This is a genomic window from Glutamicibacter sp. V16R2B1, assembly GCF_005774635.1.
Taxonomy (GTDB): Bacteria; Actinomycetota; Actinomycetes; order Actinomycetales; family Micrococcaceae; genus Glutamicibacter; species Glutamicibacter creatinolyticus.
Genome location: NZ_VATX01000010.1, coordinates 1 through 56433 on the forward strand (window position 1 = coordinate 1; position 56433 = coordinate 56433).

Consider the following 56433-nt stretch of genomic DNA (forward strand, 5'->3'; position numbering starts at 1 on the left):
AAGGCAGCTGAGCAAGTGTCAGATGACGAGCCAATCGGCCCGGAGCTTTATGGCACCGGCGCTAGTACCGAAGATGGACAGTTCATCAGAAGAGGCTGGATTCGAAACAGCTACTAGTCACTGGTCTTGAAGGTGTCTGGCCTTGGAACACGCCCGGGCCAGACACACTTTATTGCCTATAGCCCCAAAAGCCCGCCGGGCAGGAGGCAGATCAGGGGGAAATGACAATGGCCCTGATCCGTAAAACACGGATCAGGGCCTTTCAAAGCTCCTCCAGTTGGACTTGAACCAACAACCCTTCGATTAACAGTCGAATGCTCTGCCTATTGAGCTATGGAGGATCGCAACGTGTAATATCTTAGCACTGGCCAAGACCCGTTTCCAAATCCAGCAATGGAGCGTCACCGACATTGTTTCTCGGCCCGGTCGACCGTTATGAAAGCCCGAAAAACCAGGCAGTGGTCTTATTTCCGCTTCCGGTATTCAGTGATCGCTAACTGGGCCAGATCGATCAGTTGTTCGGCAGATTCGTCCCATGAGTAATCGGCGGCCCGTTCGAGGGATCGCTGCGAATATTCCCTCCACACTTCCCAGTCATCTAGACGCTGGATCTGCCGGGCAAATCCCGGGGCGTCATCCGGATCCACGTAGAGTGCCGCTTCCTGCGCGACTTCCCTAAAGATCGGCATGTTCGTCACCACAACCGGAGTCCCAACGCTCATCGCCTCCACCAGCGGCAAACCGTAGCCTTCCTCCCGGGACAGAGTGACCAGGGCCGTGCATTGGGCCAACAGTTCCTGATACGCCTCTTCACTGACCCCGTCATGGAAGATCACCGTTGCGCTCGCGGGAATCAACGCCTCCAGTTCGCTGCGCCGCGCAGCGCTGATTGGACTGAGCAGATGCAAGCTGTGCTCCGGCAAGCAGGCCATCGCCCTAATCAGGGTCTCCACGTTCTTGTATTCCATGAACGAGCCCATATACAGCAGGGACTTTTCCGGCTTCACATCCTGGGCTCGCGGAGCCGCCTGGCCGGTGGGCGCATTAGACACCAGCCCAATGTGCTTCCTGGTCAACCGATGGCGTTTCATCAGCCCGGCAGTGGTGTTGGAGACCGTGGCAACCGCATCCGCCCGATTGAGCAGCAGCCGCTGTGGCCAATACACCTGATGGAACAGAAACCAGCCCGCCCGGATGGGAGCCGGCAGAAACTTGGGCGCCCTCGGGTGCGCATAGTAAATCAGGTCATGCAGGGTGAGGATCACCGGGAACTTGCGACCCAGCGTTCCCATCGTCTGCATGGGTGAAAACACGACGTCCGGACGCAGTTTGTTAACCTGCAACGCCACCAGTGGTTCCAGGGGCGAGGTGGGAGAAGTGACCTTCAGGTAGGGAACGTCGGGCAACATCGATAATTGGCGCAGATCGCTGACGAGCATGGTGACATCCGCCCGCTTGCTCACGGCCTCAATCAAACCTGCCGTATACCGGCTGATGCCATCATGGTGATTGATACGGGTATAGCGGGCATCGATGACGAGTTTCACTCTTCGGGTCGCCTTACGTTCGCTGGTCTCAACCCTCTCCACATTAGTGGCTGATCCGGACCGTTACCTGTTGCGCCACCGCTCTTTCCTGGACACTGTCTGCGCAACGAGTAGGGGTTTTATCCAGTCCGGTGGATGACCTGCTGGTAATCTCCAAAGGACCGGCGGCTTGGCTGCAGAAGACTGTAACGAGGCGGAAGGAAGGAGGCAGGAAAATGACTGACCAATTGGCCCGTTCGCAGCGATTCCTGCTTTCCTCCAACTCCGCGGATGCGGCAGGGCGGGCTGCGGCCGACTTCATTATCGACCTGGTCTTGGTAACGACGCTGGGGGCCAGTGCCTTTCAGATCGGCGTGCTCAACGCGCTTGGATCGGTGGCGTTTGTTGTGGCGGCGATCCCGGTGGGACATCTGGTGGACCGGCACGGCGCCCTGCGCTGGTTGCGCGTGGGGTTGGCCGGAAAGCTTGCCCTGCTCCTGGTCTTGACCCTGCTGCTGGCCACCAACCAATTGACCGTACCCGCGGTCCTGCTGCTGGTCACGGTCTTGGGACTGGGCAACCTGGTGGTTGAAACCGCGCAGATCTCTGCGGTGCCCGGGCTCAATGATCCGACGAAGTCGACGAGCGGAATCACCAGGCTCGTCGCCCGGCTCACCGCCGCGGACCAGGCCCTGAGCATCATCATTCCCGCATTCTTTGGGCTGCTGATCAGCCAGCTGGGAGCCAGCACGCTGATGGCCCTGGCTGCCGGCCTGGGTTCCGCGGCGCTTCTGCTGGCCCAGCCCATCCGCAACCATAGTTCGGCCTCCGGCGCCTCGATTAAATCGCCCCGCCCGCAGCCCCAGGGCAATTGGCGCAGCGGACTGACGCTGCTGTTTGCTGATCGGCGACTGCTGGCGGTCACGGCCCTGGTGACCTTGTGCAATGCGGGCTTGGCGGTGGGTGCGGCTGTTGAGTCAATCCTGATCCTGCGCCATCTTCGGCTGGGACCGCAGTGGTTTGGCGTGATTACCGCGTTCGGGGCCGTGGGCGGCTTGCTGGGCGCGGCTTTTTCGGAGCGGATAGTGCAGCGCATGGCGCTGCCTCGCTTGACGGTGCTGACCGGATCCTTCCAGCTCCTGCTCGCAGGGCTGGTGTTCACCTCTTATTTCACGGTGCCTTACGTGTCCTTGGCCTTGCTGCTGGCCCAATCTCTGTTGTGGGGCGTGGTACTGGTCATCTTCAACATTGCCAGCATGTCGTGGGTGACGACGATCGTTGACCCGGCGTTCGTGGGCAGGGTCAGCAGCGCCCGGCGCCTGTTCACCTTCGGTGCGGTGCCGGTCGGCTCCCTGGCGGGTGGCGCAATTGGCTCAACCGTGGGAATCTGGGCGTCCTTGCTGTCCTGGTGTCTGTTGTGCGCCGTGGGCACTTTGAGTTTTCTCCTGCTGTGGAGAGGCTCCTTGCGCACTCCCCCCGCTGAGCTCTGACACCGAATCCAACAGGCCGCGGTGCCCTCGTTGAGACCCTGGCATCAATGGCTTCGCAGTCGCGGCAGAGCCGCGGGAGCTTCACATTACGGTCTTCATGCTGTCGGTGACGGGCATCATAAATCACTGCATTCTTCCTCGGTGTCAATATCAGAAAACTCCGAGGCGATTTCGAGTTGATCTGCATCGAGTTTGCAATACGTTACCTAGTTGTGATGTTAATGAGTTCCCATTAGGCAAGCCTGACCAAATATCATGTAATCAGCTTGAGGACTACGCCATGGGCACCTCCCTTCAGACTCTGCGGCCACAACGGCGGCAACCGACCACGCCCGAGGACACGCTGCTGTGCGGCGCCACCGCGACGCGATTCCGAGAGGAAACCGAAGACGCGCTTCATCGGGCCACACGCCAACTGCAACAGGCCAATTCCCCCACCACCGGTCCCTCCCCCACCGACTTGGCACCACGCATCGAGGCCGTTGACCTGGAAACACCGCTGGGTTCCAGCGCTGAGGTCTTTTCCGAACTGGAGGAGCTGTACCTGCGTGATGCCGTGTACTTCCACCACCCGAAGTACGCCGCGCATTTGAACTGCCCCGTGCTCATCCCGTCGGTGGCCGCGGAGGCGTTCGTCAGCAGCCTGAACACGTCCATGGACACCTTCGACCAGAGCGCCGGCGCAACCCTGATCGAACAACGCCTGGTGCAGTGGAGCGCCGGGCTCATCGGATTTGCTGTCTCACGGGCGGACGGCATCTTTACTTCCGGCGGCACCCAGTCCAACGTCCAGGCGATGCTGATTGCGCGGAATCGGGCAGTGGCCCGTCTGGACGGCCCGTTGCCGCACCGGCTTTCGCAATCGCGCATCTACACCTCCGCCGACGCCCATTTCAGCATCGCGAATGCCGCCATGCTGCTGGGCCTGGGACAGGACGCGGTGCGCAGCATCCCCACCGATGCCCGCCACCGCATGGACAGTGTGTCTCTTTTCGAGCAGCTTGAGCGGGACGTGGCCGCCGGACTTGTGCCGATGGCGATATCCGCCACCGCTGGCACCACTGACTTCGGGGCCATCGACCCCCTCTCGGATCTGTCGGCCCTCGCCCGCCGGTTCGGGGCCTGGCTGCACGTTGACGCGGCCTACGGCTGCGGTCTGCTGGTATCACCGCGCCACCGGCAACGGTTGGCGGGCATCGAGCAGGCCGACTCGGTCACTCTGGACTTTCACAAGTCCTTCTTTCAGCCCATCGGCTCCAGTGCGCTGGTCCTTCGCGAGGGGACGGACTTTGACTCCATCAGGCACTACGCCGACTACCTCAACCCCCAGGCCGCCGCAGCGCAAACCCCGAACCAGGTCGACAAGTCGCTGCAGACCACCCGGCGGTTTGACGCGCTCAAGCTCTGGGTGGGGTTGCGCACGATCGGCGCGTCAGCCATCGGCACCATGTTCGACCGGGTCATTGAGCTGGCCGGCGAAGCGCAGGAGCTGATCGGGCTGCGCGCCGAGCTGCGCCTTGAAGCACCGGTGCAGCTGAGCACGGTGGTATTTGGCTTCAACCACCCCACCGAGCCGCTGCCCCAACACCACGCGAACACGCTGAATGACGCGATCCGCCAGCGGCTGTACGAGCGGGGCCAGGCCATGGTCGCCGCCACCACCGTGCAAGGGCGTCGCCTGCTGAAGCTGACCCTGCTCAACCCCAACACCACGGTGCGGGACCTGGAGGAGATCCTCGACCTGATCTGCCAGGCCGGCTACGAGCTGCTCGCCGAGAACTTCGCGAAAGGACGCCCATGACCAAGCACACCGCCCAGAGCGCTTCCGGGACAGCCAGCACTCCGGCGGAGCACTTCGACGTCGTGGCCATCGGGGCCGGACCCTTTAACCTGGGGTTCGCGGCACTGGCCGAACCCCTGCAGGATCTGTCCCTGGCCGTACTGGAGGCCGATGACCATTTTGCCTGGCACCCGGGAATGATGCTGGAGGGGGCGCACCTGCAGGTGCCCTTCATGGCGGACCTGGTCACCATGGCGGATCCGACCAGCCGGTATACGTTCTTGAACTACCTGAAGCAGCACGGGCGGATCTACCCGTTCTATATCCGGGAGAACTTCTACGCGCTGCGCAACGAATACAGCAACTATTTGGCCTGGGCCGCCGAAGAGCTGCCCAGCGTGCGCTTTGGCCACCGCGTCATGCAGGCCAGCTACGCCAACGGCCGCTACCTCCTGCTGGTGCTCACCAATCGCGGCATGACCACGATCAGCGCCGACCGGCTGGTCATCGGCACCGGTTCCCAGCCCTACGTGCCGCCGATCGCGAACGAGGCCGCCCAGGCGACCGGGCGGCTGGTGCACAGCAGCCGCTACGTGTTCTCCCGCCCGGAGCTGCTCAGCGCCGACGGCGAGCGCCCAAAGGTCGTCACGGTACTGGGCAGTGGTCAAAGCGCGGCAGAAATCTTCCTGGATTTGCTGCAGCACCTGCCGCAGGAGGACCACCTGGTCTGGGCCACCCGCTCAAACCGCTTCTTCCCGCTGGAGTACACCAAGCTCACCCTGGAGATGACCTCCCCGGAGTACATCGACCACTTCCACGCCCTGCCAATGCGCCGTCGCGATGAACTCTCCGCCCGGCACAAGGGACTGTACAAGGGCATCAACGCCGACCTGATCGATGAGATCCACGAGCAGCTCTACCAGCGCAGCGTGCACGGCCGCCCGCCGGTGCATCTGCGCACCGGCTGCACTGCCACCGCCATCGAGGCCGGATCCGGCACCGCCGAAGACGCACTGCAGGTGACTTTGCGCCACGAGGATGACCACCGTCAGCTGCGCTTTGGCACCGACCACCTGGTGCTGGCCACCGGCTACCGCACCGGGGCCCCGGACTTCCTCTCCGGCATCGACTCGCGGCTGCGCCGGTTGCCGGACGGGCGGCTGGATGTGGACCGCAACTATGCGGTGGGTGTGCACCAGGACATTTTTGTGCAGAACGCCGAACTGCACACCCATGGGTTCACCGCCCCGGACCTGGGCATGGGCGCATACCGCAACTCGGTGCTGCTGAACCGGATCACCGGACGCGAAGCCTACCCGGTGGAGCAGCGCATCGCGTTCCAGCGGTTTGGGGCCGCCGGGCTCGAAGGCCTGCCCACCGAACACCGGGAAGCATCCAACACCGTGCTGAAGGACTAGGAGACAGACGATGAACGCCACCGATTTCAGCTTCCGCCCGTTGCGGCTGCCCGAGGATGCGGCCCTGCTGCACCGCTGGGTGAGCACCGAACAGGCCCGTTTCTGGGGTCTGACCGGGGCCAGCAGGCAACGGGTTCAGGAGGAATACCGCCAACTGCTGGCCACGAAGGACTACCGGGTGCTGCTTGGGGAGCGGGACGGGCAACCGCGCTTCCTGGTCGAGCTCTATGACCCGGCCACCTCCCCGCTGGCCGAGGCCTACCACGTGGTGCCCGGGGATGTGGGACTGCACCTGCTGGTCCCCGCCCCACCGGCCGCGGCAGAACCCGGTTTCACGCTGGCGGCGATGACCGCCGCACTGGCCCACGCATTCACCGGGCCGGGCACCGAACGGGTGGTGGTGGAACCCGACCTGGCCAACAAGCCGATCCAGGCACTGAACGCCCGGGTTGGGTTCCGCCCGGCGGGCCAGGTGCGGCTCACCGAAGCGGACGGGTCGCAGAAGCACGCACTGCTCTCGCTCTGCACCCGGGCCGACTTTGAACAGGCCACCGGGCTGGTCCCCTCCCCCGGGCATTTGCGGCCCGGGCACTGGCAGCAGGCCCACCACCACCTGCTGGCCAAGGCCATTGGCGAGTTCAGCCATGAACGGCTGCTGCACCCGCAACCGCTGCCGGAGGGCCGCTACCGGTTGAGGGGCACGGGCACCGCTACGAATTCCAAGCCCGCCGCTACCTGCTGGAGCATTGGCAGGTGCAGCCGGCTTCGCTGCGCCATTGGGTGTTCACCGATCAGGCGTGGCAGCCGGACACCGTGGACGTGCTGGACTTCGTCACGGTGTTCGCCCACGAGCTGACCCTCAGCCCCCAGCAGCTGCCCACCTATGTGGAGGAGCTGACCAGCACCCTGGCCAGCCACTGCTACAAGCAGCAACACGCGCAGCAGGACAGCGGGCAGCTGGCCGAGTTCGCCGGCACCCCCGCCCAGTCCTTCCAGCGCATCGAGGCCGCGATGACCGAGGGGCACCCGTGCTTCGTGGCCAACAACGGGCGCATCGGGGTGGGGCGCGGGGACTATCTGCGTTATGCCCCGGAAATCGGGGCCGACACCCCCTTGGGCTGGGTGGCGGCCCACCATAACCGGGCCACCTTCACCCACCTTGGTGCAACACAGCCCCAGGTCCAGGCACTGGATCACCTGCTGCGACAGCAGCTGGGCGCGGCGGAGCTGCGCAGGCTGCGCGGGCAGCTGGAACACCTGCTGGCCGGCACCGATCGGGACCCGGATCAGTACCTGCTGATCCCGGTGCACCTCTGGCAGTGGGAGCACCGCCTGGCGACCACGTTCGCCAACGACGTGGCCCGTGGTGAGCTGCTCTGGCTGGGCCACGGGGCGGACCGCTACCAGCCGCAGCAGTCGATCCGCACGTTCTTCAACCTCAGCCACCCGCGGCGCCACTATGTGAAAACGGCGATGTCGATCCTGAACATGGGGTTCATGCGCGGACTGAGCGCCGACTACATGCAGGTTACCCCGGCGATCAACGAATGGCTGCAGGAGCTGTTCGACACCGATGAGTTCCTGCGCGACGCCCCGGTGGGGCTGCTGCGCGAGGTCGCGGCGGTCGGCTACCGCAACCGGCAGTACGAGGCGGCCACCACCCCGGGCGCCGCGCAACGCAAGATGCTCGCCGCGTTGTGGCGTGAATCCCCGTTGGAGGCACTGGAACCGGGGCAGAACCTGGCCACCATGGCGAGCCTGCTGCATGTTGACGGGCAGGGCCACAGCTTCGTTGGGGCTTTGATCCGGCGCAGCGGGCTGCCGGCGCGCACCTGGATGGAACGCTACCTGGACGCCTACCTGATCCCGCTGGTGCGCCTACCTGATCCCGCTGGTGCACTGCCTGGCCGCCTACGACCTGGTGTTCATGCCGCACGGGGAGAACGTGATCCTGGTGCTGCGCGACGGGGCGGTGGACAAGGTGCTGCTCAAGGACCTGGGTGAGGAGATCGCGGTGCTCTCCGACCGGGTGCAGCTGCCCGAGCACATCCGGCGGGTGCGTACCGGCGGGGATCCGGTGCTCTCGGTGTTCACCGACGTCTTTGACTCCTTTTTCCGCTTCCTGGCTCCGCTGCTGGATGCCGAGGGGCTGCTGGCCCAGGAGGAGCTTTGGGCGCTGGTGGCCGAACGGCTGCTGCGTTACCGACGCCAGAACCCGGCCCAGGCGCAGCACTTCGACGCGCTGGGACTGTTCACCGAAGCGTTCCCGCTCTCCTGCCTGAACCGGCTGCAGCTGCGCAACAACCAGCAGATGCTGGATTTGAGCGACCAGTCCTCGGGGCTGCTCTATGCCGGGGAACTACAGAACCCGCTGTCCGGGTTGGGGGATCCGGCGGCGGTGCTCCCCGGGCGACCGCTGCGCGACAAGCACCTGACCGGGACAAGCTAGCGCGCAGGGGCGCGGGTGGCGGCCCGGCGCGGTGCTGTCGGCAGCCGGGTGTGAGCTAGCTTTCACTTCGCCCCCCACTTCCGCCTAGGGTGGAACCAGGTGCGCCAACCCCTCGACGAAAGTGAGCAATTATGAGCAACCTGGTTCCCGTCCGCCACCTGTTCGGTCCCGGCCCGTGCAACCCCTATCCGGAGGCCACCGCCGCCCTGGGTCTTCCGCTGCTGGGTCACCTGGACCCGCTGTTTATCGAGCGCATGGACCGGGTGTGCGACGGGCTGCGCACCCTGTGGGGAACCGAGAACCGGCGCACCCTGCCGTTGAGCGCCACCGGCTCGGCCGGCATGGAGGCCGCGTTCGTGAACACCATCCGCCCCGGGGATGTTGCGGTGATCGCGGTCAACGGCTTGTTCGGGGAACGCATGTGCGAGGTCGCTGCCCGGGTGGGCGCCGAGGTGGTGCGCGTGGATCACGAGTACGGCACCCCGGTGGACGCCCAGCGGGTTGCCGATGCGCACCCGAACCCGGCGGTGATTGCCGCGGTGCACGCGGAAACCAGCACCGGGGTGGTCTCGGACATCGCCGCGCTGGGCGCGATCAAGGGCGATGCCCTGCTGATCACCGACGCGGTCACCTCCATCGGCGGCATGCCGGTGCTGGCCGATGAATGGGGCATCGACATCGGCTACGCCGGATCGCAGAAGTGCATTGGCGTGGCCCCGGGCCTGGCCCCGTTCACCATTTCCGAGCGCGCCTTCGAGCGCCGGGTTGAACGCCCGCAGTCCTGGTACCTGGATCTGGGGCTGCTGGGCGGCTACACCACCGGGTCCACCGGCGGTGGGCGCACCTACCACCACACCGCCCCGGTGGCGATGGTCGCCTCCCTGGAGGCCGGCATCAACCGCATCCTGGAAGAGGGCCTGGATGCGGTCACCCGCCGCCACCAGGAGGCGGGTACTGCGCTGCAGGACGGGATCCAGGAGATGGGCCTGGAATTGTTTGCCGCCCAGGGCCACCGCCTGCCGCAGCTGACCAGCGTGAAGGTTCCCCAGACCGTGGATTCGGCGCGGGTGCGCAAGTACCTGCTGGAGCGCTTCAACATCGAGATCGGCGCCGGGGTGGGCAAGTACGCCGACTCGGTGTGGCGCATCGGCCTGATGGGCCCGAACGCGAACCCGGGCTCGGTGGCGCTGCTGCTGGCGGCCCTGCGCGAAGCCATCGACAAAGCCTAGCCACTTCTTCCTCCCGGCGGCGCCCGGTCCGGACCCCTTCCCGGGCCCGGACCGGGCGCTTGTTCTGTGCGCGGGGCCTTTTTGGGGGAGAACTTTCGGATCACCGGTCCTCGATGAGGTGGTCCAAGGGGTGCCCGGGCATGGAAAAGGTCCCGGATCCATGGGATCCGGGACCTTGTGAGCTCCTCCAGTTGGACTTGAACCAACAACCCTTCGATTAACAGTCGAATGCTCTGCCTATTGAGCTATGGAGGATTGCAACGAGATTTAACTTTACCCGAGCGGATTCGAAAAGCCAAAATCGGCCACTCAGTTCCCGCGCAGGATCCTTCGCCGCATCTCCAGCTCCATCAACTCGCGGTTGATCTGGCTGTATTCCTCACCTTGCGGGTCCAGCTCGGCCCGTTGCAGCCGGCCGATGAGCTCCGCCTTGCGGTGTGTGATTTGCAGCTCAATCAGCCCGTTGATGATGTCCGTGCAGTAGCGGGCCAGGCTGTCCTCATCGGAGGCCGGGATCGAGGTCACCGCGATCTCGGAGACCAGGGAGCGCAGCTGCTCGGGCACCTCGTCACGGATGACCTGCACCCAGGCGCTGGCAGAGGCCCCGGCGGAGCTGGCCGCGACGATCCCCGAATGCACCGCGGCGTGGGCCGGGGCCATGAAGCGGGCCTCGTAGAAGGCCTGCCACTGCTCGTTGCCCAGCCGCCCGGGCTGCTGGATCACCACCTCCAAGGCCTGGCGTTCCAGGCGCACCACCGGGTCGCGGTGATCGGGGCGTTCGAACGCCGGCTGGACGGGCTCGGTGGCCGTGGCCCCGTTCTGGGCCGGGACCGGTTCCAGGTCCGCGGCCCGCGGCAGCCGGGCCCGGCGGATCGCGGCCTGCACCGCCCGGTTCACATCCTCGTTGTCCATCCCCAGCCAGCCGGCCAGTTCCCGGGCGTAGGCCGGGCGGATGGCCGAGTCGCGGATCTGCCCGACGATCGGTGCGGTCTTGCGCAGCGCCTGCACCCGCCCCTCGACGGTGTTCAGGTTGAACTTCTTCAGCTCGGCGCGGATGGCGAACTCAAAGAGCGGGCGCTTGAGCTCGATCAGTTCCCGCACCGCCTCATCCCCGCGGTTCACCCGCAGGTCACAGGGGTCGGCCCCGGTGGGTTCGACGCATACATAGGTTTGGGCGATGAAGCGCTGGTCTTCCTCGAAGGCGCGCAGCGCCGCCTTCTGCCCGGCCTCATCGCCGTCGAACGTGAAGATCACTTCCCCGCCGGTGCCGTCATCCTGCAGCAGCCGGCGGGCAATCTTGATGTGGTCGGTGCCGAAGGCGGTACCGCAGGTGGCCACGGCGGTATCGATCCCGGCCAGATGGCAGGCCATCACGTCCGTGTAGCCCTCCACCACCACGATCTGCCGGTTCTTGGAGATCCGCTTTTTGGCCAGGTCGATGCCGTAGAGCACCTGGGATTTCTTGTACAGCTGGGTTTCGGGGGTGTTCAGGTACTTCGGGCCCTGGTCATCCTCGTAGAGCTTGCGCGCCCCAAAGCCAATGGTGGCCCCGGCCAGGTCCCGGATCGGCCAGGTCAGCCGGCCGCGGAACCGGTCGTAGAGGCCGCGGTTCCCCTCGGAGAACATGCCGGTGAGCTTCAGCTCCTCATCCCGGAACCCCTTCGAGCGCAGGTGCTTGAGCAGCCCGTCCCAGCCCTTGGGCGCGTAGCCGACGCTGAACTGGTTCGCCGCCTGCGCGTCAAAGCCGCGCCCGGTGAGGAAGTCACGGGCCGTGGCCGCCTCCTCGGTGCCCAGCTGGGTGCGGAAGAATTCCTCGGCCACCTTGTGTGCGTCCACCAGGCGCTGGCGCTTGCCGTATTCCTCGCGGCGCGGCCCGCTGCCGCCGTCCTCATAATGCAGTTCGTAGCCGATGCGCCCGGCCAGCAGCTCCACGGTCTCGGTGAACGAGGAGTGGTCCATTTTCTGGATGAACGCGATCACGTCCCCGGACTCGCCGCAACCGAAGCAGTGGAAGGTGCCCAGCTGCGGGCGGATGTGGAAGGAAGGGGTGCGCTCATCGTGGAAGGGGCACAGCCCCTTGAAGGAACCCACGCCCGCGGATTTGAGCGTGACGTAGGAATCGACGACCTCCTTCAGGTCGGTGCGGTTGCGCACCTCGTCGATGTCTTCGCGTTTAATCAGCCCTGCCATGACCCTCACTCTAGAGGCGGTGTACCCGCCTGCTTATTGGCGTCAACGCGTTGTGGATGACGCCGCATTCCCGAGCGCTAGAACAGGCGCTCGTTGAAGCTTTCGCCCTTGACCAGGGTGGCGTGCCATTCCTTGGCCGACGCGTCGGTGAGCGATGCGACCTGGTCGACCACCACCCGCAGCCGCTCGTCGTCATCGGCCGCGTCGCGCCAGTCCGCGGCGAAGATCGGCTCCAGGTACTTCTCCTCGGTCTCCATCAGCAGGTTGACCAGGTCGGTGAGCAGCGCCCGCTGATCGGCGTACAGCGGCTGGCGTTCGGTGTCGGTCATCACATAGGTGGCCGCGATCCCCTTCATCACCGCGATCTCGTGTTCGGTCTCGGTGGGCACGATCAGCTGGGCGTTATAGCGGGTCAGCGCCCCGTTGCCGTATTCGGCGCGGGTCGCGTCCATCGCGGCCTGGCAGAAGCGGCCAATGAACTGGCTGGTCATGTCCTTCAGCGCGGCCAGCGAACGGCGCGACCCGTCGGCGTGCGGCACCCATTCGGCGGTGTGCTCCAGGCGCGCCAGGGCCGCCTCGATGTCGGCCAGCTCGGTGCCGGGCAGGTACCACTGGCGGGTGACCTCCAGGGCCTGTTCGCGCTGGCGGGCGTGGCGCAGCCAGCGCAGCTGCAGGTTCCCGCCCACGATCGCGTCCTCCACATCGTGCACCGAGTAGGAGATGTCATCGGCCAGGTCCATCACCTGGCCCTCCATGCACACCTGGCCGGGGACGGTGTCCGGGCCCTCCCGCAGCCAGTTGAACACCGGCAGGTCATCCAGGTACGCCCCAAACTTGGCGGTGGGCTTGCCGTCGTGGCGCAGCGGGGCCGTGTCCCGGGTCCAGGGGTACTTGCAGGCCGCGTCCAGGGAGGCGCGGGAGAGGTTCAGCCCGGCGCTGGCCCCGTTGTGCCGGAAGGTCTTGGTTTCCAGCCGGGTCAGCAGCCGCAGCGTCTGCGCATTGCCCTCAAACCCGCCGATGCCTGTGGACAGCTCGTTCAGCGCCTTTTCGCCGTTGTGTCCGAAGGGCGGGTGGCCCAGGTCGTGGGCCAGGCAGGCGGTGTCCACCACGTTGGGGTCGCACCCCAGCGCGGCGCCCAGTTCGCGGCCCACCTGGGCCACCTCCAGGGAGTGGGTCAGTCGGGTGCGCACAAAGTCATCCGAGTAGGGGGCGACGACCTGGGTCTTGGCGCCCAACCGGCGCAGGGCCGAAGAGTGCAGCACCCGGGCGCGGTCCCGCTCGAATGCGGTGCGGTAGGCCTTCTTGGCCGGTTCCGGTACCCAACGCTCCTGATCAGCTTCGATATATCCCTGCAGTTCGGTCATGGAAACCAGTCTAGTGAGTTTTGGTCGGCACCCCGGGCGTTATCCACCGGAGATGTCCAATTCGGCCGCGGCGATCATCGCCTTGTGCTTCTCATCCATTTCCCGGCTCTCCAGCCAGCCCTCGGGCAGGTGGGTCTTCTTCGGGTGCCCGGCCCGGCCGCGGGTGCCTTCCGCGTCGGCGCCCGGGTAGGGCATCTCCAGGTCCAGGGAGTCCAGCAGTTCGCGCAGCTCGGCCAGGGTGGGGACCTTGGCCAGGGCGGAGCGGATCTCCCCGCCGACCGGGTAGCCCTTGAAGTACCAGGCCATGTGCTTGCGGATGTCGCGCATGCCCTTGCCCTCGTCCTCGAAGAACTCGGTGAGCAGCTCGCCGTGCCGGTAGACGGTGTCCGCGACCTTGCGCAGGCCCGGGCGGAACCGGTCGGCGCGGCCCTCGAAAGCGGCCTGCAGGTCGCCGAACAGCCAGGGCCGGCCCTGGCAGCCGCGGCCCACCACGATCCCGTCGATGCCGGTCTGCTCCACCATCGCCACCGCGTCCTCGGCGGAGAAGATGTCCCCGTTGCCCAGCACCGGCACATCGGGCAGCGCCTCGCGCAGGGTGGCGATCGCCTCCCAGTCGGCGCGGCCGGAATAGTGCTGGCGGGCGGTGCGCCCGTGCAGCGCCACCGCCGCGACCCCGTGGTCGCGGGCGATCTTCGCCGACTCCAGGTAGGTCAGGTGGTCCTCGTCGATGCCCTTGCGCATCTTGATGGTCAGCGGGATCTCGCCCTTGGCGGCCTCGGAGGTGGCGGCGGCGATGATCGCGGTGAACAGGTCGGTCTTCCATGGCAGGGCCGCTCCCCCGCCCTTGCGGGTCACCTTGGGGACCGGGCAGCCGAAGTTCAGGTCGATGTGGTCGGCCAGGTCCTCCTCGACGACCATGCGCACCGCGGCGCCCACGGTCTTGGCATCCACCCCATAGATCTGGATGGAGCGCAGCTGCTCGTCGGCGTCGTGGGAGATGATGCGCATGGACTCCTGGTTGCGCTCGACCAGGGCGCGGGCGGTGACCATCTCGGTGACATACACCCCACCGCCGTATTCGCGGCACAACCGGCGGAATGCCCGGTTGGTGATGCCGGCCATGGGGGCGAGCACCACCGGGGTCTCGATGGTGTGCTTGCCCAGTTGCAGGGGCGGCAGCTCGAGTTTGGTGGGCGTCTGGGGCACGGCGGGGGTATCGGATAGCAGGGTCACCGAACCATTATCCCAAAAAGTTTGGCGTGGTGGGCTGAGATCTTCATCAAACCGAGACCACCCCGGGCTGGCCTTCGCACCCGCTGATGCGCAGAATTGGGTCATGACTAGTATTGCCGCCTCCTCGCGACGGCTGGTGTGGGTCCTGGCAGGACTGTGCGCGGTGGTGCTGATCACCGCCGTGAGCGTGGTGCTGCTGCGTCCGGGCGGCGCCCAGCTGCCGGCCGGTTCGCCGCAGGCCGCCACCCAGTCCTACCTGAACGCCTACTCGGCCGGTGACTGGGAGCAGGTGCGCGGGCTGTCCGTGCAGCCCGGGCAGCGGGCCTGCAACGACGGGCAGGGGCTGGAGGAGGTGGGGATGGAGCTGGTGTCCGCTTCCTCCACCGGCTCCACCGCGACCGTGCGGGTGCGGATGAACATGCTGCACCTGGAAGGACCCCTGTCCGTGGGGGTGGGCGGCTACGAGGATGAGTTCCAGCTCACCCGCCGGGACGGGGTCTGGAAGGTCAGCCTGGCGCCGTGGCTTGTGGCGTTGTGCACGGATGAGGAATTGGGGTACTGATGATGGCCACCTCCCTGGCTGCCGCGCCGCGCAGCACCGTGGGCACCGTGCGGGCCCTGGTCATGCACGGCCTGCTTTTTGTGTTGTTGATGATCTTCACCTCCGGGCTGGCGGCACTGATTTCCTCCGCCCTGTCCATGGCCGGCGCCCCGGAGGCCGATTCCGGTGCGTTGCCGATGGCGTTGGCCGCCACCGTGGTGGCCGGCCCGCTGGCCTGGGTGCTGTGGCGGGCGTTGGTCCCGCGGTTGGCCGCCGGTCAGGCGGGGTCGCTGATCTACTCGATCCAGGCGGCCCTGGTCTACCTTCTGGGCCTGGGGATCGGGTTCAGTACGCTGTGCACGTTGCTGGGCCGTCTGGCCGGGGGCAGCACGGTGGGCTGGCAGTCCGCAGTGGGCACGGCCGCGGCCTGGGGGCTGTTGTGGATGTGGCAGCACCGGGTGCTGCGCTCCGCGCGGCTGGCCCCGACCCGGCTGCCTTCCCTGGGCTGGGTGGTGGGCTGCTACTGGGTGTTGCTGGTGGCGGCGCTGAGCCTGGCCTCGCTGCTGCGCACCGCCGTGGCCGCGCTGGGGGCTTCCGGCGGCGGTGAACTCCTGCCCTCCGCCGGTCCGCTGGCGCAACTGGCGAATCTGGGGGTCTGGGTGCTGCTGGGGACCGTGGCGTGGGCCTGGCACTGGTTCGGGCTGGGCGTGCGCGTCGAGCCGGGGGCGCTGGCCCAGGTGATGCTGGTGGCCGGGGTGGCCGCGGCGTTTTTGGCCGGACTGCTGGGGCTGGTGTTCGTGGTGGAGGTGCTGCTGCCGCTGCACCTGGATACGTTCACCGACCGGCTGGCTGACCGGTTGCCGGTCGCCGCCGGGTTTGCCCTCTCCGGCAGCCTGGTGTGGGCGTACCTGGCCGGGGTGCTGGGCACCGGTGGGCCACGGTTGCGCGAGGCCGGGCGCCAGGTGCTGGCCGGGATCAGCTTGGCGGTCGCGGCAACCGGATTTGGGATGGTCATCAATGCACTGCTGGCCACCTTCTCCCCCTCCCTGTCCGGCAATCATCCGGCCGATCTGCTGCGGGTCGGCCTGGCCCTGCTGTGGTGCGGGCTGCTCCCCTGGCTGTTCTACTGGCGTCCGGGCCGGGCCGTGGACCCCGAGGCCCGCAAGGTGTACCTGGTGGTGTTCTTCGGGGCCAGCGCCGTGGTGGCGCTCGGTGCGCTGCTGGCCCTGGTGTACCAGATCTTCGACTACTACCTGGGCACCGGGCCGTCCGGGACGAGCCTGCTCGGTGAGATCCGGGCTCCGCTGGGGCTGCTGCTGGCCACCGCCGCGGTGTTCGCCTACCACTTCGCGCTGTGGCGCGCCGACCGGGAAGCCCTGGCGCATGGCACCGCCGGTCCGCCCTCCCCTGCGGCGGAACGCACCCCGGCTGTGCTGCTGGTCACCGATGCGGCCCACGCCGCCCTGGCCGAACAGCTGGCGGCCGCGACCGGGCTGCCGGTCCAGCACCTGCGCCAGAGTCTTCCGGCCGCGTCGGTGCCGGAGCTGCCGCTGCTGGTGCAGCAGCTGCAGCGCCTGCCGCAGGACACGGCCCGCGTGCTGGTCATCGCCGAGGGGGCCGAGCCGCGCCTCATCCCCCTTCACTAGGTGGCGGACCACGGCCCGGATGCGGCGCCGCTCACCTTGTTCACGTCGATCTTCCACAAGCAATCGGTAGTTGACTAGGCAGGAATGAAACTTGGGTGAAAAGAGCTTAACCCGAGTGACAGCCCGCCCGGGGCGGTTGATCAGCGAACGGAAGATGTGATGACCAAGAAGATCGGTTTCCTCAGTTTCGGCCATTGGGGCGGCTCGACCACCTCGCCGGTGCCCGACGGCCCGGCCGCGGTGCGCCAGATGGTGGATTTGGCGCAGGCCGCCGAACGGGCCGGTTTCGACGGCGCCTGGGTGCGTGTGCACCACTTCGCCCATTCGCTCTCCGCGCCGTTCCCGCTGCTCTCGGCCATGGCCGCCCGCACCAGCACCCTGGAGGTCGGCACCGGTGTGGTGGACCTGCGTTAGCGCATGCCTGGGTTGTAGCACTTGTTGTCAGCGTCGGCGCGCTCTACAGCACAACGTTGACGGCAATCCTGGCTGGTTTTCGATGAAGGCGGCTCTTCCTGCGCTGAGCGTAGGTGCGATGATCGCGCAACCCGGCGGTGCTCCACCCTCATAGAGGCGCATCGAGTACTTCGCGCAGCTGATCGACGGTGGGCGAACCAGCCAGCCCGGCAGGAGTGCGGAACACTCGACAGGCGAGCCCCACCGGCGTGTGCTCGTCGGCGAAGGGGTCGGAGCCGTCAATGAGGACGGTCGGGGACCCGTGGAACCCGAGGCGGGCGGCGTCCTCGGCAGTCTCGACTCGCTGATGCACGACGCGGACGTCCGATCGGCCGTCGAGGGCCTCGGTGAGCCGCCGGTCGAGCACCTCCCAGTTCGGGCACCCGTCGAAGTACTGCAACGTGATCTCCACGATCCACTCCTCTCAGGCTCTGTCCGCGCGGACCGCGGCCGGTGACGCCGTCTCAGGCGACGCAGCCGCCGCTTGGCTCTTGCGGGCACGCGCGGCGCGCAGCCCGTTGGCGATGACGACGACCTCGGCGACTTCGTGGACGAGGACGACTGCGGCCAGGCCGAGCACGCCGGTGATGGCCAGCGGCAGCAGCACGGTGATGATCGCCAGGGACAGCACGATGTTCTGGTTCATGATCGCCCGGCCTCGGCGGGCGTGCCGCAGAGCCTGCGGGATCAGGCCGAGGTCGTGACCGGTGAAGGCGACGTCGGCGGACTCGATCGCGGCGTCGGATCCGGTCGCGCCCATCGCGATGCCCACGGTCGCACCGGCCAGGGCGGGGGCGTCGTTGATGCCGTCGCCGATCATCGCCGTCGGCGAGGCCTTAGAGAGCTGGGCGACGATGCGGGCCTTGTCCTCGGGCCGCAGCTCGGCGTGCACGTCGCCGATCCCAGCGAGCTGCGCGAGCGCGTGCGCGGTGCGGGCGTTGTCGCCGGTGAGCATGCTCACCTCGACGCCCTGGGCCCGCAGCGTGCGCACGACCTCGGGGACCTCGGGGCGCAGCTCGTCGCGGACGCCGATCGCCCCGGCCAGTTCGCCGTCGACGGCCACGAGCACGCAAGTCTGGCCCTCGGCCTCCAGGTCCTCGACCCGGGCCTTGAGCGGCCCCGCGTCGATCCAGCGGGGGCTGCCCACCGTCACCCGGCGGCCGTCCACCATGCCGCCAATGCCGTGCCCGGCCTCCTCCGTCACGTCCTGCGCGGCGGGCGCTCCTTGGCCCGCGGCGGCGATGGCGGCGGCGAGCGGGTGCGTCGAGTGCTGCTCCACGGCCGCTGCCCAGGCGAGCACCTGGGCGTCGTCGAACCCGTCGGCGGCGACGACGGCCGTGACCTCGGGCCGGTTGCGGGTCAGGGTGCCGGTCTTGTCGACGGCGAGGTGGCGGATGCCGCCGAGGCGCTCGAAGGCGGCACCGCTCTTGATGACGACGCCGAACTTCGTCGCCGCGCCGATCGCGGAGACCACGGTGACGGGCACCGCGATCGCCAGCGCGCACGGGCTGGCGGCGACGAGGACGACCAGGGCGCGGGTGATCCAGGTCTCGGGGTCGCCGAGCAGCGAGCCGAGCACGCCGACAAGGACGGCGAGGACCATCACGCCGGGCACCAGCGGGCGGGCGATCCGGTCGGCGATGCGGGCCCGGTCGCCCTTCTCGGCCTGGGCCTGCTCGACCAGCTCCACAATGGTGGTCAGCGAGTTGTCGGTGCCCGCCGCGGTCGCCTCGACCTCCAGGACTCCGGCGGTGTTGATCGCGCCCGCCGACACTGCATCATCGGGCGCGACCTCGACCGGGATCGACTCGCCGGTGATCGCCGACGTGTCCAGACTGGAGCGGCCAACGCGGACCAGGCCGTCGGTCGCGACCCGCTCGCCCGGGCGGACCAGCAGCACGTCGCCGACGGCGATCTCCTTCGCCGGGATCTCGACCGAGGCACCGTCGCGCAGCACGGTGGCGGTCTCCGGCACGAGCTTGAGTAGCGCGCGCAGGCCGCCGCGGGCGCGGTCCATCGCCTTGTCTTCCAGGGCCTCGGCGATCGAGTACAGGAACGCCAGCGCGGCGGCCTCTTCGACGTAGCCGAGGATGACCGCGCCGACGGCGCTGATCGTCATCAGCAGCGCGATCCCCAGCTTCCGCTTGACGAACAGGTTCCGCAGCGCGCCGGGCGCGAACGTGTACGCGCCCAGCAGCAGGCCCGCCCAGAACGCGACCAGCGCCGCGACGTGCAGCCCCAACCACTCCAGCAACAGGCCGATGCCGAACGCGACGCCGGAGAGGATCGGCACCACCAGGCCCGGGTCGCGCCACCACGGGCGCTCGGCCTCCTCCTCCACCTCCTCGGCGGCGCTGGCGGCCGGCTCGTCGCAGCCGCAGGCCGCGCTCACGAAGCGTCCTCCGAGCCTGTCGCGGCGCAGCAACCGGGCACCGAGCAGTGCGGGTCGATGCACGGCGCGCTCTCGTCCACCGCCAGCGTCACGTCCACCAGCGCCGTCAGCGCCGCGGCCAGGTGTGGGTCGGCGATCTCGTAGCGGGTCTGGCGGCCCTCGGGCTCGGCGACCACGATCCCGCAGTCGCGCAGGCAGGTTAGGTGGTTCGACACGTTCGACCGCGTCAGCCCCAACTCGCGCGAGAGCACGGCGGGGTGGCTCGGGCCGTCGAGCAGGGACATCAGTATCTTGGAGCGCGTCGGGTCCGCCATGGCCCGGCCCAGCCGGTTCATGACGTCGAGGCGCGAAGCAATAGTCAGCATGCACTGAACTATACAGTGCGTGCTGACCTATCGTCCAGTTGCAGGGCTGCCGCACGCGCTCCGCGCGCTTGCCCTCGGGAATCACGGTCACCTCTTGCGCCAGCTCGGCCACGTCGGCATCCCGCGACCCTTCCACGTCTCCACGAGACCGGCGGCCCACCGGACGGACGCGAAGAGCCCGTAGCCGGACCCGGCAAGGCCAGCGCCGACCGCGAGCCACCGCCCGATGCCGAGCCACACGCTCCCGTCCACGTCCAGCGCCCACTGAGCGCCGGTGATGAGCCCGGCGATACCCATCCAAAGCCCGGCGACGACCACGACCACCGGCAGGAGGGCGAGGCACATCGCCGCGGCCGCCGACCAGAGCTGACGCGCTTCCAGCTTCGCCGTCGCCGCGATGATCCGCTCGGCCCGTTCGTTCGACGCATCGAGGTTCGCGGTCATCGTGGTCGAAGCCTCCCCGGCGACCTGCTCGACGGCCTTCTCGACCCGTTCCTCGGTGCGCTTCTCGATCCGCTGCACCGCGCCGCCGACCTGGCTCAAGAGCTTCTGGTTCGCCGCGGCCTGCGCCTTGAGCCCCTCAATCGCCGAGGCCGTAGCCGCGCGATTCTTCTGCGCCTCCGCGACCAAGCTCCGCGACGCGGCGTTCAAGCTCTCGCCGTTGAGACTCTGCGCGAACTCGCCGAGCGTGCTCGCGATCTCGTTCTGCCTGCTCTCGATACTCGCGATCCTCGCGGACACGTCGCTGGAGGGCGAGGAGGTCGACGCCGGGGCCGTGATCCGCTCCAGCCGCCTCGTCGTCTCCTCGTCCATGACCTTCACGAACCCCGCGAGCTTCTTCTGCTGCTCGGCCAGCGTGGCGATCCTCGTATTCTGCGCCTCGACGGCGGCGAGGATCGAGGTCAACAGCTCCATCGTCTCCGGACTGCCGAGCGGCGGCGGCGACTGCACGGGCCCGTTCTGCTGCTTCAGCCTGTCGAGTGCTGCGCTCATGTTCCTGCTCCTTCTGCTGCTGGTGGTAGTCGAAGAACGCCTGCGCGCCCTCCGGGGTGAAGTCCGCCGAGAGTGCGCTCGCGCGCTTGCGGCGCTCGGCGCGCCCGGACTCGCCGCGGCGGTCCTCGATGTAGAGCGTCCAGGTCTCCTGCCCGGCGCGCTTGCCCTTCTTGCTGACGGGGCTGTGCAGCCGCATCCGCGGCACCCTCTCCCCGTCATCGCCGAGCTGCTGGTTCTGCTCGTCGATCACCGCTTCGAGACCGGCCTTGTCCACCGCGCGGGGATCGGTCAGGGCAGCGCTCATCCGGTCGCCCATCTCGCGGTCGAGCGATCCCTCGGCGAAGTCCTCGCGGCGCAGCTCCCAGTCCTTCGGCGCGTGCTCCAGACGCTTCACGACCGAGAGGCCGTGATCGCGCATCAGCTCGTCGTTCGCCGACTGCACGCCTTTCTGATTCCCGGCCTTGCGGTCGTGGAACGTGCGGTAGTCCGAGAGCGCCTTTCCCGTGCGGTTGTTGTGATTGAGGACCAAAATATGGTTGTGCGGCTTCTTTCCCCGCCCATCCACATGACTGACGATGAGGCAGTCGGAATCCGGGTGCATCTTCTTCGCGAGCTGGTAGCCCAGATCGTTCACCCGCTGCACGTGTTCGGGGTTCTTCGGGTCGAACTCCTCGTCGCTGAACGACTGGCGGTAGTGCAGCGCCTCGACCTCGCGCGTCGTGTTCTGCGTGAGCGCCCGAGCGCGCGCCGAGAACGCGCCGGGGCCTCCCGGCACGTCGCACGTGATCGCGACGCCCCGCTCGTCCTCCTTGCCACGGATGTAGCGCTCGGTGTCGGCGGCGCTGGCGCTCGGACTGTAATGCGTCGTGCTCATGAGGCCGCCCGATCCCCGAGCAGCGCGCGGACCTCGCGCAGCAGCTCGATCAGCTCGGGCACCTCCGCCGACAGCGCCACCGGCTCACCCGCGCGAGCACGGCGGTCCAGGTCGTTGACGTTGATCGCGAGCGGGCGCACCTGGGCGGCCAGCTCCCGAGCATCAGCAGACGCCTGCACGCGCTCCTCGACCCCGAGCAGGTGCGCGGCCACGGCGGCGTCCAGCTCCTCGCTCCGAGAGGCATGGAGCGCATCGCGCACGACGGTCCGCACCCACGTGCTCGGAGCCAGCCCGAGCCGCTTCGCACGAGTGCGAAGCGGCATGAGCGTCTCCTCTCCGAAGTCGGTATCGAGCTTCGCGCGGCCCCCACGACGCTTCGCGCCGCCGTGACTCTGCCGCACAGCCTCCGCATCAGTCCGACCGGTGTTCACCTGGGAGTCGGTCTGCTGCTCCACCTGTACGCCAGAGTGGCAAGCAGTAGCCGTGTCGGACATTTCGCTGGCGCTCATGTCCTCCCCGGCTGCTTGCGAGGGGCCTCCGGCCCCCTCGACCCCCCTGGAAGAGCGCATCGCGTTCGGTGCTCATGCGGCACCTCCGATCAGCGCCAGCGGCACGTCAGGGCTCCGCACCGCGAGCCCGCCCAGCAGCTCAGCAACCGCGCCCTCCGCGTCATGTTCCGCCGAGGTCTCCGGACCGTAGGTCAGTTCCCGCGACCCGACGTTCTGGTGATACGCGTTGCCGTACATGCCGGGCGTGTGTGCGGCGGTCGGGATGCTGCACTGGTGCCACTCGTAGGGCTCGATCTTCCCGATGTGCTGCACGAGGTAACGATTGATGTCGTCGGCACGATAGACCTTCACGACCGAGGCCAAGCGGCGGATGAACTGGTCCAGCGCCTCGTCCACGTTGCCCTTCTGGCGGGCGTAGTAGAAGAACTCGACAGGCTCGATCGTCGCCGTGATGACGATGAGCCGCGGGGCCACCTCGCCCTTGTTCTTGTACCGAGCCTTCGCAGGCGAGGCGTTGTACGGATCAAGCAGCAGCAGCCAGTCGTTCGCATCCATCGCCGAGGCCCGCAGATCGTCCAGCAGCAGCACCTCCTCGCCTCGCCAGTCATCAAGCGGGTTCCCCGTCGCAGCCCGGTAGACCTGCCACCGTTCGCCGTGCGCGTTCGCCGCGTTGATCGCCTCGGTGATGAAGTCCGTGGCGAACCGGGTCTTACCGATCCCGGCATCCCCATGGACGAACACCACGTGCGTCGAGAACTCACCGGCGCGGAGCTTCGCCGCTGCCCGGTATGCGCGACGCTGGCCGTAGGCCGACAGCGCGTCGTCGATCTCCCGCTGATGCCGCGAGTAGATGTCGAACAGCTCGTCCGTGAGCATGATCTGATCCCGCGTGATCTCACCCTGGAGCACGCGCTCCCGCATGTCCTCGAAGTTCTCGGCGACGACCTTCTTCTTCACGTGGGCGCGGCCCTTCAGCCACGTCTCCCGGCGCTGGGCGTCGATCCCGAGATACTCAGGCCCGCGCACCGTGGCAACCTTCGAAGGCGCGTACTGGTGCTTGTCCGCGTACTTCACGTGCGTCAGATACGACAGCATGTTGTCGAAGGCGTACCGCCCGCGGCCAGGCTTCTCGACGTACTGAGGCTCGACACCGATGCCGAACGCGAGCCGATCCAGCGGCGCACTCTTCGCACGGCTGGCGAACTTGATCACGGCGTGCAGGTGCTCGGGCTTCAGTTCGACCACCAGGGCCTTCTCCGTGTCGCTCCAGACCTCGCGCTCGTCCTTGTCGTGCACGATGCCGTAGGCCTCGACGACCTCGCAGCCGGTGGCCTCGAGCCGCTGCACCACGTAGGCGAGGATCGCCTCGGCACCCTGCTGGAGCAGCGCGGCCCCGTTCGGGTCCTCGGCAGCCCAGGCCCAGTACGACGGATCGAGGTATTGCGTGAGCCCGATGCTCGTCGGGTTGTTCTCCTGCTTAGCCACGGCGACCACCCCCGCCGCGGGCGGCGCGGAGGGTCTCAGAGGGAGTGCGGCGCCTAAATGACCCCCTATTGACCCCCAAATGAGACCCAAAATGATCCCACGAGGCCACGCGACGGAGCGAGGGTGGAACCGGCTGCTGACCAGGCACGTTGTTGCATGGCGCGGCAATCGACAAGCCCTTGCCGCGCCCGTAGGAACGAATGAGGGTCTCGTAACTCTTGGAGTGCGAAGCACGGCTACGGGCAGTCATCACGACGACGGGCAGCCCGCCTTCGGCGGGTGCCAGGCCAGGCCCTCCGGGCGGGGTCAGGTCGGTGGGAGCGGTGCTGAGGTTGCGTGCGTCGGCGTACATCAGCGACCACCGCCCCGGCCGTAGCGCTTGATGACAGCCTGATGCGTGACGCCGAGCGCGTCGCCGATCCTGGCCCAGGTCACCCCGTCGGCGCGGGCGTCGGCGACGGCGATCTCGACCGCCTCCTCCAGTACGGAGCGGAGCACGCCGAGGTCGTAGAGCTGGGCCTCGGCGTCGGCGAGGGACGGGTCGCCCTGACGCCAGCGGAAGCCGGTCAGGTGATCGAAGGCGGCGGAGTTCGCGCTCATCAGCGACCACCACCCATCACAGAGGCAACGGCGGCGCGCTGGCGCGGGGTCAGCGGAGTGAGTGCCAGGCGCTCACCGGCTCGGCGGCCAGCGGCACGGGCGGCGGCGATGACGGGATCGTGGCCGTCTGCCTGCGGCGAAGGAGTGGAGCCCTGATCGAGGCGAGGGTGGTCGAGCGCGGATGCGCGGGGGACGTCGATAACGACAGACATCGGAAGTCCTCAGACATGAGTATCTTCCGGTTCCCCGCCACGGTAATTGGGCTGTTTGACCGGCTACTCATCCGGGAGCAGAACCCCGCGCTTCTAAGTCGCGGCCCCGGTGGGATCTTCTTGTCTGCAACCATTCTCCCATGACTCGACTCACCAGTGCAATGACGAGTCGAGTCATGAGTCAGTCGCTTCTCGGCTCGATCCGCACGAGATCGGGGTCGAACTTCACGTGACCCGGCATTATGGGCTCGATGGTCACCGTCACCAGCTCGTCCACGAGCATCCGGCGACGGTCCATGTCCAACGCCTTCCACTTCGACTCGACGACCTCACGACGCTCCGCGGTGCCGACCGCCTCCTCCACGCCCGCCAGCAGCTTCGCCGCCACCGACACCGAGCGGTCCAGCAGCTCCGTGTCGATCTCATCGATGCGGGCCTTCACGTCGTTGATCGCCGCGGTGATCTCCAGGACCGGCTGATGGATGTCGCGCAGCAGCGGGCTCAGCTCTTTCACACGCTCGACCAGGGCGTTCCGCTCGGTCAGCAGTTCCTCGCGATCCGGCCCGTCGTCCTCCTGCGGCATCACGAGGTCGTGCACGTCCACGGACGACAGGCGCGTGAGCACCGCCTCGGTGACCATCGCATCGACGGGCTCGCGCTGGCGGGTGAGGTGGAACTGCTCGCCACAGCGGTACGTCGGCTGCTTGCGGCTATTTGTCCCCGAGACGAGCGTCGCGCCGCACTTCCCACAGAGGCCGATCGTGGACAGGAGGTACTTCGGCTGATTGCCCTGCCTCGCCGACCTCCGCACGTTGTCCTCCAGCTTCGCCACCGCGGCCCGCCACGTCTGCTCGCCGACGATGGGCGGGAACGCCTCGCCCTGCACCGGGTACAGCTCGCCGGTCTTGTAGTGGCGGATGAAGCCAGCGTAGAGCGAGTTCGCCAGCAGGTACCGCACGGCATCGACGGAGAACTCGGACCCGCGCGCGGTGAGATGACCGGCGTTGTTCAGGTCCTCTCGGATGCGCCGGATCGACAGCGATGGCTCGCCGAGGAACGCGTCGAAGGCCCGCCGGACGGCGGCGGCCTCCTCCTCGATCACTTCGCCCTCCCTCGTCCAGCCGAACGCCTTCCATGTGGACGCGGGGATGCCCTCGGCACGTCGGCGCTCGTTCGACCTGATCTGCCGCTCCGCCTTCCGCCGTGCCTCGAACCGGGCGAGTGCTGCGAGCATCGTCGCCCGAAACTCTCCATCTGCTGTCGAGAGATCGATCTCGCCGTCCACTGTGACGACGCGCAGGCCGAGGTCGATCAGCGTGTTGAGGTCCTTCGTGCTCCGCAGCAGTCGGTCCATGTCCACGGCGACGACCATCGAGAACCGACCTGCTCGGGCGTCGTCCAGCATCTCGGCCCAGCGGGTACCAGCTCGACGCTTCTTCGTCGCCGACACCGCGTTGTCCTCGTAGACCTCGACCACGGTCCAGTCCTTGGCCTCGGCCAGTGCCCTGATCTTCCTCAGTTGCGTATCGACCGTCCAGCGGTCGCCCTTGCGGTCCATGGAGGCGCGGACGTAGGCCGCCACCTCGTTCGTCTTCCTCAGCGCTACCAGTTCGACCATGCAACCAAGCTTACGTGGACGAGTGTTGTAACCACGATATGCGCTATGAGAATCCGCTGTACATGGCCGAGGAGGCCGGGATCGTGGACGCGGTCTCCAATGGCCGCCTGCAGCTGGGCATCAGCCGCGGCGCGCCCTCTGCCGTCGTGGATGGGCCGCAGCAGTTCGGCTTCGAGCTGCCCGAGGGGCAGGACTGGTCGCAGAACACCCGGGAACGGGCCGAACGCTTCCGGACCGCCATCGCCGGGCAGGGCATCGCCCATCCCAGCCAGGGTGATGAGCTGGTGCCGATCGCGCCGGTCTCCCCGGGGCTGAGCAACCGGATCTGGTGGGGCGCGGCGACCATCGGCTCGGGCGTCTGGGCCGGCCAGGAGGGCATGAACCTGCTCTCCTCCACGCTGCTGCTGGAGGATGACGGGCGCCCCTTCCACCTGACCCAGGCCGATCAGCTCAAGCAGTACCGGCAGTCCTACGCGGACTCCGGGCACAGCACCGGCGGGATGACCGCGGTGACCCGCAGCGCCTTCCCGGTCATCACCGACCTGGACGAACTGTATTTCGGGCGGCGCGAGGCCGGGGACTCGGTGGGGGTGCTCGACGGACGCCGGGCCCGCTCCGGACCCACCTATTCCGGGTCGCTGGATGAGCTGGCCGAACAATTCGACCGGGATGCGGCCATGAACGAGGCCGACTACCTGCTCTTCGCCCTGCCCAACCAGCTGGGGGTGGAGTACAACGAAGAGGTCATGACGAACCTGAGCCAGGTGGTGCGCCAGCTCGGCTGGAAGTAGCGCCCAGGCCCACGCCGGAGGCCTGAAACAACAGCGGGACCCGAATGTTCGGGTCCCGCTGTTGTTCTCCTGCCTCCGGGCAGCCGGAGCTAGGCGTCGGAGGCCAGGATGTGGGTGGTGGAGATGACCGTGGCCTGCTCCACCCCGGCCAGTGCGTCCACCAGGGAGGAGAGCACGAACATCGAGGAGTCGACCTCCAGTTTCACCGGGTACTGGTGGATCAGCATCGCCACCATGTCCCGCACCGCCTCGGCCACGTCCTCGTCGCTGAACGCCGGGTTGTGCCCAACCAGCACGTCGCTGGGCGCATTCTCCCGGGCCGGGAGGTAGCTGACCGCGAAGGCCAGGATGTTCCCGCCCTGGGCCTTGGGCCGGTCGCGCAGCACCAGGGCGGCCTGCGCCCCGGTGTGCTCATCAAGCAGCATCCGCTGCGCCGAACCCAGCGTCATCTGCGCCGGGTCCCACTGGTGGGTGGCGTTGTAGAAGTCCATGACCAGCTTGGTCAGCTCCACGCTGCCGGTGGCCAGGTCCTCGATCACCCGCTCGTTGGTTTCAAAGTCCGGTTCGGCCAGCGCCCCGGGCTCCAGGATCACATCGCGGGACACCTGGATCTCCTTCAGCCCCAGTGCCGCGCAGAACCCGGCGGCGGCCTCGGCCGCGTCCCCCGGGGTCACCGTGTAGCGGGCCTTGAGCTCGCCGGGCTGGTCGCCCGGGATGAGTGCGCGCAGCCGCCGGACCAGTTCCCGGCCAATGCCCTGCCGGCGGTTGGCCGGGGCGATTTCCACGAACAGCCACAGCCGCTGCGGGTGCAGGGAGGAGGCGAACACCACCCCGGCGCCCACGGCCACGTCCTGGACGGTGGCCACCAGGCAGCGGGAGAACGGCGCGTCGGAGTCCGCGCGCAGCATGGTGCGGTCCTGGTGGGCCTGCGGGGAGCGCGGGTCGCCGAAGACCTGCAGCAGCTGCAGGTCATCGCCGGCACGCCAGGGGCGGAAGTTCACCTCTGCCATTGCCCTAGGCCCCGTTCAGCCGCTCGGACAGGTAGGTGGTGACCTTATCCAGCGCGATGCGCTCCTGGGCCATGGTGTCGCGTTCGCGGATCGTCACGGCCTGGTCCTCCAGGGTGTCGAAGTCCACGGTGATGCAGAACGGGGTGCCGATCTCATCCTGGCGGCGGTAGCGGCGCCCGATCGCCCCGGCGTCGTCGAAGTCGATGTTCCAGCGGCGGCGCAGCTCGCTGGCCAGCTCCTTGGCCTTCGGGGACAGCTCGGCGTTGCGGCTCAGCGGCAGCACGGCGGCCTTGACCGGGGCCAGGCGCGGGTCGAGCTTGAGCACCGTGCGCTTGTCCACCCCGCCCTTGGTGTTCGGGGCCTCGTCCTCGGTGTACGCGTCGACCAGGAAGGCCATCATCGAACGGGTCAGCCCGAAGGACGGTTCGATCACGTACGGGGTGTAGCGCTGGCCGGTGGCCTGGTTGAAGTAGCTCAGGTCCACGCCGGAGGCCTTGGTGTGCGAGGCCAGGTCGTAGTCGGTGCGGTTGGCCACGCCCATCAGCTCACCCCACTCCGAGCCGGCGAAGCCGAAGCGGTACTCGAAGTCGATGGTCGCCTCCGAGTAGTGGGCGCGTTCGTCTTCGGGCACGTCGAAGCGGCGCAGGTTCTCCTCGTTGATGCCCAGGTCCAGGAACCAGTTCCAGCAGGTCTCCACCCACGCGTCGAAGTGCTCCTTGGCCTCCTCCGGGGCGGTGAAGTACTCGATCTCCATCTGCTCGAACTCGCGGGTGCGGAAGATGAAGTTGCCCGGGGTGATCTCGTTGCGGAACGCCTTGCCGATCTGCCCGATGCCGAACGGCGGCTTCTTGCGGCTGGCGGTGAGCACGTTGGCGAAGTTCACGAAGATGCCCTGCGCGGTTTCCGGGCGCATGTAGTGCAGCCCGGCCTCGTTGTCCACCGGGCCCAGGTACGTTTTGACCAGGCCGGAGAACAGCTGCGGTTCGGTGAACTGGCCCTTGGTTCCGCAGTCCGGGCAGGCGATCTCGCTCATCCCGTCCTTCGGGGCGCGGCCCTTCTTAGCCTCGAACGCCTCGATCAGGTGGTCCTGACGGTGGCGCTTGTGGCAGTTGGTGCACTCCACCAGCGGGTCGGTGAACGTGGCCACGTGCCCGGAGGCCTCCCAGACGGCCTTGGGCAGGATGATTGAGGAGTCCAGGCCCACCATGTCCTCGCGGCCGCGCACGAATGCCTGCCACCACTGGCGCTTGATGTTCTCCTTCAGTTCCGTGCCCAGGGGCCCGTAGTCCCATGCGGAGCGGGAACCGCCGTAGATTTCACCGGCCTGGAAGACGAAACCGCGCCGCTTGGCGAGGGAAATGACTTGATCAAGCTTGGACTGTGGCGCCATATCAACTCCATGGGTACTCACGAGGCCGCTGGTTGCGGTCCGCAGGGGGAAAAACATACCCTCCCAGCCTATCCTCCCCATCCCCGGGGCACCGCATTGAGTAGCTCACGTGAGATGTGGAACTCACCTTCCGGGCCGCGGTGCCCCGCCCGGCGCCGGGATGGGCGAGAATGGAGGCATGAGCAGCGAAGAGATCTTCCCCATCCAAATCCGCGACGAATCCATCCGCCTGGGCCAGCTGCTGAAGCTGGCGAACCTGGCCGAGGACGGCCTGGATGCCAAGGAGCTGATAGCCGAGGGCCTGGTCACCGTGGACGGCCAGGTGGAGACCCGGCGCGGCGCCCAGCTGCGCGGGGGCGAAACCGTGTGCGTGCACGGGCAGTGCGTGCAGGTGCAGCGCGCCGGTTAGCTGCGGCTACTTGGCCTGCTGGAGCACGTGGGCGCGCAGGAACGCGCTGACGTCGGCCAGCTCCTCGGCGCACACCGAGTGCTGGATCTGCGGGTAGGTGTGGTGGGTCAGCTTAGCGTGCTGCTGCACCCAGCCCATGGTGTACTCCACCTTCTGCGGGGTGATCACCGGGTCGGCCACGTCCCTGCCCCAGAACAGCGGCAGCGGGTCGGCCTTGAGCTTGGCGTCGTCAAAGACCTGCGAATCCGGCGCCTGGACCACAAATCCCGAGAGGCCCACCACCGCGGTGACCGCCTCCCGCCGGTAGCGGGCCAGCGAGGTCGCCATCGCCATGCCCTGGGAGAAGCCCAGCAGGCTGAGCGAGGAATGCTGCTGCAGCTGCGGGGCCAGGAACTGCCACAGCGCCTGGACGCTGGTCTCCACCGCATCCAGCGAATAGTCGATGTCCTGGTTCAGCGGGAACCAGGAGTATCCGGGGCCGGCGGGCAGCGGGGCGCGCACCGAAAGATAGGTGAATTCCTCGGGCAGCAGGCGCAGCAGCCCCATCAGGTCCTGTTCATTGGAGCCATAGCCGTGCAGCAGCACCAGCAGCGGGGTGCCGGCCCGCTCGGTTTCGGAACGGGAAATCAGGGCAACGGGGGCGGAAGTCATCGGGTCCATAATGCCCACCAGCCTAGCGCAGCCCGGGATCGGGGCCCGGCCATTGACTGTAGGTGACTGACTAGTAACATACTGTGTGTGTCACAGAATCCAGACGTAGAACCAGCCAGCACCGGCAACCCCGGCCCCCATCCCTGGCGCCGCTATGTGGCGCTGGGTGATTCCTTCACCGAGGGCATCGGGGACCCGGATGAGAACAACCCGGGACGCCACCGCGGCTGGGCCGACCGGGTGGCCGAACAGCTCAGCTCCAGCGTCGAGGACTTCGCCTACGCGAACCTGGCCATCCGCGGACGACTGATCGCCCAGATCGTCGAGGAGCAGATTGACCCGGCGATCGCCCTAAAGCCCGACTTGATCAGCATCTGCGCCGGCGGCAACGACGTGCTGCGCCCCGGCGGGGACCCGGACCGGATCGCCGAGCAGCTCGATGCAGCGGTCGGGGCCCTGGCCGCCTCGGGGGCCACCTTGCTGATCTTCAACGGCCCGGACATCCGTGACACCCCGGTGCTGGGCGGAATCCGCGGCCGGGTGGCGATCTACAACGAGAACATCCGTACCGTGGCCGCCCGCCATGATGCGATCGTGGCCGACATGTGGGCGCTGCGCGAACTGCACCACCCGGCCATGTGGTCCGAGGACCGGCTGCACTTCTCCCCGCTCGGGCACCAGCGGATTGCCGCGATGGCCCTGGACGCGCTGAACGTGCCGCACACCCTGGATCTTGAGGTGAACTTCGAGCCGGACACCCGCACCTGGCGCACCGCCCGGCTGGAGGACCTGCATTGGGCGCGTGAACACCTGGCCCCGTGGGTGCTGCGCCGGCTGCGCCACCAGTCCTCCGGGGACGGGATCACCCCCAAGCGCCCGGAACCCACCCCGTTCACCGAACCGGCCCCGAACGAATCCCTGGGCGCCGGGAAGTAGCTGCCGCCGGCGCCAGCCGGCAGGCGAATGCGAAAAAGTCCTGCCGGGCACCTTTTGGAAGGTGCCCGGCAGGACTTTTGCCGGTTTACCCGGCCTTTAGCCGCCGGTGCCCGGCCGCTGGTTGGCGGGCACCGTTCCGGCGCCGGCCCCGGCCTCCGCGTTCGCGGGCGGCGCGGGTTGCGGGCGGGTGACCAGCGCCCCGGCCACGGCGGTGAGCGAGGCCAGCAGCCCGAGGCTGGAATACATCTCCCAGCCCCAGGGCCCGGAATTGAAGATCTTCCCGGCCACCAGGATCGTCCAGGCGTAGGAGGAGAGCGAGAACGCCAGCACCAGCACCAGGCACAGGCCCCGGCCCAGGGCGCGGGCGATCCCGCGGCGGCGCCAGGCGGCCACCCACACCACCGGCAGCCCCAACGCGATCCACACCCAGTGGTGGAACCAGGACACCGGGGAGATCGCCAGCATCACCAGCGCGTTGACGCTGATCGCGGCCAGCACGTCTCCGCGCCGCTGCGCGAGGCGGATCGCCGCGTACCCCAGGAGCACCATGCCCAGGCAGGCCGCCGCCCAGGCCAGCTTCTGGGCGCTGCCCTCGAGCCCAAGGTGGAACAGCAGCGAGTTCAGCGACAGGTTGTACATCGCGGCCGGGTCCCCGACCCGGGTGGCCGATTCCAGCAGCGAGGACCAGAACGTCATCGACTCGCCTCCGGCCACCAGCCAGCCGATGGCGATGGTGGCGGCGAACCCGCCGGCCATCCCGAACAGCGACCGCAGATCCCGGCGGGCCAGGAAGATCAGCCCGAATGCCAGGGGCGTGAGCTTGATCCCGGCGGCCACCCCGATCAGCACCCCGCGCGGCAGCCAGCGGCCCGGGCGCACCACGTCGATCACGATCAACGCCATGATCATCGCGTTGATCTGCCCGAAGTCCAGGCTGTCCCGCCAGGGCCCGCTCACCCCGATCAGCGTGATGGCCAGCAGCACCGCCAGGCCGCGGCGGAGCTGGGTGTGGGCGAACCAGCCCAGCGCCCCGTGGCGGTGCATGTAGCCGACCGCCAAGAGCGCGGCCCCCACCAGGCACAGCAGCGTGGTGGCGGTGATCAGCACCATGCCCAGCGTCGCGGGCAGCAGCGCGAAGGGCAGGAACAAGGCGGCGGCGAACGGCGGGTAGGTGAACGGCAGGCCCCGGGTGCCCAGCTCCTGCGGCATCGGGTCATACAAGGAACGCTCGTTCAGCCCGGCGAACAGCACCTTCGCCCCTTCGCGGTACACCCGGAAGTCCAGCCCGTACAGCGGGGAGGCCAGCAGCACGATCCCCAGCGCGGCGGCCAGGCCCAGCAGGAACCAGGGCCGGCGGAACAGGGACAGCCACTGGCGCGGCGTGATGGAGGCTTGAAATCCAGGATTCTCTAAAGGCACCCGATAAGTCTATGGGGGTCCGCCCCCGCGGTGGGCCGCCCACCGCGGGGACGGCACCGCCGCCGCACGATCCGGGCCCTTTAACGCAGTGCGCGCCGGGACATCCACCGCATACTGGTGGATGTCCCGGCGCGCGCAAAAAAGCTGCTGCGTCGCAGGGCGGCTAGGCGAACACGCGCTCGGCCAGCACCCCGGCCAGCTGCACCGCGTCGGTCAGGAACCCGTCGTGGCCGATCGGCGAGTCGATGTAGTGCACCGGCGCGGCGCCGGGAATCAGCGCGGCCAGCTGCTCGGACTGCTCGGGCAGGTAGAGCCGGTCGCTGCGCACCGCGGCGATCACCGTGTTCACCCCGGCCAGCCGGGCCAGGGCGTGCTCCAGCGAGCCGAACCCGCGGGCCACGTCGTGGCTCATCAGCGCCTCGGTGAGCACCAGGTAGCTGTTCGCGTCAAAACGCCGGGACAGCTTGGCCGCCTGGTGGTCCAGGTAGCTTTCGACCATGTAGCGTCCGCGCGGCCAGCTGGCCGATCCCAGCGGGTCCTCCTGGCCCTGCCCCCTGCGTCCGAAGCGCTGCTGCAGCTCGGCCTCGGAACGGTAGGTGACGTGCGCCAGGCGCCGGGCCACCCCGAGCCCGGCGTCCGGCGCCCGCCCGGTGTGGTAGTAGTCCCCATTGGCGAAGTGCGGGTCCAGCCGGATCGATTCGCTTTGCACCTGGGCGAAGGCGATCTGTTCGGCGCTGGCCTGCGCGCAGGCGGCCATCACCACCAGGTTGCGCACCCGGTGCGGGTAGAGCACGGCCCACTCCAGGGCCCGTGCCCCGCCCATCGACCCGCCGATCACCGCGTGCCAGGTCTCGATCCCCAGCGCGTCGGCCAGCCGGGCCTCCAGGTGCACCGAGTCCTTGATGGTGGTGAACGGGAAACGCGAACCCCAGGCCCGCCCGTTGGCGTCCAGGCTGCCCGGCCCGGTGCTGCCGTTGCAGCCGCCGACGATGTTCGCCGCCACCACGTGGTAGCGGTTGGTGTCGATCGGCTTGCCGGGGCCCACGAAGTCCTCCCACCAGCCGTCGAAGTCCGAGTCCCCGCGGCTGACGTGGGCATCGCCGGTCAGCGCGTGGGTGATCAGCACCGCGTTGGAGCCCTGTGCGTCCAGTTCCCCCCAGGTTTCGTAGGCCAGCTCCACCTGCGGCAGGTAGCCGCCGGTTTCAAAGCCATACTCCCCCACCGCCGCTCGGCGCCTCATGCCGTGCACGGCGGTGCGGGTGGCCGGCCGCCCGGTCCTTGCGATCGCAGTCATCGGCTTAGCGCGCTTCGGCCAGGGTCTCGTCGGTCTGGCGGGCGGCCACGGCCGCGAAGCCCAGTTCCAGGTCGGCCAGGATGTCCTTGACGTTCTCCAGCCCCACGCTCAGGCGCACCAGCCCCGGACGCACCCCCGCGGCCAGCTGCTCGGCGTCGCTGAGCTGGGCGTGGGTGGTGGAGGCCGGGTGCACCACCAGGGAGCGCACGTCCCCCAGGTTGGCCACGTTCGAATGCAGCACCAGCGCATCGGCGAACGCCTGGCCGGCCGCGGCCCCGCCGGCCACGTCGAAGGAGACGATCGCGCCCACCCCGTTCGGCCCGTACTTGCGTCCGCGTTCGTACCACGGGGAGGAGGGCAGCCCGGCGTAGGAGACCTGCTGCACCTGCGGGTGCGCCTCCAGCCAGCGGGCCACCTGGACCGCGTTGGCCACGTGGCGCTCCATGCGCAGGGACAGGGTTTCCAGGCCCTGGGCGATCAAGAACGCGTTGAAGGGGGACACGGCCGAACCCAGGTCGCGCAGCAGCTGCACCCGCGCCTTGAGGATGTAGGCCAGGTTCGCCCCCAGTGCGCCGTCCACGCCCAGGTCGCGGGCGAAGACCAGGTTGTTGTAGGACTCATCCGGGGTGTTGAAGCCCGGGAACTTCTGCGGGTCGGCCCCGAAGTCGAAGTTGCCCGAATCCACGATCACCCCGGCGATCGCGGTGCCGTGCCCGCCCAGGTACTTCGTGGCCGAGTGGATGACGATGTCCGCGCCGGACTCGATCGGGCGGATCAGGTAGGGGGTGGACAGGGTGTTGTCCACCAGCAGCGGCACGCCGGCCGCGTGGGCGATGTCCGCGATCGCCGCAATGTCCAGCACGTCCTGGCGCGGGTTGGAGACCACCTCGCCGAACAGCGCCTTGGTGTTCGGGCGGATCGCGGCGCGCCACCCCTGCAGGTCGTCCGGGTCGGCCACGAAGCTGACCTCGATTCCCAGCTTGCGCAGCGTGTGCTTGAACAGGTTCTGGGTGCCCCCGTAGAGGCTGGGGCTGGCCACGATGTGGTCCCCCGCCTCGGCCAGGTTCAGGATCGCGAACGTGGTGGCCGCCTGCCCGGAGGCCAGCAGCAGGGCGCCCACCCCGCCCTCCAGGCTGGCGATCCGGTTCTCCACCGCCTCCTGGGTGGGGTTGCCGATGCGGGTGTAGATCGGACCCAGGTCCTGCAGCGCAAAGCGCTCGGCCGCGGTCTGCGCGGTGGGGAATTCGAAGGACGTGGTCTGGTAGATCGGCAGGGCCCGGGCCCCGGTGTGCGGGTCCGGGCTTTGCCCGGCGTGGATCTGACGGGTCTCGAATGACCAGTTTTCGCTCATGGTTTTCCTCCCATAGTTCGTTGACTATTCGGGGGTACACCACTGAAATTCACCCTAAGAGGCCGGTGGCCGGTGAGTTCTCAGGGTGTAACCCGCGCTTGTCCTTGGCACACCTAGGTGTGCAGGGCCAGGTCTTCACCCGGGGCACCCCACCGCGGTTGGAGGGTTGCCGCCCAGCAAGCCGGGGCTCGTAGCTGGGACTCATGACCTGCCACCAGTGTGCCGCAGGCGCGGCGGACGATGCAATCGGCGCTGCGTCCGCGGCGTCGCAATCGGTCACACAACAGCGCACCCCTTGCGCCGCACTTGGCACGTTCGGGCCGGAACGTCAACACCTGGAGAAATAATTAGGCGACCCTAAGTCGAGACTTGGATCACAAAAATGGCATGATGATCGCATGATGAGGCTAGATCACGTTTCGTATGCATGTGGCCCCGATGGGCTGATGGAAACCGCCGAACGCATCTCCCAGACCCTGGGCCTGGAGTTCGTCAAGGGTGGGATCCACCCACGATTCGGAACTCGCAATGTAATTTTTCCGCTGCAGCACAACCAGTACCTGGAAGTCGTCGAGGTGCTGGACCACCCGGCAAGCCTCAAGGCCCCCTTCGGGCAGGCCGTGCGCGCCCGCTCCGAACTGGGCGGGGGATGGATGGGCTGGTGCGTGTCCCTGGATGAGATGGGCCAGGCCGAGCAACGGCTGGGCCGCCAGGCCGTGCCGGGCAACCGCAAGTTCCCCGACGGGCGCGAACTGACCTGGCAGCAGATCGGCATCAAGGGCCTGATCGCCGACCCGCAGGTGCCCTACCTGCTGCGCTGGGACGACGGCACCGAGGACCTGCACCCTTCCCGCGCCCTGGACCCGGTGGGCTTCATCGATGAGATCACCATCGCCGGCTCCCGCGACCGGGTGCTGGAGTGGCTGGGCAAGCCCGATGAGGTGCAGCTGGGCGAGGTCACCATGAGCTACCAGTCCCCCAACGGGACCCCGGGCATCCTCTCGGTCACCTTCCAGACCCCCAAGGGCGAGGTCGTGCTGTAGCCAAGGACGCACGGATATAGGGGCAGGGCGTGAACCGCGAGGGTTCGCCCCCTGCCCCTGATCCGTTAACCCGCCGGCGCCGCGGCGCAAAGGCCGGGCGGCCGGCTCAGCCGCCGATCCCGATCGCCGGACCGATCAGCGCGAAGCCCACAAAGCCCACCGCGTCGAGCAGGAAGTGCGCGATCACCAGCGGCATCACCCGCCCCCACCGCAGGTACACCCAACCGAACACGGCGCCCATCACCGCGTTGCCGATGAACGGCCCGAATCCCTGGTACAGGTGGTAGCTGCCGCGCAGCAGCGCCGACCCCAGAAGCAGCGCCCAGGGGGCGATCTTCAGCGCCCGGCCGTGGGCGAAGAGGAAGGCCAGCATGAGCACCTCCTCCAGCACCGCGTGGCGGGCCGCGGACAGCAGCAGCACCGGCACCGTCCACCAATACCCCTCCAGGTTCGCCACCGACAGCGCGGTGGTCAGCCCCAGCGCCCGCCCCACCGCGTACAGGCCCAGGGTGCCCAGCCCCATCGCCAGGAACAAGCCGGCGCCCCAGGCCGCGTCTCGGCCGGGCCGGCGCAAATCGAACCCCACCTGCCGCGGCCCGAGCCCCAGACTGCGCGCCATGAAGTACAGCGCCAGCGCCACCGGCACCAGGGCGAAGGCGATGTCCAGCAGCTGGTAGGTCAGATCGAACCAGGGCCGGGCGCTGAGCGGGTTGTTCATCGAGGTGGTCTGCTCACCCAGCGGCGCGCGGGTCACCTTGTCCAGGAAGCTGACGATCGAATACACCGCGCTTTGGCCCAGCGACAGCGCCAGCACCAAAAAGATCTCGAATTTCAGCGGCCCCGCCTGCCGCGGGCCGTCTGCCAGATTGCTTTGCACCCCTTGATCCTATGCGTGCCCGCTGTGCCTGGGCTGAAGCACCGCGGTGGCTGCGATAGCGTTGGAACCGCTCGGCCCGCAGGTCCGGGCGCCGCCCCGCCCACCACATACCAAGGGAGAACCCGTGAGTCGAGCCGCCACCGATGCCGAGCTGGCCCTGGCCCGGCGCCTGGCCCCGCAGCTGTCCTGGCAAGGGGCCCGGGTGGAGGAAGGCGGGCAGTTCCACCGGGTGCTGCTGGGCAACGAGCAGGCGGTGATCCGCATGGCCCGCACCCCGCAGGCCAGCGCGGCCATGCCCCGCAGCGTGGCCCTGCACCGGGCCGTCTCCGAACGCCTTGCCTGGCAGGTGCCCACCGCGCTGGGCCCGATCGCCACTGACGCGCAAGGGCTGGCGGCGGTGGCGATGCGCTACATTCCCGGCACCGCGCACCCACCGCACCGGGGCGATGCGTGCATCCTGCGCCGGGTGGTCGATGCCCTGGCCGAGGTAGAGCTCGACACGCTGCGCCCGCTGCTGGCCGAACCGTTCGCGTTCGGCGGGCCGTGGACCACCGAGCGCCGCCAGGCCAGCCACGATGCGCTGCCGCTCGAGCTGCGCCCGGCGGCCCTCACCCTGTGGGAGCAGCTGCCCGAACTGGCCCAGGTGCCCCCGGGCCTGGTGCACGGGGACCTGGCCGGGCACAACATGCACTGGGTCGACGGGGAGCTGATTGGGATCCTGGACTGGGACCTGGCCGCGGCCTGGGACCCGGCGCTGAACACCGCCTACTTGTGCCTGTGGCACGGCCAGGACCTGATCGACCAGGTCGCTCCGGATCCCGGGCAGGCCCGCCGGGCCAGGATCTGGCTGGGGCTGATGAGCCTGGAGCGCTTCAGCGACGCCATTGCGCGCACCGATCATCCGCGGCTGGACAAGCTGCTGCGCAAAATCGGCCCGCGCCTGCGCATGGCGGCGGCCGCCGCCGCACGCGGCTAGGCCCCACGCCGGGCGGTGCGCCGCGCAGCGGGCGGCACCCTAGGCGGTGAGCACCTTCAGCCCGGCCGCATCCAGGGCCGCAAGCTGGCCGGCATCCAGCTGCCGGTCGGTGATCATGCCGGTGAGGTTAGCGGTGTCCAGGATGACAAAGGAGCGGGTGCCCACCTTGGAGGAGTCCAGCACCAGGTAGCTGTCCCGGGACTGGGCGACCATCAGCTCGTTGACCGCCGCCTCCATCTCATCCGAGACCATCGGCCCCAGCCGCGGGTCCAGCCCGTTGACCCCCACGAAGCACAAATCCATGGTGATCTTGCCCAGCGCCGCCTGCGCCATCGGCCCGACCAGTTCATAGGACCGGGCATTGAGCACCCCGCCGGTGACCATCACCCGGATGTGCGGGCGCACCGCCAGCAGCCCGGCAATGTTCACGGCGTTGGTCACCACCGTCAGGGTGATGCGCCCCGGCTCCCCGATCAGGTCCTGGCGCATCCCCAGCTCGTGGGCGATCGCCTTGGTGGTGGTCCCGCCCGAAAGCCCAACCACCATGTCCGGGCGCACCATCGCCGCCGCCGCCCGGGCGATCTGCGCCTTCTCATCGTCGCGCGAATCGTTCTGGTAGCGGGCGGGCAGGTCGTAGGCCACGGTGCTGGAGACCGCCCCGCCGTGGGTGCGGGTGAGCAGGGAGGCCGCCGCCAGCGAATCCAGGTCACGCCGGGCGGTGGCCGCGGATACCCCCAGCTGCTCCACGATCTGCTCAACATCGATCTTCCCGTGCCGGGCCAGCAAATCCAGCACGTGGTTCAGCCGCTCCTCGCGCTTCATTCTCCCTGGTTCCTCCTGCCGCCCTGCCTGCGATCGGGCGCCGCCTGCCGCCCCCGGCGGGGACACGCGCCCGTTGATTAAGTCAACACCGCACCGGCGCCAACTGCCAAAAGCGCGGCGCCGCGCCGGTCACGCTACTTCACGGCACCGGCCGCCAACCCGCCGATCAGCCGCTTTTCAATCAACGCGAACAGGATGATCACCGGCACGATCGCCACGATCGAAACCCCGAACACGTACTGCCAGGCGGTGGCGTACTGCCCGATGAACTTGGTCAGCGCCACGCTCAGCGGCTGGTTCTCGGCGGTGGACAGGATCACCAGGGAGGCGGCGAATTCATTCCAGCAGGAAATGAACGTGAAGATCACCGCGGTCACGATCCCGGGCCACACCAGCGGCAGGTTGATGGTGAACAGCACCCGCAGCTTCCCGGCCCCGTCAATCTGCGCCGCCTCGTCAATGGAACGGGGCACCGCGGCGAAGAAGGAGTGCATGATCCACACCGCGAACGCCAGATTGAACGCGGCGTTGATCAGGATCATCGCCAGCCACGTGTCGTGGATGTTCCAGGCCAGCATCTGCTTGAACAATCCCGCGGTGAGCACCGCCGGCTGCAGCATCTGGGTGACGATCACCAGGAACATGAACACCATCTTGCCCGGGAACTTGAACCGGGCGGTGAAGTACGCGGCCGGGGTCGCCACCAGCAGCACCAGCAGGGTCGCAAACACCGAGATCACGATCGTGGAAACCAGGTTGTAGGGCACCGGGGTCTCCGGGGTGTCCCACATCGAGGCGTAGTTCGACCACTGCGCCCCGGCCTGGGGCAGATAGGAGGGCGGAATGGAGAGGATCTCGCTCTGGGTCTTCAGCGAACCGATGAACATCGTCGCGTACGGGATCAGGAACAGGGCCGCGATCAGCAGCCCCACGACCATGCGGGTGATGACCACCTTGCGCGGCGCGCGGTCCGCGGCGTCCAGCAGTGCCACCTCAGACCTCCTTCATGGGCTTGACGGTCTTGACGTAGATCGCCACGATGAGCACCACCACCGCGAAGTTCACGACCGACAGGGCCGAGGAGATGTCCAGGCGCCGGTCGAACTGCAGCACCTTGAAGATGTAGGTCATCAGGGTGTCGGCGTTCGTTCCGGGGATCGAACCGGTCATCACCTTCAGGATCGGCAGGTTGTTGAATACGTTGATGATGTTGATCAGCACCGAGACCGCCAGCGCGGAACGCAGCTGGGGCAGGATGACGAACAGGTAGGTCTGCCAGCGCCCGGCCCCATCCACGCGGGCCGCCTCAAGCGTCTCCTGGGGGATTGACTGCAGCCCGGCCAGCAGCGTGTAGGTGGTGAACGGGATCGACACGAAGATCGCCACGATCACCGAGACGAACATCGCCGGCACCGCGGACTTCGTCCAGCCGAACCCCTCATCCAGGACCCCCACGTCCATCAGGAACTTGTTGAAGATCCCGTAGTTCGGGTCCAGGCCGTAGTAGAACACGGTGGTGGTCATGACCACCGACGCCGCCCAGGGCACGATCACGGCCATGCGCACGATCGTTCGTCCCGGGAACGGCTTGTTCAGGAACTGGGCCAGTGCCAGGGAGAGCAGCACGGTGATTCCCACGACGGAAACCACCCACACGAAGGTGTTCAGCAGGATTCGCGGCAGCGCCGGGTCCTGGAAGACGGTCACGAAGTTTGCCAGCCCCACCGAATGCAGGTCCGTGCCGACCTGGGAGATCTTGCGGGTGGAGTTGAAGATCATGTAGCCGGCCGGGAAGGCGACCATGGCCAGGATCAGCAGCAGCGCCGGGCCGATCCACGGCAGTGAGCTGAAGAAGGACTGGTTCCCACTGGTGGGCCGGCGTTTGGCCGGCTCAACCGCAGTGAGCACGGGTGGTGCACTCATGGTTAGCTCCTTGGTCCCCTCCCGCCGGCGCCCTGGCAGCCGGGGCGGTGCAGCGGGCGGTGGCGGTTGCCGATGCCGGTAGGGCGGGCCGGTGGCGGGATGGGGAATCGACAATGGCGGAGGCCTGGTGTTGCGAGCGCCGGGCCTCCGCCATGGATCGGTGTGGTTTGCCGCCGGTTAGCGTGCGGCGTCGGCCTTGGCCTGGATCGACTTCAGCACGTCCTCGGCCGACTTGCCGGTTCCCAGTTCACCCATCAGGGACTTGAACGCACCGTCGGTGGCGTTCCAGGCCGGGTTGGTGGTCGGGTAGAACACGGCGTTGGGCAGCAGGTCCAGGAACGGCTTGAGCGTTTCATCCCCGGCCATGGCCTCGGACCCCGACTTCGTGGTGGGCAGGAAGCCCTCGGTGGAGACCCAGTCGGTGTAGACCTCGGAGGAGAAGAAGTAGTCCATGAACTCGCCTACCGCTTCCTTCTTCGCCTCATCGGCGCTGAAGGACATCAGCCGGTCGGCCACGCCCAGGGTGGCCGGGTCCCCGGTCTTGGTGGCCACCGGCGCGATGCCGTAGTTCAGGTCCGGGTTCTCGTCCTCGATCTGGCCCACGGTCTGCGGCAGGCCGTAGGCGAAGCCGATCTTGCCCTGGATGAAGGTGTTGAGCATCGGGGTGCGCTGGGTCGCACCCGGGTCCTTCTGCGTCACCCCGTCATCGATCATCTTCTTCATGAACTGCGCGGCTTCCAGGTTGGCCGGGGTGTCGACCTGGATCTGTTCGTCGGTGCCGAAGTTGCCACCGTTGCCGGCGAACCAGATCAGGCTCTCGCCCTGGGCCTCTTCACTGCCCAGCGGCATACCGTAGCCCGAGGCCTTGGTCTTTTCGCTGATCTTCTTGGATGCCTCATGCAGTTCATCCCAGGTGCCGGGCACCTGGGAAACCCCGGCCTCCTCCATCAGGTCCTTGTTGTAGAACAACGCGCGGGCCGAGGCAATCAGCGGCAGCCCGTACTGGGTGCCCTCGTACTTCTCGGCCTCGGCGAAGCTTTCCTGGAAGTCGGCCAGGGTCTCCTGCGAAGCGATGTCGCTGGCCGGGGCCAGCAGTTCCTCGGCGGCGAATTCGGCGAACGCTCCGCCGTTGTAGATATCCGGCGCCTGGTTGCCCTGCAGCTTGGTCTTCAGCACGCTTTCGATGTTTTCCCAGGACTGCACCTCGAGGTTCACGGTGATGTTCTCGTGTTCGGCTTCGAAGTCCTTGATGACCCCTTCCCACAGGCCCTTGGTGCCGGTGGAGTAGGTCGGGACCAGCATCTGCAGGGTCACGGCCTCCCCGCCCTCGCCCCCGCCGCCTTCGGCGGGCTTGTCGGAAAATCCGCAGCTGCTCAGGGCCAGGGCCCCGATGGCAGACAAAGCCAGCAGTGTTGTCCGTTTGGTGCGTTTCATTGCCAGTCCCCTGCGATGCGAGTGAGTGATTCTAGATTTTTTGTACTGAAATAAATCAGTAAAAATCAGGTTACTCACGATTATGAGATGTTATCTATCTCACGTCAAGGGTTCGGTGTTCCATTCCGGCAACTGGCGCACCAAAGAATCAGAACTGCTCACGCGCCCGCGAAGAGGCCCAGCAGCCGGGCAGCTTCCCGGGACAACGCCGAGCGTCCCGCCGCCAGGTACTTGCGCGAATCGACCCCGGCGGGGTTCTCATCCAGCCATTGGCGCACCGCTCGGGTGAAGAAGCCGTTCAGGTGCGTGGAGACGTTGATCTTGCGCAGCCCGGCGCGGATGCCCTCCTGCAGGACGGCATCGGGCACCCCTGAGGAGCCATGCAGGACCAGCGGAACCTCCAGGTGCCGCGCCAGCCGGTCGATGAGCTCCAAGTCCAGGTTGGCACTGCGTTCGGTCATGGCGTGCGAGGATCCCACGGCCACCGCCAGGGCGTCGACCCCGGTGCGCTGCACGAACAGCGCGGCCTCCTGCGGGTCGGTGCGCACCCCGGGGGCGTGGGCCCCGTCCTTGCCGCCGATCTCCCCCAGCTCGGCCTCGACATAGACCCCGGCCTCGCGGGCCGCGGCCACCACCCGGGCGGTGGCGGCCACGTTCTGCTCGAATTCCAGCTTCGCCCCGTCAAACATCACCGAACCGAAACCCAGCTCGATCGCCTGGTAGGCCAGGGCCTCATCCTCGGCGTGGTCCAGGTGCAGCGCGATTTCGGCGCTGGACTCCTCGGCCAGCGCCTTGCAGGCCAGGGTCAGCGGCGCCAGTGAGCCGTGGTACTTCATGCAGTTTTCGCTGATCTGCAGGATCACCGGCACGGCGGCCTGCTCGGCGGCGGTGATCAGGGCCTGCGCGGTCTCCAGGTGGATGACGTTAAACGCGCCCTGCCCGCGCGCCGCGCGAACGGCCTGGTCCATGATCTGGGCGGTGGGTACAAGTGGCATGCGGTTCCTTAGTGGTGTGCGTCGGTGGACAGGGTTTGGCAGATGACCTCCCGGGCCAGCTGCTGGTAGCTGGGGTGCACCGCCCCGGCGGTGGGCATCAGCACCGTGGCCGCGGACCAGGCCACGGCCCGGCGCAGCGTCGGCTCGATCTCCAGGCCCTGCAGGGCGCTGGCCGCCAGCGCGGCCACCGCCGAATCCCCGGCCCCGGTGGGGTTGCCGCTCAACGCCTGCGGCAACAGTGCGTGGGTCACCGGTTGCGAAGGGGCGAAGTGGTAGAGCCCGTCGGCCCCGGCGCTGGCGAAAACGGCGGGGGCGCCCAGCTCCAGCAGCTGCCGGGCCCCCTGAGACAGGCTGCTGCACCCGGTGGCCTCGCGCAGCTCATGCTCATTGGGCTTGAGCACCGCACCGGCCCGGGCGGCCTGCAGCAGCGCCTCGCCGCTGGCATCGGCCAGCACCCACACCCCGGCCCGCCGGGCCGCGGTGATCAGCCGCGGCAGCAGGTCCGCGGGGGTGTGTGGGGGCCAGGACCCGTTGATCGTCACCGCCCGGCAGGTGGGCAGCAGCCGAATGAACTCGTTTTCCAGCGCCTGGATGTCCTCCTGGCGCAGCGGCTCACCGCTTTGGTTGAACAGCGTGGTGGTGTTGGCCTGCGGGTCATGGAACGCCATCGAACGCCGGGTCTGCCCGGACACCGGAACCGCGTGGTGGGCCAGGTGTGCGGCCCGCAGTTCGGAGCACAGCGCCTCGCCGCTGGTCCCGCCGCTGGGAAAAAGCGCCAGGGCGCGGTAGCCGAGCTGTTCAAGCACCCGGGCGACGTTGATCCCCTTGCCCCCGGCCCGCCACAGCGGCATCGGCACTCGGTGGCTGGTGTCCAGGGTGATCCCGGGAACCTGGTAGCTCTCGTCGATCGCCGGGTTGGGGGTAAGCGTCAGGATCATGGGGTCCCTCCCGTGGTGGTGGTCTGGCGGGCCAGCAGCCAGGCGCCCTGCAGCCCGGCGTCGGCGCCCAGGGCGGCCGGAACCAGGCGCGGGCGGCGGTGGAAGGACAACCGGCGTTCCAGCGCCTGGCCCAGTTCGGCAAAGAAGGGAGGGCCGGCCTGGGCCAGTCCCCCGCCGATGACAATCCCGTAGGGGGCGGTGGTGGCGCACAGCTGGGCCAGGGTGAAGCTCAGCGCCTCGATGGCCTGCTCGATCACCTGCCCGGCGATGCTGTCCCCGGCCGCCCGGGCGGCGAACACCTGCTCTGCCCCGGGCACGGCGCTGGCCTGCTGGCTGTAGAGCCGGGCAATGGCCCCGGCCGAGGCGATGGTTTCCAGGCAGCCGGTGGCCCCGCACTTGCACGGCAGCCCGCCGGGCACCTGGGCGTGGCCCAGTTCCCCGGCGTACCCTTCGGAGCTGACCACCTGCCCCTCGACCACCAGGGTGGAGGCGATGCCGGTGCCGATGATCAGCAGGGCACTGTTGCGGCGCAACTGCGGGTCCTGGGCCCCGGCGCCCAGCTCCAGTTCGGCGCGGGCGGCGGTGGCCACATCGTGTCCGAAGCCGACCGGCAGGCCCAGCGCGTCCTGCGCCATCTGGCGCAGCGGTGCATCCACCCAGCCCAGGTTCGCCGAATAGCGCCCGATGCCGGCCGGGGCGTCGACCAGCCCGCACACGGCCAGGCCCACCGCCCGCGGCGGCTCGTGCGCGGTCTGGCGCAGCGTCCCGGCCAGGGTGGCCAGCTGTTCGATCAGCACGGCCGCCGGATCCTCGCCCGGTGCGGCGATGGCCGTGGGCTGGCGCCGCACGTGGTGCAGCTGGCCGCCGGCGTCGGCCAGGCCCGCCTTCACATCGGTGCCGCCGACGTCGAAGACCAGGTAGTGCCCGGTACCCATTTGCTAGTGCTCCAGGATGACCGAACGGGTCAGGTTGCGCGGGGTGTCCGGATTCATTCCGCGCGCGCGGGCCCGGTCCAGGGTGACCTTGTGGATCTGGGCGAGCTCGGCCAGCGGATGCAGGTCCCGGTTCAGGTAGAGCGCGCCGGTGGGCGCCAGCTGCTGGTCCAGGCCCTCGGGCTGCTCCCCGAGCATCCAGGTCACCCGGTTCGCAGCGGCGATCGAGATCGGGCCGTGGCGGTAGTCCATGGCCGGGTAGGCCTCGGTCCAGCCCTGCACGGCTTCACGCATCTTCAGCGCCGCCTCATGGGCCAGCCCGACGCTGTAGCCGCGGCCCAGGAAGGTGAACTGCTCCGCGTCGATCAGCGCCTGCTCGGTTTCCTGCCCCAGCAGCTCGGTGGCCTGGGCGATGGCCGGCTCCAGGTCCATCCCGGTGCTGGAGAGCAGGTAGGCCAGGGCAGTGGTGGCGAAGCGGGTCTGCACCACCGACTGCTCATCGGCGTACGGCAGGGCGATCATCGCATCGACCTTGGAGGCGATCGGCGAGTCGATGTCACCGACCAGGGCGATGGTGCGCAGCCGGCCGCCGAACCGCTCCAGCAGGTCCAGCACCTCGGAGGTGGTGCCGGAGCGGGTGATGGCCACCAGCGCATCGTAGTCGCGCGTGGCCAGCGGGGCCTCGGAGGCGGCGAAGGCGTCGGTCACGCCCAACCCGGCGGCCTCACGGGCCGCCGCATAGGCTTCGGCCATGAACCAGGAGGTGCCGCAGCCCACGACCGCGACCTTCTGGCCGGGGGCCGGCAGCAGGTCCTCGGCCTGCTGCTGGCTGACCGCCCGGGTCCACATCTCCGGCTGCGAGAGCAGTTCGGCTTCCATATGTGCCCCGGGCACAGTGTTCTCACTCATTGTTCTCCACCTTTCAGGCACGATTCTTCCGCAGAGCGTGCAACTCACCTCAGTGATGCTTATTTATGATTGTTTCTACCGTTTAACAATCAGAAACGATCTAAGACGAGTATACGTCGTACTTCCGCGCAAGGAAAGGCATGCACCGCCCACCCGCCTGCCCGCCCTGCCCGCAGCACGGGTCATCCAGCGCCCCGGCACCCGGGACGCGGTACCCCCGGCGCTAAACTAATCCCATGCCCAGCACCAGTTTTGTCATCTTCGCGCCCCTGCACACCGACGGATCCCACGTGCCGGACGGGGCGCTGGCCGTCACCGGCGAGCGCATCGCCTTTTCCGGCACGCGCGCGCAGTTCCTGGCCCGGGCCGATGCCGCGGCGTTCACCGTCCGGCCGGTGCCAGAGGGCGCCCAGCTGCTGCCCGGGCTGATCGACCTGCACTGCCACGGCGCGGTGGGTGCCGACTTCCCCAACGCCCAGCCGGGCCCCGTGGCCCAGGCCATCGACTTCCTGCACCGCGCCGGAACCACCACGCTGCTTGGCTCCCTGGTCACCGCGGAGCGCGGCACGATGCTGCAGGCCGCGGCCACCCTGGCCGACTTCGTCGAGGCCGGGCTGCTGGCCGGCATCCACGCCGAGGGACCTTTCCTCTCCGAGGCGCGCTGCGGCGCGCAGGATCCGCGCTACCTGGGCGATCCCGATCCCCGCTTCGTTGCCGATCTGGCCGCCGCCTGCCGCGGCACGCTGCGCACCATGACCTACGCCCCGGAACGCGCTGGCAGCAGCGAGCTGATCGGGCAGCTGGTCGACCTGGGCGTGCTGCCCTCCCTTGGACACACCGATTCGAGCACCGCGCAAGCCGCCAACTCGCTGCGCCACGCCCACCGCCGGCTGAGCGCCCACGCCTCGATGCCCTCCACCCCCACGGTGACGCACCTGTTCAACGGCATGCCGCCGCTGCATCACCGCAGCCCCGGGCCGCTGGCCGCCTGCCTGGAACAGGCCCGGCAGGGCCAGGCGGTGGTGGAGCTCATCGCCGACGGGGTGCATCTGGACCCGGACACCGTGCGCATGGTGTTCACCCTGGTGGGGGCCGCGAACATCGTGCTGGTCACCGATTCGATGGCCGCCACCGGGCTGGCGGACGGGAACTATGAGCTGGGCCCGCAGCAGGTCACCGTCGCCGACGGGCAGGCCCGGCTCAGCTCGGACGGCTCGCTGGCCGGGGGCACCGCCACCCTGCTGGATGTCGTGCGCCGGGCGGTGGCCGGTGGGGTGCCGCTGGAGCAGGCCCTGCTCTCCGCGACGGCGGTCCCGGCCCGGTTGCTGGGCCTGCAGGACACCGCCGGTGCCCTGCGCAGCGGACGGAGCGCCGATGTGCTGGTGGTCGACCAGGACCTGGAGCTGCTTCAGGTCTTCCGCCAAGGACGACCGCTCTAAGCATGCACCCTGCCCCGGCCAAAGGCCGCCGCGCACCGATTAACGCGAACCGGCGCCCACGCCCCTGAAGCACAGGGGTGTGGGCGCCGGTTTCCTTGGCTGCCGGGCTTAGCTCAGCGCGGCGATCGCGGCGTCGTAGTCCGGTTCGGTCTTGATCTCCGGAACCAGCTGGCTGTAGATCACCTTGCCCTCCTCATCCAGGATGATCACGGTGCGGGCCAGCAGGCCGCGCAGCGGGCCGTCGGCCTGGGTGACGCCGTAGTCCTCGCCGAAGCTGGAACGGAACGCCGAGGCGGCGACCACGTTCTCCAGGCCCTCGGCACCGCAGAAGCGGCCCAGGGCCATCGGCAGGTCCTTGGAGGCGCACACCACGGTGGTGTTCTCCAGGCCCGAGGCCAGTTCGTTGAAGCGGCGTACGCTGGCGGCGCAGACGCCGGTGTCCACCGACGGGAAGATGTTCAGCACGACGCGGCGGCCGGCCAGGGACGCGCTGGTCACGTCCTGAAGATCGGTGCCGGTCAGGGTGAATTCGGGAGCCTTGGCGCCAACGGCCGGCAGCTCGCCTACGGTCTGGACTGGGTTTCCATCAATTGCAGTAGTAGCCATAGTCCTTGTCTATCATGAAGCCGGTCACACGCCGCCGGATTTCGGCGAACATGACATGAATTCCGCTCTTGGCGTGCACCGGGGCCCGCCGGCTCATCCCGTTGCTCCCGGACACCATTGAGGCACCGCCGCCCTCGCGCGGCACCGCCCGCCTGGTCCAGCCACGTCTCTTCCGGCGCCGGAAGGCGTTTATCCCCAACCCGCCGCTTCTTGGAAGCCCCGACGTTGGGCGGCACCGAGACTGGGTCCATGAACACCATCTCCCTGGCCTCCGCAATGGAGGCGCTGCGCCGGGCCGCTGCGGCCGGCGGTTCCCGATTATCGGGGCAAGTGCTGGCCGAAACGGCACGGCTGAATCTGGAAATCCTGGACAACGTGCTGCAGGCGGCCACCCACCGTTCCGACCCCCGCGTTGCCGCCGAAATGGGCAGCATAGTTGAAAGCCTCTCGCACCGCATCAGCCGCGCCCGGCTGGAGCTGGCCCTGCTGGCCGAAGCCACCGGTGCCCACACACTGGACCTGGAAGAGTACGACGACCTGCGCGAGGGCAGGACCGACTACTCGCGGCCGGCCAGGTATGCCGCCGGCCGGCCCTGCTACAAGACCACGGCGGATTTCCTGGCCGCCTGGTTGCGAATCACCTATTTCGAGGCCGAGGGCATGCTCAATGACGCGCACCTGGTCATCGGGCGGGTCACCATTGCCGGAACGCTCACCACACCGCGTTTCGAGCAGTTGGGCACCACCTACCAGGATCCCGCGGTTGATCCGCGCGCGACCCTCCAAACGGCCCGCAGCCTGAACAGGCTGGAGCCCAAGGACACCATCGGCGAGGGAGCCCCCTTGCCGCCTGCCGCCCGGCAGCAAGATGGGCCGTCGCTGGAAGAACGCGCGGTGCAGATCCTGGAGGGCAATGAGCCGCGCACCGCGAAGAAGCAGGTGAACGAACTGGTCAAGAAGTACAAGGAGGAAAACGCCGAGGCCGCCACCCCGGAACTGGGGTTGTTCAAACGCCGCAGCATCAACGGGGTCGACGAGTACGTCCTGCGGGTGCGCGGCTCCGATGCCGGCTTCATGCGCTCCCTGGTGGCGCAGGCCGACAATCCCCGGACCAAGGCCGGTGCCGCAGCCCGCACCCGGCAGCCGGATGAAGAGAACTTGGCCGGACGGGAAGCGAATCCGGCAGTGGACAGCACGCAAACACCCAGCTGGCTGCAGCCCACCGATCCCCCTCCCCCGTGGGCGGTGGACGAAACCGGGGAAACAGGATCTGCGGCCGGGCCAACTGGTGCCCAGATTCCGGAGAATACCGAGGGCCTTTCGCCGGCCGAACAGATCGATCTGCAGGTTCCGGTCCCCATGCGGCGAATGAACGCGATGATGACCCTCATTCGGCAGAATGGTTCGGGAACCGCCAAGACCAAGGCCATCCGACCGCAGCTAATGGTCTTCATGCAGCTCGATGACCTGCGGGATCTGGCGACGGCCCATGGAATCACCACGCACGGCGTGAGGCTCACTCCGGGCGAGCTGCGACGACTGCTAACTGAAGCCGACATAATCCCGGTCGTGTTTGGCGGTGAGAGCCAGATATTGGATCTGGGCAGGGCCAGCCGCTTCTACCCCGACTACCTCCGCGATGGGATCATCTGCCGGGACAAGGGCTGCATCGTTCCCGGGTGCACCGAACCACCGGAAAACTGCGACGTCCACCATTTCGAGGGCGGGGGCTGGAAGGGCGGGTGCCGGACCAGGATCGGTTCCGGGTCGCTGATGTGCCGCAATGACCACACTGCGGAGCAGGCTGGGATCATCAAGGTCGTCAACTACAAGGGACTGCCCCACGTGATCATGCCAAAGCACATCGACCCCACCCAAACCCCGCAGCGCAACACCTACTGGGACAACATCTAAGGAGCTTGCGATGCGAGGATCAGACGCGTCGTTGCCCCGCCTGGTAGACCGCGTAGGTCAGTGGCATGCCCGGGCGGTAGGCCAAATGCGCCGCGGACGGGGCATCGAGCACATGCAGGTCAGCCCGCTTGCCCACTTCGATGGAGCCGACGTGGTCCTGGACGCCGAGGGCCAACGCCCCGCCATACGTGGCCGCCTCCAGCGCCTCGGGCAGGCTCAGGTGCATCTGCAGGACGGCCGTGGCCACGACGAAGTTCATGTTGCTGGTGTAGCTGGTGCCCGGATTGCAGTTGCTGGCCAACGCGATCACAGCCCCGGCGTCGAGCAGGTCGCGTCCCGGGGCCAGGGGTTGGCGGGTGGACAGATCGCAGGCCGGCAGGCAGGTGGCCACCACCCCGGGCCGTCCGGTACGGGTTGCCTGTTCCCAGTGGGCCCAGCTGCCTGCGAGCGCGGCGACGTCCTGCCGGTCCAGGTAGTTCACATGGTCCACCGACCGGCTGCCAAATTCAACGGCCAGTCGGACTCCAGGACCCGGGCCGAGTTGGTTGCCATGGACCTTGGTGGCGATTCCCCGGTGCGTGGCCGCCTGCAGCACCTGGCGTGCTTGCTCCTCGGTGAAGGCGCCTCGTTCACAGAAGACGTCGACGAAGTCAACATCCCCGGCCACCTCGTCCAGCATCGGACCGGCGACGGTCTGCGTGTACTGCTCCGCGTCCCAACCGGCTGGCACCAGATGGGCTCCCAGGAACGTTAACTGTTCCACCAGCGGACGGGCGATGCGGGCATGGCGGGCTTCCTCGGCCACGTCCAAGCCGTATCCCGTTTTGGTTTCCATCCAGGTGGTACCCATGGACAAGGCTTCGGCCCGACGTTCACGCACCGCGGTCGCCAGCTGCTGGTCGTCCAGGGAACGGGTGGCGGAGGTGGTCACGGCAATGCCGCCGGCCGCATAGTCCTGCCCGGCCATCCGGGCAACGAATTCATCGGCCCGATCGCCGCCGAAGATCAAGTGGCTGTGCGAATCGACCCATCCGGGAAGCACTGCGCGCCCGCCCAGGTCGTGGGTCTCCTCGGCCTCAGGGGCCTGCCCCGCCGGGCCGCTCCAGGCGATGAGACCGTTTTCGATCAATACCGCGGCATCGGCAAGAACCGTCCCCTCGGCATCGATGGTATTGAGCTGGGCAATATTTGTCAGCAGCAGGCTTGCCACAAGTTCCCCTTCCACGTCCTGAAACGACTCCAACGGTGCCCGGCTGGAAGCTGGGCACCGTTGGTTAGACCGTATCGGATCGGATGGGCCGGGAGCGGGCCCGGTCAGCGACCTACGTCCGGGATCCCAGACAACGGCGGGGACTACGCCTCCTGGGAGACGGCCTGTCGGGAATCGATGAACGCCTGCACGCAACGCTCGATGTCCTCGGCCGAGTGCGCCGCCGAGAGCTGCACACGAATGCGCGCCTGGCCCTTGGGGACCACCGGGTAGCTGAAGGCGGTGACAAAGACCCCGCGCTCGAGCATCTGTGCCGCGATGCGGCCGGCCAGCACGGCGTCGCCGAACATCACCGGGATGATCGCGTGCTCGCCGTCAAGCAGCTCGAAGCCGGCCTCGGCCATCTTGGTGCGGAACAGCTTCGCGTTGTCTTCCAGCTTCTCGCGCAGCTGTCCGGAACCTGCCACCAGCTCCAGGGCGGTGAGGGTGGCCGACACAATCGAGGGGGCCAGGGAATTGGAGAACAGGTAGGGGCGGGCCTTTTGGCGCAGCATCTCCACGATCTCCGCCCGTCCTGCGACATAGCCGCCCGAAGCCCCGCCCAAGGCCTTGCCAAAGGTGCCGGTGTAGATGTCCACGCGCTCAGAAACCCCGGCGTGCTCCGGGGTGCCGGCGCCGGTGGGGCCCATGAAGCCCACGGCATGCGAGTCATCAACCATCACCAGCGCACCGTACTGATCCGCCAGGTCGCAGATCTGTTCCAACGGCGCCAGGTAGCCATCCATGGAGAACACCCCGTCGGTGACGATGATGGTCCGACGTGCACCGGCGCCGTCGTTCAGCTGCGCGGCGGCCTGCAGCTGCTTCTCCAGGTCAGCCATGTCCCGGTTGGCGTAGCGGAAGCGGGCTGCCTTGGACAGGCGGATGCCGTCAATAATCGAGGCGTGGTTCAGTGCATCGGAGATGATGGCGTCCTGGGCCCCAAACAGGGATTCGAACACTCCCCCGTTGGCGTCGAAGCAGCTGGAGAACAAGATGGTGTCATCGGTGCCCAAAAAGGCCGACAGCCGCTGCTCCAGCTCCAGGTGGATATCCTGCGTGCCGCAAATGAAGCGCACCGAGGCCATTCCGAAACCTCGCTCGTCCAGTGCCTGCTTGGCGGCAGCGATGATCCGTTCATCATCGGCCAACCCCAGGTAGTTGTTCGCGCAGAAGTTCAGCACCTCGCGCGCCTCATCCCCCAGGGCCCCGGCCTGGATGCGCGCCGACTGCGGGGAATCAATATGGCGTTCAGCCTTGTAGAGTCCCGACTCGCGCAGCTCCTGCAGTTCGGTTGCCAGCTGCTCTTTCATGTCCGTGTACATTGTCTCGCTCCTAGAAAACGGTCCAGTCAAGTACTACTTTTCCGCCCTGTCCGGCCTTGGCCGCGGCGAACCCGTCCTGCCATTGGGAGGCGGGAAGGAAATCGGTAACCACCGAGGAAATCCGCTCGCGCATGAGATCCGAGCTGGTGAGCATGGCGCTCATCGCGTACCAGGTCTCGTACATCTCGCGGCCGTAGATTCCCTTCAGGGTCAGCATATGGGTCACCACCTTGCCCCAGTCGATGTCGATGGGGGCGCTGGGCAGTCCAAGCATGCAGATCTTGCCGCCGTGGTTCATGTTGTTGATCATTTCCGGCAGTGCCGAGGAATGCCCGGACATTTCCATGCCGAAATCAAAGCCTTCCAGCAGGCCCAGCTGCTGCTGCGCCTGGGCGATGCGCGACTCGCTGACGTTCACCGCGAGGTCTGCGCCCATGGCGGCGGCCAGGTCCAGCCGCTGCTCGGAGACATCGGTGATGGCGATGCGGCGGGCACCGACGTGGCGGGCCACCGCCACCGCCATGAGTCCGATGGGCCCAGCGCCGGTGATCAGCACGTCGTCGCCCACCATCGGAAACTGCAGGGCGGTGTGCACCGCATTGCCGAAGGGGTCGAAGATGGCGCCCAGCAGGGGGGTGATCTTCTCGTCCTGGTGAACCCAGACATTGCTTTCGGGGATGACCACGTATTCGGCGAACGCGCCGTCGCGCTGCACGCCCACGGAGCTGACGTTGATGCACATCTGGCGGCGGCCGGCGCGGCAGTTGCGGCACAGCCCGCAGACAATGTGCCCTTCGCCCGAGACCCGGTCCCCGATCTGGACGCCATGCACGAAGGAACCGACCTCCACGACCTCGCCATAGAATTCATGGCCCGGGATCAGTGGTGTGTTGATCATGGATTTGGCCGCGTCATCGTAGGCCTCGATGTGCAGGTCGGTGCCGCAGATTCCGGTGGTCATCACCCGGATCTTGACGTCGTGGACACCGGTTTCCGGTTCAGGCCGGTCGACAAGTTCCAGACCTGCCTCGGGATTGGCCTTGTACAGTGCTTTCATCGTGTTCTACCTTCGGTTCCGGGCGCCCGCCGGGACGCAGCATGTCGGATTACTTCAAGTGTTGCAGGTCATGCCAGGCAATGACACATTAGTCATCCGCTGATTTTCTGAATTGTTGATTTAGCATCTACTTATGGAATTGCATCAGTTGCGCATTCTGCGCGAGCTCGGGGATCTGGGCAGCGTCAACGCCGTGGCCAAATCGCTGTTCGTCTCCCCCTCGGCGATCTCACAGCACCTGGCCCAGCTGCAGCGCCAGTTCGATGTTCCACTGACTAAAAAGTCCGGACGCGCCCTGGTGTTGACCGATGCCGGACAGATCCTGGCTTCGGCGGCCGCCGACGTGGCTTCCACGCTGGCCTCGGCGACGGCCCAGATTGAAACCGAGCAGCACGAGCAGGATCGGCCAATCAGGATTGCCGGATTCCATTCGATTGGGCAGACCATTTTTGCCCCGTTGCTGGCCTTGGAAGATCACCGAATGCCGAAGCTGCAGTTCTTCGACGAAGATGTTTCGCAGCCGCAGTTTCCGGCGCTAACGTCCAGCTACGATCTTGTGCTGGCCCACCGGATGCCGCACACCGAACGGTGGCCCTCGAATATTGCGGTGATCCCGCTGGCCTTCGAACCCCTGGATGTGGCCATGCAGCGTGAGCACCGATTGGCGCAGTTTGACCAGCTGACCCCGCAGCAGGTCGTCGGAGAGCCGTGGGTTGTCTCGCGTAGCGGTTATTCACCCGCTGACGTGTTGGAGGTAATTGCCGCGCTGGGCGGCGCCGAGGCGAAGGCGGAGCACCGGGTCAACGACTACTCCACGGCCGCGGCGCTGGTTGAGGCCAGTGGCTGCCTGGGGATCCTGCCACGCTACACGGCACGGCGCAGTATGGGCAATGCGGTGACTTTACGCCCGGTGCAGGGGGTGAGACTGGGGCGACAAATCGACTTGTTGCTTCGCTCCGAGCATCTGCACCGCAGCACTATTCACACGGTGATTTCCGCGATCAAGGCCACGGTGCAGCAACTGGTCAGCACCCCGGGGTCCGCTACACGCTAACCGACTGCTGGTTGGCCTCGAAGTAGTTGACCAGCTCCGCGTCCAGCGGCGGCACGCTCTGGCTGCTGCCGTCGGAGCGCAGCGACTGGGCGCCAAGGTCTCCCACGGCCACCGCGGCCCGCGCGGCAAGCGGGGAGGTCTGGGTTGCCCCGCCGTCACTGGCAAAGCGCAGGAACTCGGCGATCAGCCCCGGATCGGCCCCGCCGTGGCCTTCTGGGTCTCCTTCGATGGTGATCTTCCGGTCCGGTTCGGCAAAACCGCTGGTGCTGCGCGTGTTCCAGAGGTAGATCGATTCGCCGGGCCCGTCGCCGAAGTTCTCGATGCGTCCTTCGGTGCCGATGACTGTGTAGTTGCGCCAGTAGTCCGGAGTGAAGTGGCACTGCTGGTAGGAGGCGAAGACGCCATTGTCCAGCTTCATCTGCACCATCGACAGGTCTTCGACATCGATGGTCGGGTTCAGGTCCTTCTGCGCGGTCGGCGGCCAGTTCTCCTTCGAGAACCAGTCCCCCATGCGACGGTCCGAATTATCCCGCCGATCGCTCACATCCCCGTACACGGTCAAGCCGCCCAGTCCCGAAACTTCGGTGCTGTAACCGCCAGCCAGCCAGTGGATCACGTCGATGTCATGCGCTCCCTTTTGCAGCAGCAGGGTATTGGAGTAGCGGCGCTCGGCATGCCAGTCCTTGAAGTAGTAGTCCCCGCCATTGCCCACGAAGTGCCGGCACCACACGGCCTTGACCTGCCCGATTGCCCCCTCGTCTATCAGCTGCTTGAGCTGGCGGATGACCGGCATGTGCCGCATGTTGTGGCCGACGTAGAGCCTGGCGCCGGTGCGGTAGGCGGTCTGCAGTATTTCGTCGGCCGCCTGCGTGCTGATGTCCAGCGGCTTCTCGCAGAAGGTTGGGATCCCGGCCTGCAGGGTGCGCACCACGACGTCGCGGTGGGTGTGGTCGGGGGTCAGCACCAAAACCGCGTCAATACCGCTGTCCAGCAGTTCCTGCAGATCGTCGGTGACCACGCTTTCGGGCAGGGCGTTGCGCGCATCGGCCCGTCCGCGCTCACTGGTGTCGCACACGATGCTGACCACGCTGCCCTGTCCCGGGCGCTGTACGTAGCGGTGCAGTGAGGCGCGCAGGCCAAAGCCCACGATTCCTACTTTGAGATCCATTAATTCTTCTCCTTTGATTCCGTGCGGGGCACGGAGCATCTACTCTGCTTTGACAGAAATTGGGCCGGGGAAATAGCACCGCACCTGGTGGTCATCGCGCCAGGGCTCCAGTGCCGGTTCACCCAGCGCACAACTGGGCTGCGCGATCGGGCAA

Annotated in this window: 53 protein-coding genes, 2 tRNA genes and 1 riboswitch (1 of these 56 only partly in view); of the genes, 18 read left to right on the forward strand and 37 right to left on the reverse strand. The window is 67.6% G+C overall.

From position 1 onward, the window contains the following. Positions 1-268 precede the first annotated feature (268 nt). Both FDN03_RS06380 and FDN03_RS06385 read right to left on the reverse strand, forming a co-directional pair. Positions 269-341, reverse strand: a tRNA-Asn gene (locus tag FDN03_RS06380). A 123-nt stretch (positions 342-464) separates the two neighbouring features. Further along, positions 465-1547 (reverse strand): glycosyltransferase family 1 protein, encoded by a 1083-nt coding sequence (locus FDN03_RS06385; protein WP_138175198.1) that lies wholly within the window; start codon positions 1545-1547, stop codon positions 465-467. Positions 1548-1774: 227 nt separating this feature from the next. On the opposite strand from FDN03_RS06385, the gene FDN03_RS06390 reads away from it, so the two are divergent. The 7 genes from FDN03_RS06390 to FDN03_RS06410 all read left to right on the forward strand — a co-directional run bounded on the left by FDN03_RS06390 (position 1775) and on the right by FDN03_RS06410 (position 9892). Next, on the forward strand, positions 1775-3016 hold the full coding sequence (locus FDN03_RS06390) for an MFS transporter (RefSeq protein ID WP_171021151.1): 1242 nt from the start codon (positions 1775-1777) through the stop codon (positions 3014-3016). 280 nt (positions 3017-3296) lie between these two features. Beyond that, complete coding sequence (locus tag FDN03_RS06395) at positions 3297-4817, forward strand: aspartate aminotransferase family protein (RefSeq protein WP_138175202.1); 1521 nt, start codon at positions 3297-3299, stop codon at positions 4815-4817. Beyond that, positions 4814-6214: a SidA/IucD/PvdA family monooxygenase gene (locus tag FDN03_RS06400; RefSeq protein ID WP_138175204.1), complete on the forward strand. Its 1401-nt coding sequence runs from the start codon at positions 4814-4816 to the stop codon at positions 6212-6214. Before FDN03_RS06395 ends, FDN03_RS06400 begins: the two co-directional genes overlap by 4 nt. Positions 6215-6224: 10 nt before the next feature. Continuing rightward, a complete protein-coding gene (locus tag FDN03_RS16770) occupies positions 6225-7070 on the forward strand; it encodes a GNAT family N-acetyltransferase (RefSeq protein ID WP_249354366.1) in 846 nt (281 codons plus the stop codon). Further along, complete coding sequence (locus tag FDN03_RS16775) at positions 6968-8218, forward strand: IucA/IucC family protein (RefSeq protein WP_249354368.1); 1251 nt, start codon at positions 6968-6970, stop codon at positions 8216-8218. The genes FDN03_RS16770 and FDN03_RS16775 overlap by 103 nt, the downstream gene beginning before the upstream one ends. Beyond that, complete coding sequence (locus FDN03_RS16780) at positions 8109-8663, forward strand: ferric iron reductase (RefSeq protein WP_249354370.1); 555 nt, start codon at positions 8109-8111, stop codon at positions 8661-8663. The genes FDN03_RS16775 and FDN03_RS16780 overlap by 110 nt, the downstream gene beginning before the upstream one ends. A gap of 131 nt (positions 8664-8794) precedes the next feature. Then, positions 8795-9892 (forward strand): alanine--glyoxylate aminotransferase family protein, encoded by a 1098-nt coding sequence (locus tag FDN03_RS06410; protein ID WP_138175206.1) that lies wholly within the window; start codon positions 8795-8797, stop codon positions 9890-9892. 182 nt (positions 9893-10074) lie between these two features. Here FDN03_RS06410 and FDN03_RS06415 read toward each other — a convergent pair. The 4 genes from FDN03_RS06415 to dusB form a co-directional block, all read right to left on the reverse strand. Beyond that, a tRNA-Asn gene (locus FDN03_RS06415) sits at positions 10075-10147 on the reverse strand. A 54-nt stretch (positions 10148-10201) separates the two neighbouring features. Further along, the gene (gene dnaG / locus FDN03_RS06420; RefSeq protein ID WP_138175208.1) at positions 10202-12082 is read right to left on the reverse strand and encodes a DNA primase; all 1881 of its coding nucleotides are present in this window, start codon (positions 12080-12082) and stop codon (positions 10202-10204) included. Positions 12083-12159: 77 nt separating this feature from the next. After that, the gene (locus tag FDN03_RS06425; RefSeq protein WP_138175210.1) at positions 12160-13446 is read right to left on the reverse strand and encodes a deoxyguanosinetriphosphate triphosphohydrolase; all 1287 of its coding nucleotides are present in this window, start codon (positions 13444-13446) and stop codon (positions 12160-12162) included. A 39-nt stretch (positions 13447-13485) separates the two neighbouring features. Then, positions 13486-14679 (reverse strand): tRNA dihydrouridine synthase DusB, encoded by a 1194-nt coding sequence (gene dusB / locus FDN03_RS06430; protein ID WP_246049750.1) that lies wholly within the window; start codon positions 14677-14679, stop codon positions 13486-13488. A gap of 103 nt (positions 14680-14782) precedes the next feature. Between dusB and FDN03_RS06435 the strand changes: the two genes are divergently transcribed. From FDN03_RS06435 to FDN03_RS06445, 3 genes are all read left to right on the forward strand, one after another. Next, positions 14783-15241 (forward strand): hypothetical protein, encoded by a 459-nt coding sequence (locus FDN03_RS06435; protein WP_138175214.1) that lies wholly within the window; start codon positions 14783-14785, stop codon positions 15239-15241. Further along, the gene (locus tag FDN03_RS06440) at positions 15241-16866 is read left to right on the forward strand and encodes a DUF5671 domain-containing protein (RefSeq protein ID WP_138175218.1); all 1626 of its coding nucleotides are present in this window, start codon (positions 15241-15243) and stop codon (positions 16864-16866) included. Before FDN03_RS06435 ends, FDN03_RS06440 begins: the two co-directional genes overlap by 1 nt. A gap of 159 nt (positions 16867-17025) precedes the next feature. After that, positions 17026-17280 (forward strand): LLM class flavin-dependent oxidoreductase, encoded by a 255-nt coding sequence (locus tag FDN03_RS06445; protein WP_138175220.1) that lies wholly within the window; start codon positions 17026-17028, stop codon positions 17278-17280. A gap of 148 nt (positions 17281-17428) precedes the next feature. Here FDN03_RS06445 and FDN03_RS06450 read toward each other — a convergent pair whose 3' ends face one another. The 10 genes from FDN03_RS06450 to FDN03_RS06500 form a co-directional block, all read right to left on the reverse strand. Then, positions 17429-17731 (reverse strand): hypothetical protein, encoded by a 303-nt coding sequence (locus tag FDN03_RS06450; protein ID WP_007321360.1) that lies wholly within the window; start codon positions 17729-17731, stop codon positions 17429-17431. 12 nt (positions 17732-17743) lie between these two features. After that, positions 17744-19711, reverse strand: coding sequence for a cation-translocating P-type ATPase (locus FDN03_RS06455; RefSeq protein WP_068256101.1), 1968 nt, complete (start codon positions 19709-19711; stop codon positions 17744-17746). Continuing rightward, positions 19708-20076: a metalloregulator ArsR/SmtB family transcription factor gene (locus FDN03_RS06460; RefSeq protein WP_007321358.1), complete on the reverse strand. Its 369-nt coding sequence runs from the start codon at positions 20074-20076 to the stop codon at positions 19708-19710. The genes FDN03_RS06455 and FDN03_RS06460 overlap by 4 nt, the downstream gene beginning before the upstream one ends. A gap of 87 nt (positions 20077-20163) precedes the next feature. Further along, positions 20164-20706 (reverse strand): hypothetical protein, encoded by a 543-nt coding sequence (locus FDN03_RS06465; RefSeq protein ID WP_007321357.1) that lies wholly within the window; start codon positions 20704-20706, stop codon positions 20164-20166. Then, positions 20657-21943 (reverse strand): relaxase/mobilization nuclease domain-containing protein, encoded by a 1287-nt coding sequence (locus FDN03_RS06470; RefSeq protein WP_138175222.1) that lies wholly within the window; start codon positions 21941-21943, stop codon positions 20657-20659. Before FDN03_RS06470 ends, FDN03_RS06465 begins: the two co-directional genes overlap by 50 nt. After that, on the reverse strand, positions 21940-22452 hold the full coding sequence (locus tag FDN03_RS06475; protein ID WP_249354372.1) for a hypothetical protein: 513 nt from the start codon (positions 22450-22452) through the stop codon (positions 21940-21942). The genes FDN03_RS06470 and FDN03_RS06475 overlap by 4 nt, the downstream gene beginning before the upstream one ends. 72 nt (positions 22453-22524) lie before the next feature. Further along, positions 22525-23946 (reverse strand): Rep family protein, encoded by a 1422-nt coding sequence (locus tag FDN03_RS06480; RefSeq protein ID WP_138175224.1) that lies wholly within the window; start codon positions 23944-23946, stop codon positions 22525-22527. A 342-nt stretch (positions 23947-24288) separates the two neighbouring features. Further along, entirely contained in the window at positions 24289-24537 is a 249-nt protein-coding gene (locus FDN03_RS06490; RefSeq protein ID WP_007321353.1) for a hypothetical protein, read from the reverse strand. Next, a complete protein-coding gene (locus FDN03_RS17020) occupies positions 24537-24749 on the reverse strand; it encodes a hypothetical protein (protein WP_007321352.1) in 213 nt (70 codons plus the stop codon). Before FDN03_RS17020 ends, FDN03_RS06490 begins: the two co-directional genes overlap by 1 nt. 181 nt (positions 24750-24930) lie before the next feature. Then, on the reverse strand, positions 24931-26367 hold the full coding sequence (locus FDN03_RS06500; protein ID WP_068256110.1) for a recombinase family protein: 1437 nt from the start codon (positions 26365-26367) through the stop codon (positions 24931-24933). 38 nt (positions 26368-26405) lie between these two features. Here FDN03_RS06500 and FDN03_RS06505 point away from each other — a divergent pair, with 38 nt between their 5' ends. After that, on the forward strand, positions 26406-27158 hold the full coding sequence (locus FDN03_RS06505; protein WP_138175226.1) for an LLM class flavin-dependent oxidoreductase: 753 nt from the start codon (positions 26406-26408) through the stop codon (positions 27156-27158). An 89-nt stretch (positions 27159-27247) separates the two neighbouring features. Here the strand turns inward: FDN03_RS06505 and FDN03_RS06510 are convergent, their stop codons facing one another. Further along, on the reverse strand, positions 27248-28168 hold the full coding sequence (locus tag FDN03_RS06510) for a GNAT family N-acetyltransferase (protein ID WP_138175228.1): 921 nt from the start codon (positions 28166-28168) through the stop codon (positions 27248-27250). Positions 28169-28172: 4 nt separating this feature from the next. After that, the gene (locus FDN03_RS06515; protein ID WP_138175230.1) at positions 28173-29558 is read right to left on the reverse strand and encodes a glycine--tRNA ligase; all 1386 of its coding nucleotides are present in this window, start codon (positions 29556-29558) and stop codon (positions 28173-28175) included. A 178-nt stretch (positions 29559-29736) separates the two neighbouring features. Here FDN03_RS06515 and FDN03_RS06520 point away from each other — a divergent pair, with 178 nt between their 5' ends. Further along, entirely contained in the window at positions 29737-29967 is a 231-nt protein-coding gene (locus FDN03_RS06520) for an RNA-binding S4 domain-containing protein (protein ID WP_138175232.1), read from the forward strand. A 6-nt stretch (positions 29968-29973) separates the two neighbouring features. Here the strand turns inward: FDN03_RS06520 and FDN03_RS06525 are convergent, their stop codons facing one another. Further along, positions 29974-30618 (reverse strand): phospholipase, encoded by a 645-nt coding sequence (locus FDN03_RS06525; RefSeq protein ID WP_249354378.1) that lies wholly within the window; start codon positions 30616-30618, stop codon positions 29974-29976. Positions 30619-30705: 87 nt separating this feature from the next. Here FDN03_RS06525 and FDN03_RS06530 point away from each other — a divergent pair, with 87 nt between their 5' ends. Then, positions 30706-31554, forward strand: coding sequence for an SGNH/GDSL hydrolase family protein (locus tag FDN03_RS06530; protein ID WP_138175237.1), 849 nt, complete (start codon positions 30706-30708; stop codon positions 31552-31554). Between the two features lie 96 nt (positions 31555-31650). Here FDN03_RS06530 and FDN03_RS06535 read toward each other — a convergent pair whose 3' ends face one another. The 3 genes from FDN03_RS06535 to FDN03_RS06545 form a co-directional block, all read right to left on the reverse strand. Then, positions 31651-32973 carry a glycosyltransferase 87 family protein gene (locus tag FDN03_RS06535; RefSeq protein WP_138175239.1) on the reverse strand — a complete coding sequence of 441 codons (1323 nt, stop codon included), beginning with the start codon at positions 32971-32973 and terminating at the stop codon, positions 31651-31653. Between the two features lie 163 nt (positions 32974-33136). Continuing rightward, positions 33137-34267 (reverse strand): homoserine O-acetyltransferase, encoded by a 1131-nt coding sequence (locus FDN03_RS06540; RefSeq protein ID WP_138175241.1) that lies wholly within the window; start codon positions 34265-34267, stop codon positions 33137-33139. Between the two features lie 4 nt (positions 34268-34271). Then, a complete protein-coding gene (locus tag FDN03_RS06545; protein WP_138175243.1) occupies positions 34272-35618 on the reverse strand; it encodes a bifunctional o-acetylhomoserine/o-acetylserine sulfhydrylase in 1347 nt (448 codons plus the stop codon). An 89-nt stretch (positions 35619-35707) separates the two neighbouring features. Further along, a riboswitch (SAM riboswitch) is annotated at positions 35708-35827 on the reverse strand. Positions 35828-36016: 189 nt separating this feature from the next. Between FDN03_RS06545 and FDN03_RS06550 the strand changes: the two genes are divergently transcribed. Next, positions 36017-36661: a VOC family protein gene (locus FDN03_RS06550; protein ID WP_138175245.1), complete on the forward strand. Its 645-nt coding sequence runs from the start codon at positions 36017-36019 to the stop codon at positions 36659-36661. A 106-nt stretch (positions 36662-36767) separates the two neighbouring features. On the opposite strand, the gene FDN03_RS06555 is transcribed toward FDN03_RS06550, so the two are convergent. Next, positions 36768-37538, reverse strand: a complete 771-nt coding sequence (locus tag FDN03_RS06555) for a CPBP family intramembrane glutamic endopeptidase (RefSeq protein ID WP_249354383.1) — start codon at positions 37536-37538, stop codon at positions 36768-36770. A gap of 124 nt (positions 37539-37662) precedes the next feature. On the opposite strand from FDN03_RS06555, the gene FDN03_RS06560 reads away from it, so the two are divergent. Next, positions 37663-38514: an aminoglycoside phosphotransferase family protein gene (locus FDN03_RS06560; protein ID WP_138175247.1), complete on the forward strand. Its 852-nt coding sequence runs from the start codon at positions 37663-37665 to the stop codon at positions 38512-38514. A 39-nt stretch (positions 38515-38553) separates the two neighbouring features. Here FDN03_RS06560 and FDN03_RS06565 read toward each other — a convergent pair whose 3' ends face one another. From FDN03_RS06565 to FDN03_RS06600, 8 genes are all read right to left on the reverse strand, one after another. After that, positions 38554-39336 (reverse strand): DeoR/GlpR family DNA-binding transcription regulator, encoded by a 783-nt coding sequence (locus FDN03_RS06565; protein ID WP_138175249.1) that lies wholly within the window; start codon positions 39334-39336, stop codon positions 38554-38556. Positions 39337-39470: 134 nt separating this feature from the next. After that, complete coding sequence (locus FDN03_RS06570; protein WP_249354385.1) at positions 39471-40328, reverse strand: carbohydrate ABC transporter permease; 858 nt, start codon at positions 40326-40328, stop codon at positions 39471-39473. A 1-nt stretch (position 40329) separates the two neighbouring features. Then, positions 40330-41259 (reverse strand): sugar ABC transporter permease, encoded by a 930-nt coding sequence (locus tag FDN03_RS06575; protein WP_138175251.1) that lies wholly within the window; start codon positions 41257-41259, stop codon positions 40330-40332. Positions 41260-41436: 177 nt separating this feature from the next. Further along, positions 41437-42693 carry an extracellular solute-binding protein gene (locus FDN03_RS06580; protein WP_138175253.1) on the reverse strand — a complete coding sequence of 419 codons (1257 nt, stop codon included), beginning with the start codon at positions 42691-42693 and terminating at the stop codon, positions 41437-41439. Positions 42694-42851: 158 nt separating this feature from the next. Further along, positions 42852-43688, reverse strand: a complete 837-nt coding sequence (locus tag FDN03_RS06585) for a class II fructose-bisphosphate aldolase (protein WP_138175255.1) — start codon at positions 43686-43688, stop codon at positions 42852-42854. 8 nt (positions 43689-43696) lie between these two features. Continuing rightward, complete coding sequence (locus FDN03_RS06590) at positions 43697-44626, reverse strand: 1-phosphofructokinase family hexose kinase (protein WP_138175257.1); 930 nt, start codon at positions 44624-44626, stop codon at positions 43697-43699. Continuing rightward, a complete protein-coding gene (locus FDN03_RS06595; protein WP_138175259.1) occupies positions 44623-45561 on the reverse strand; it encodes an ROK family protein in 939 nt (312 codons plus the stop codon). The genes FDN03_RS06590 and FDN03_RS06595 overlap by 4 nt, the downstream gene beginning before the upstream one ends. 3 nt (positions 45562-45564) lie before the next feature. Further along, positions 45565-46467, reverse strand: a complete 903-nt coding sequence (locus FDN03_RS06600) for a sugar isomerase (RefSeq protein WP_138175261.1) — start codon at positions 46465-46467, stop codon at positions 45565-45567. A gap of 236 nt (positions 46468-46703) precedes the next feature. On the opposite strand from FDN03_RS06600, the gene FDN03_RS06605 reads away from it, so the two are divergent. Further along, positions 46704-47906 (forward strand): N-acetylglucosamine-6-phosphate deacetylase, encoded by a 1203-nt coding sequence (locus tag FDN03_RS06605; protein ID WP_138175263.1) that lies wholly within the window; start codon positions 46704-46706, stop codon positions 47904-47906. Between the two features lie 108 nt (positions 47907-48014). Here the strand turns inward: FDN03_RS06605 and tpx are convergent, their stop codons facing one another. Further along, positions 48015-48512, reverse strand: coding sequence for a thiol peroxidase (gene tpx, locus FDN03_RS06610; protein ID WP_138175265.1), 498 nt, complete (start codon positions 48510-48512; stop codon positions 48015-48017). Positions 48513-48761: 249 nt separating this feature from the next. On the opposite strand from tpx, the gene FDN03_RS06615 reads away from it, so the two are divergent. Further along, positions 48762-50426, forward strand: coding sequence for an HNH endonuclease signature motif containing protein (locus FDN03_RS06615; protein ID WP_138175267.1), 1665 nt, complete (start codon positions 48762-48764; stop codon positions 50424-50426). A 19-nt stretch (positions 50427-50445) separates the two neighbouring features. On the opposite strand, the gene hutI is transcribed toward FDN03_RS06615, so the two are convergent. From hutI to tdh, 3 genes are all read right to left on the reverse strand, one after another. Beyond that, positions 50446-51636: an imidazolonepropionase gene (gene hutI, locus FDN03_RS06620; protein ID WP_138175423.1), complete on the reverse strand. Its 1191-nt coding sequence runs from the start codon at positions 51634-51636 to the stop codon at positions 50446-50448. A 143-nt stretch (positions 51637-51779) separates the two neighbouring features. Next, entirely contained in the window at positions 51780-53000 is a 1221-nt protein-coding gene (locus tag FDN03_RS06625; RefSeq protein ID WP_138175269.1) for a glycine C-acetyltransferase, read from the reverse strand. A gap of 10 nt (positions 53001-53010) precedes the next feature. Continuing rightward, positions 53011-54057: an L-threonine 3-dehydrogenase gene (gene tdh / locus FDN03_RS06630; protein ID WP_138175271.1), complete on the reverse strand. Its 1047-nt coding sequence runs from the start codon at positions 54055-54057 to the stop codon at positions 53011-53013. 133 nt (positions 54058-54190) lie between these two features. On the opposite strand from tdh, the gene FDN03_RS06635 reads away from it, so the two are divergent. Continuing rightward, entirely contained in the window at positions 54191-55111 is a 921-nt protein-coding gene (locus FDN03_RS06635; RefSeq protein ID WP_138175273.1) for a LysR family transcriptional regulator, read from the forward strand. Here the strand turns inward: FDN03_RS06635 and FDN03_RS06640 are convergent. Then, on the reverse strand, positions 55101-56279 hold the full coding sequence (locus tag FDN03_RS06640; protein WP_138175275.1) for a Gfo/Idh/MocA family oxidoreductase: 1179 nt from the start codon (positions 56277-56279) through the stop codon (positions 55101-55103). The genes FDN03_RS06635 and FDN03_RS06640 overlap by 11 nt on opposite strands. A 39-nt stretch (positions 56280-56318) precedes the next feature. Continuing rightward, on the reverse strand, positions 56319-56433 hold the 3' end of the coding sequence (locus FDN03_RS06645; RefSeq protein WP_249354388.1) for a dipeptide ABC transporter ATP-binding protein. The gene runs 923 nt beyond the window's last position; 115 of the gene's 1038 nt are visible here — the last part of the coding sequence; the start codon falls outside the window, past its right edge; the stop codon is at positions 56319-56321.

Bases quoted from the DNA above. Each gene is read 5' to 3' on its own strand.
- FDN03_RS06395 (WP_138175202.1), top strand. From the start codon at position 3,297: ATGGGCACCTCCCTTCAGACTCTGCGGCCACAACGGCGGCAACCGACC.
- FDN03_RS06400 (WP_138175204.1), top strand. From the start codon at position 4,814: ATGACCAAGCACACCGCCCAGAGCGCTTCCGGGACAGCCAGCACTCCG.
- FDN03_RS16770 (WP_249354366.1), top strand. From the start codon at position 6,225: ATGAACGCCACCGATTTCAGCTTCCGCCCGTTGCGGCTGCCCGAGGAT.
- FDN03_RS06410 (WP_138175206.1), top strand. From the start codon at position 8,795: ATGAGCAACCTGGTTCCCGTCCGCCACCTGTTCGGTCCCGGCCCGTGC.
- dnaG (WP_138175208.1), bottom strand. From the start codon at position 12,082: ATGGCAGGGCTGATTAAACGCGAAGACATCGACGAGGTGCGCAACCGC.
- FDN03_RS06425 (WP_138175210.1), bottom strand. From the start codon at position 13,446: ATGACCGAACTGCAGGGATATATCGAAGCTGATCAGGAGCGTTGGGTA.
- FDN03_RS06435 (WP_138175214.1), top strand. From the start codon at position 14,783: ATGACTAGTATTGCCGCCTCCTCGCGACGGCTGGTGTGGGTCCTGGCA.
- FDN03_RS06440 (WP_138175218.1), top strand. From the start codon at position 15,241: ATGATGGCCACCTCCCTGGCTGCCGCGCCGCGCAGCACCGTGGGCACC.
- FDN03_RS06445 (WP_138175220.1), top strand. From the start codon at position 17,026: ATGACCAAGAAGATCGGTTTCCTCAGTTTCGGCCATTGGGGCGGCTCG.
- FDN03_RS06460 (WP_007321358.1), bottom strand. From the start codon at position 20,076: ATGCTGACTATTGCTTCGCGCCTCGACGTCATGAACCGGCTGGGCCGG.
- FDN03_RS06470 (WP_138175222.1), bottom strand. From the start codon at position 21,943: ATGAGCACGACGCATTACAGTCCGAGCGCCAGCGCCGCCGACACCGAG.
- FDN03_RS06475 (WP_249354372.1), bottom strand. From the start codon at position 22,452: ATGAGCGCCAGCGAAATGTCCGACACGGCTACTGCTTGCCACTCTGGC.
- FDN03_RS06490 (WP_007321353.1), bottom strand. From the start codon at position 24,537: ATGAGCGCGAACTCCGCCGCCTTCGATCACCTGACCGGCTTCCGCTGG.
- FDN03_RS17020 (WP_007321352.1), bottom strand. From the start codon at position 24,749: ATGTCTGTCGTTATCGACGTCCCCCGCGCATCCGCGCTCGACCACCCT.
- FDN03_RS06500 (WP_068256110.1), bottom strand. From the start codon at position 26,367: ATGGTCGAACTGGTAGCGCTGAGGAAGACGAACGAGGTGGCGGCCTAC.
- FDN03_RS06505 (WP_138175226.1), top strand. From the start codon at position 26,406: ATGCGCTATGAGAATCCGCTGTACATGGCCGAGGAGGCCGGGATCGTG.
- FDN03_RS06510 (WP_138175228.1), bottom strand. From the start codon at position 28,168: ATGGCAGAGGTGAACTTCCGCCCCTGGCGTGCCGGCGATGACCTGCAG.
- FDN03_RS06515 (WP_138175230.1), bottom strand. From the start codon at position 29,558: ATGGCGCCACAGTCCAAGCTTGATCAAGTCATTTCCCTCGCCAAGCGG.
- FDN03_RS06520 (WP_138175232.1), top strand. From the start codon at position 29,737: ATGAGCAGCGAAGAGATCTTCCCCATCCAAATCCGCGACGAATCCATC.
- FDN03_RS06525 (WP_249354378.1), bottom strand. From the start codon at position 30,618: ATGACTTCCGCCCCCGTTGCCCTGATTTCCCGTTCCGAAACCGAGCGG.
- FDN03_RS06540 (WP_138175241.1), bottom strand. From the start codon at position 34,267: ATGACTGCGATCGCAAGGACCGGGCGGCCGGCCACCCGCACCGCCGTG.
- FDN03_RS06545 (WP_138175243.1), bottom strand. From the start codon at position 35,618: ATGAGCGAAAACTGGTCATTCGAGACCCGTCAGATCCACGCCGGGCAA.
- FDN03_RS06550 (WP_138175245.1), top strand. From the start codon at position 36,017: ATGATGAGGCTAGATCACGTTTCGTATGCATGTGGCCCCGATGGGCTG.
- FDN03_RS06565 (WP_138175249.1), bottom strand. From the start codon at position 39,336: ATGAAGCGCGAGGAGCGGCTGAACCACGTGCTGGATTTGCTGGCCCGG.
- FDN03_RS06575 (WP_138175251.1), bottom strand. From the start codon at position 41,259: ATGAGTGCACCACCCGTGCTCACTGCGGTTGAGCCGGCCAAACGCCGG.
- FDN03_RS06580 (WP_138175253.1), bottom strand. From the start codon at position 42,693: ATGAAACGCACCAAACGGACAACACTGCTGGCTTTGTCTGCCATCGGG.
- FDN03_RS06585 (WP_138175255.1), bottom strand. From the start codon at position 43,688: ATGCCACTTGTACCCACCGCCCAGATCATGGACCAGGCCGTTCGCGCG.
- FDN03_RS06590 (WP_138175257.1), bottom strand. From the start codon at position 44,626: ATGATCCTGACGCTTACCCCCAACCCGGCGATCGACGAGAGCTACCAG.
- FDN03_RS06595 (WP_138175259.1), bottom strand. From the start codon at position 45,561: ATGGGTACCGGGCACTACCTGGTCTTCGACGTCGGCGGCACCGATGTG.
- FDN03_RS06600 (WP_138175261.1), bottom strand. From the start codon at position 46,467: ATGAGTGAGAACACTGTGCCCGGGGCACATATGGAAGCCGAACTGCTC.
- FDN03_RS06605 (WP_138175263.1), top strand. From the start codon at position 46,704: ATGCCCAGCACCAGTTTTGTCATCTTCGCGCCCCTGCACACCGACGGA.
- tpx (WP_138175265.1), bottom strand. From the start codon at position 48,512: ATGGCTACTACTGCAATTGATGGAAACCCAGTCCAGACCGTAGGCGAG.
- FDN03_RS06615 (WP_138175267.1), top strand. From the start codon at position 48,762: ATGAACACCATCTCCCTGGCCTCCGCAATGGAGGCGCTGCGCCGGGCC.
- FDN03_RS06625 (WP_138175269.1), bottom strand. From the start codon at position 53,000: ATGTACACGGACATGAAAGAGCAGCTGGCAACCGAACTGCAGGAGCTG.
- tdh (WP_138175271.1), bottom strand. From the start codon at position 54,057: ATGAAAGCACTGTACAAGGCCAATCCCGAGGCAGGTCTGGAACTTGTC.
- FDN03_RS06635 (WP_138175273.1), top strand. From the start codon at position 54,191: ATGGAATTGCATCAGTTGCGCATTCTGCGCGAGCTCGGGGATCTGGGC.
- FDN03_RS06640 (WP_138175275.1), bottom strand. From the start codon at position 56,279: ATGGATCTCAAAGTAGGAATCGTGGGCTTTGGCCTGCGCGCCTCACTG.